This window comes from Pseudomonas sp. W4I3 (assembly GCF_030816195.1).
GTDB lineage: Bacteria > Pseudomonadota > Gammaproteobacteria > Pseudomonadales > Pseudomonadaceae > Aquipseudomonas.
Map to the genome: position 1 here is coordinate 4,541,962 of NZ_JAUSXS010000001.1, position 56,519 is coordinate 4,598,480.

Genomic DNA, 56,519 nt, shown 5'->3' on the forward strand with positions numbered 1-56,519 from the left:
GCCAGGCGGTCAAATCGGTGATCGCCTGCAGCTTGTGATCCGGCGGACCCACCCATACATCCCATTCCTGAGCGGCAATCGCACCGGTTTGTGGCTGGCTTTGGGTCACGACAGGCTTGGCCTTGGGCGCATCGACAGGTTTACCTTCGCCGCATCCGGCCAATGCCAACACCGCAATTGCCATCGCTACTTTACGCACTGCCCTGCTCCTTTGAAGATAAAGAGGCGACTTTACCATTCACTGTCTATTCTGGCCGTCATAAACGTTGGCTTAAACAATGCGAATGATGTATCGCGACCTGTATGATGCCGCCATGGGAATTAATGTCGCCTCTATGCGTCCTAAAAGAGGCAGTCACAGGGAAGCGCTTCGCAGTAAGCTACGCACATCCGACACCTGCCCTGTCTGAACATGTGTCCTTAAAAGTAATCAAGGAGAAGTCCATGCTTATACTCACCCGCAAAGTTGGTGAAAGCATAAACATCGGTGATGACATTACGATCACCATTCTGGGCGTTAGCGGCCAGCAAGTACGAATCGGCATCAACGCCCCCAAGGATGTTGCCGTGCATCGCGAGGAAATTTATCAGCGCATCCAGGCCGGCCTCACTGCGCCGGACAAAAACCAGACGCCTTGAAGCCCCTCCAGTAGCCAGCCTTTTGCTTCACCGTAACGGCTGGCGAAAACCTGATTGGCCCGTTCGCTTTTCCTACCCGAGTTGTGCGCCCGTAGATGCCCCTTCGCTGCAAGATGAAACTGCCAAGATGCCCGGAACTTGTTGCATCATTTGTAGCCAAATCCCACGTCATCCTGCGGTCCGAGTGCATTCAGGAGCACGTCGATGAGGCCAACCGTTACACAGCCCATGGTTTCCCTATCCTGGACAATCGCCTTGCTCATAGGGCTGATCTTCCTGGCGCTCGGGTATGGACTGCGATGGGAGGTCGAGGGGGCTGTCGACCCCGCTGACCATTCCTGGCTGGACTTGGCGCTTGTGCTGTGTGCCTACTTGTTTGCGTTCTGCCTCAAGCCGATTCAGAAGGTTATCTTGCGCAAGCTGTGCCAGCGCGAGGCGCATCGCGCTGATCAGAAAACGGCACGCTGAGTTTCCTACCGCTCTCGTACAATCAGCTGGCCGTCAGCTTCCTGCACGACTTCAAGCCGCTCATACCCGTCGATACACGCATGCTCAGTCACCATCGGTGAGAGGTGCGTCGAGGTCACCACCATCACATCCGCTCCTGCCGCTTCTGCTGCGCGAATACCTACGGGCGCATCCTCGAACACCAGGCAATCCTGCACCGGCACGCCCAAGCGCTGGGCGCCAAGCACATAACACGCCGGATCTGGCTTGCCGCTGGCGACATCTTCGGCCGTCACCATGACCGCCGGGGCGCAAATACCTGCCGCTTCCATTCGACGCAACGCCAGTGCTTTGGGCGCAGACGTAACCAGAGCCCACTGTTCGGCGGGCAAGCTGTTCAGGAACTCAACCGCACCGCAAATCGCCACGACACCCTCGACGTCGTTCAATTCCGCTTCGGTAATCCATGCCGCTTCCTTTTCTGCATCTACACCCGGCAACCCCTGGCGCGTGATCGTATCAATCGCGCGGGCGCCGTGAATGGTGGTCAGGAAGGCCTCCACATCCAGGCCGTGGCGTTCGGCCCAGCGGCTCCACACCCTCTCGGCAGCGGCAATGGAGTTGAGCAGGGTCCCGTCCATGTCGAACAGAAAGGCACGGTAACGCTGAGTAAATACGGCTGGATTTAGGCTGGGCACTGCGCGGTTTCCCCATGTGTTCAAGCGATGATGGATCCCTGCAATCTACGGTTCACCTCGGCACTTGTAAACGCTGCGAGGTGCCAGCCTCAAATCTTGAATGACGAACTTGTCATCATCCTGTTGGTTGGCTGTTCGGGTCGCCTGGTTACTGTGAACTCACTGCCAAGCCCGGCAGCCAACCTACACAGAGATATCGCCATGAAACGGTTTGCCCTCGCCTTCGCCGCCTTGCTCGCCACTGGCTCGGTATTCGCCGCCGACACCGCTCCAGTGATCCACGATAAGACCGGCTTCTTCGTTCACTTGGATGTCGCCAAGGTGCTGTCCAGTACCGACACCTACGGCCAATGCGGTATCGTCCCGGCGCAACTGCGCTATTTGGACCATCAGGACCGTGAGCATGTGCTGGACTACCGGGTGCAAGGCACGGGTTGCGCCAGTGACAATTGATCAGGCTACACTTGCGCAACCCATTGAATCAGGGCATTTCCCATGAACATCCTCGTAGTCGAAGACGAACCCAAGGCCGGCAATTACCTGCTCAATGGCCTGCAAGAGCTGGGCTATAGCGTGAGCCTGGCCCGCGACGGCGTGGACGGTTTGCACCAAGCCCTGGAAACGCCTTTCGACGTGATCGTGCTCGACGTGATGATGCCGAAAATGGATGGCTGGGAAGTGCTGCGCCGCTTGCGCAAGGAAGCCGACACCCCCGTGCTGTTCCTCACGGCCCGCGATGATATTGCCGACCGCATCAAAGGCCTGGAACTGGGCGCCGACGATTACCTGATCAAGCCCTTCTCCTTCGCCGAGCTGGTCGCGCGCCTACGCACCCTGACCCGGCGCGGCCCGACACGAGAAGACGAGCACCTGCACATCGCCGACCTGCAGATCGATGTGCTCAAGCGCCGCGTCACCCGCGCCGGCACGCGCATTACCCTGACCAATAAGGAGTTCGCCCTGCTGCATCTGTTCGCCACACACCAGGATCAGGTGCTGTCGCGCTCGCTGATCGCCTCGCGGGTATGGGACATGAATTTTGACAGTGATACCAATGTGGTCGACGTGGCCGTGCGGCGCCTGCGCTTGAAAATCGACGACCCGTTCCAACTCAAGTTGATCCACAGTGTGCGTGGCATCGGCTACCGCTTCGATACCCAGCCATGAGCCGCACTCGCCATTACTCGCTGACCCTGCGCCTGGCCCTGATCTTCGCCCTGCTCGCCTTTGCCTTGCTGGCCACCCTGGGCGTGGCACTCTACCGTGAACTGGAGCGCGAGCTGATTCGCCGCGACGACACTGCGCTGATCTCCCGCGTGGATCAACTGCGCAACCTGCTCAACGACAGCAATACACTGGGCCTGATCAAGACAAAGCCAGAGCTGTTCCAGAACATGCTGGGCAACCGCGAATCCGTATTGAGTATCGCCGCCCCCGGTCAACAACCGTTGCTGTTGGTGAACCCGGCAAATATCGAACTGCCTTCGATCAAACCGGTGCCCAAGGATCACGTACTGGCGCTGAGCGATGTGCAGCATCTGCCGGGGCTCAACGGCATTCCCTTCTCAACCGTGGCCGCGACCATCGACTCCGGCGACCTGGGTAGCCTGCAAGTCACCAGCGGCCGCCTGATGACCGAGCGCACCGCCGTGCTCGCCAACTATCGATTGAGCGTTTACATCCTGGCGAGCATCGCCGCGATCCTCCTGGCATTGGCCGGTTACCTGCTGGTGCATCGCGGCTTGCTGCCTTTGCGCCGGCTCGCCCGCCACGCTCAAGGGATCGGCGTCGGCAACTTGGCCGAACGCCTCGACAGCCAGGGCGCACCCAAAGAATTGCTGCCGATGATCGAGTCGTTCAACACCATGCTGGAACGCTTGTCCAAGGGCTTCGTGCAACTGGGCCAGGTTTCCACCGACATGGCCCACGAACTGCGCACACCGATCAATAACCTGCTCGGCGAAACCCAGGTTGCCTTGCAGCAGCAGCGCAGTATCGAAAGCTACCAGCAGCTGCTGGCCTCCAATGTCGAAGAACTCGAACGCCTGGCGCGGATGCTCGACAACATGCTGTTCCTGGCGCGCACAGACCCCGCCAGCGCGCTGCGCCAACGTCAGGCGCTGGACGCCGCCGAGGAAGTGGAACGCGTCGCGGATTATTTTGAAGGGATCGCCGGTGACGTCGGCATGCACATTGTTGCCGAAGGCGAAGGCGTGATCTGGGCGGAGCCGATGCTCCTGCGTCGCGCGCTGGCGAACCTCTGCGCCAACGCCATCAAGTATGGTTCGCCGGGCTCGCAGCTGAGCATCCAGGCGATTGCAGATGATGAGGGCATCAACCTGAGGGTCAGCAATCACGGTGAAACCATTCCCGCCGAGCATCTGCCGCGGCTGTTCGAACGGTTTTACCGGGTGGATGAATCCCGCGAACGCTCTTCCCAATCCAATGGACTGGGGCTGTCGATTGTGGCGACCATCATGCAACTGCATAACGGGCGTTACAGCGTCAGCAGTGAAGACGGCATCACGCGTTTTGAGTTGTTTTTCCCCGCGCAGGAAGCGTGAGGCGATGCCTCGTCAATCAAAGGCCCCGTTGAGCACTTCGTAGATGATACCGGTGGCAATGGTTACCAGAATCAAGTCAGTGCCCGCTTGCTGCCACTCGTACCCATCGTAATGAGGCAAGCGCCCCGCCAGGCGACCATCAAGTTTCTTGGCGATACCAGGCGGGAGCGGTTTTCCGCGAGCCAGGTTTTTCTGAATACCGGGAGGCAGCGCGGGGCCCGGGCTCCAGTAATCGCGGTTACCGCCCACCAGGCTCAGCACACTGCCTCGATCGACGCTGGGGCCATGACTGCCTGCCGAGCCTTTGCCTTTAGGCTTGTCGTGGCCCTGCCCCGCCTGATTATTACCTTTGTTGTTCCCCTGGCCTTTGCCATTGCCAGGATCGGCCAAGGCAACACCGCTGCCTGCAAACAAGGCGAGCGACAACACCACAGACACAAACTTAGGGCACTTGATCATGATGTGTTTTCCAGAGGGATACTTGTGGAACTGTAGCCGAAGTTATACCGCCGCGTACTGAATCAGCTCACCCTGCCACCCGCTTCCACGATATCCACCTGGGTTTGCCAGGCTGCCGCGACCGCAAGGCGCAGGCCTTCCACCAACGTAGGCAGCGCCATCGACGGCTGACCGGACTCAGGCAATCCCGGCACATGGATAAACCCACTGCGCACCTCAGAGCCCGCCAGCGCATGCTGCAATCGATAAAACACCTGGTTGCATACGAACGTGCCCGCCGTCTGCGAAACCGAGGCAGCAATACCCGCTTCACGCACTGCCCTGACCATGCTCTTGATCGGCAATGTGGAGAAGTAAGCAGCCGGGCCGCCTTCTACCACCGCCGTGTCAATCGGCTGGGCGCCCAGGTTGTCCGGAATGCGCGCATCATTGACGTTGATCGCGACCCGCTCGATGGAAATATCGCTGCGTCCAGGGCCCAAGCCCGTGGCGATGACCATTGCCGGATGTAATTCCTCGATCAACTCGATCAGGGCCTCGGGAGCCGTGGCAAAGGCGCAGGGCAATCGGCGCGCGACGATCCGCACGCCCTCACTCAGTTCTACCCCCTCCAACTGGCGCACCGCCTCCCAGGAGGGGTTGACGACGTCGTGATCGAAAGGCTCGAAGCCCATCAGCAATAGGGTTTTCATCCTGACCTCACATCAACAGATAAAGCAGTACGATATTGACCACCAGCATCATCAACGCGGTCGGCAACTGGGCCTTGATCACCGCGTTCTTGTCCGGCAACTCGAGCAGTGCGGCCGGCACGATATTGAAGTTGGCCGCCATCGGTGTCATCAGCGTACCGCAATAGCCGGAAAACATGCCGATCGCTGCCATTACCGCCGGGTTGCCGCCATAGATACCCACCAGCACCGGCACGCCGACGCCACCGGTCATCACCGGAAAAGCGGCAAAACCATTGCCCATGATCACCGTAAACAAGGCCATGCCCAGCACATAAACCATGACCGCCACCAACTTGAAGTCCAGGTTGATGTAGGTGGTGGTGACGTGGGCCACGGCCGTGCCAACCCCGGCTTCGTTGAACAGCAGCCCAAGCATCGCCAGCATCTGTGGCAACACCATGGCCCAGCCCAGGGCTTCGGTCAGGCGACGCGATTCGCGCAAGGCTTGCACGGGCGTGTCGCGGGTCAGCCAACAGGCCAGGCCAAGGGCGATCAAACAGCCAATGCCGAGCGAGACGAAGGTGGTGTTCTTCGGATCAAGCAGCGGTACACCGCCGATTTCGGTGTGCTTGAGCAACACCGAACCGATCACGGTGGTCAACGGGATGGCCAGCGCCGGGATGAACAGTTTATGGCCCAGGCGACCGGCGCTGGCGCGAGAGGCCTTGTCGTGCAGTTCGGCGTGCTGGCCGCGACCAACACCGCCCATGCCCGCAATCAACGCCATCAGCACAACGCCGACACCGATGACCACCGAGGGCAGGCGCTCGCCCACTAGGAACGGAATGGCAAACAGCAGCCAGAACAGCGCGCTGGACCAACGCTTGGGGTGCGTGCGATCCAGCAGGATCATGCCTGCGGTGATCAGCAACAGCACACCGGCCAGCCAGTACAGGTACTGAATGGAAATAATCATCGTGCGGCCTCCACCGAGGGGGCAACGGCGTTCATCTCACGGGTCAGCCTTCGATCGAACCGATGCAGCCGGATGGCATGAATGATAAAGGCACAGATCGCCGTCGGGATGCCCCAGACCGCAATGTGCAGCGGCTCGACATCAATCCCCGAGCCCAGCAGAAAGGTATGCATCAAGGCGATCGCACCAAAGGCGACGAAGATATCCTCACCAAAAAACAGCCCCACATTGTCGGTGGCGGCGCACATGGCCAACACCTTGTGACGCAGCTTGTCCGGCAGCTTGCCGTAGCGCTTTTCCGCAGCGCCTTCAGCCATCGGTGCCAGCAAAGGCCGCACCATCTGCGGATGCCCACCCAGGCTGGTCAACCCCATGGCCGCGGTCGATTCACGCACAAACAGATAGATGATCAGCAGACGTCCGACTGTTGCCCGCTCGAAGCGGGCGATCCAGTTCTGCGCATGCAGGCGCAGGCCGTGACGCTCCAACAGGCCAATCACCGCCAGCGGCAATAGCAGGATCAATTGCAGCGCACGGGTTTGAAGGAAGCCATCGCCCATGGTGGCGAGAATTTTTTCCAGCGGGAACTGGGCGGCGAGCCCGGTCGCGATAGCGGCGGCGGTAACCACCAGCAATGGATTGAAGCGCAATACAAAGCCGACCACGATGACAAGTACGCCGATCAACGGCCATAAGTTCACAACAGTTTGCATGGCGAAGAGGTCCTTTAGTGCGCGCTGCGGCGCCATTACAGCAGGATGTGAGCAAAGGGCTCACAGCATGAAAGTGGCGTGCAGTCGGCTCGGTTTTTTTATTGTTGACCCGAAAGGTCGAGCGGTGGCGGCAACTTTGCTGCCTTGAGGCGGGAGGTGTCCAACAAGAAAAATTGTTGTTGCGGACCAATAAATTTTGTCGATATTGGCACCGCTAGGTGGGCCAAGTGGAGGGATTCGGGATTGGCTCTATACTCAGCAGTGATACGCCAGCAGATCATCGCGCTTTTGCCGATAATGAGGAGTCCAGCTATGTATGCCGGTCATATGAGCAGTATGGCGACAACGATTGGCGAGATACGCTGCCAGATGGCGGTCCAGATCATTTGTCTGCTGTCGGTGGCTACGCTTTTCTGTTGATTGAGACGCCAATCTCCAAGTGCGCCTCAAGGTGTCACTGGGTATGGCATTGCTTGAATTCCAGGCCAACCAATACCGACCCATAGAACGCTTTACGACGTGAGACATCGCTATCGTTGAACTCGATATTGTCGATCTTACAATCTTGATCTACCGATCTCTTCGTTTTCAAGCATGATCCCAAATCTGCCAGACAGCTCCTTTTGCCCATTGAGCGTCAATGCAAGTGCCCGACTATCAAGGTCCTGGGTAACCCATTTGCGCCTTATGACCGTTTGCAGTAAAGCGGCGCCGAGTGCTCCGGCAAGATGAGGGCGGCGCATGCTCCAGTCCAGGCATGAGCATGCGAAACGACGTCGTTGTGCCCTTACCGCTTCTATCTCGATACCCAGAGCAGTCATGGCTTTTTCGCCGCTCATCGTAAGCTGATACATGCGCTCCCCAGCGAACGGCACGGTTAACCAGCCTGCTCCCATGAAATGGTCGTGCAGTCGCACCGCCAGTGTTCCTGCCATGTGGTCATAACAGGTGCGTGCGAACTGCAAACGGGTCGGGGTAGTGGGAACATAACGCGTATCCGCGTTTTGGCCGATCACCATCAGGGCTTCAATAGCCTGGGCCACTTGAGCGTCCGCCAGACTGTAGTAGCGATGCCTGCCCTGCGTGTGCAACCTAACCAACCCGTCCTGTCTTAATCTTGCCAAATGCGCGCTCGCCGTGGATGCACTCACGTCGGCAACGACGGCCATTTCGGTACTGGTACGAGCGTGGCCGTCCATCAGCGAACAAAGCATTTTCGTCCTCGCAGGCTCGGCAATCGCGCCGGCGATCCGAGAAATCGCAGTGTCATTGCTTTGCGCATCCATATTTCGTTCCTGAGCGAATCGTCGGCATGAAGAGTGTCCGATAGTAGCTGTTCTTAGCAAACAGGATTTGCGCCATGACGCCCTTTGAAGCAGCTACCCACGCTGATCCCTACGTTTATTACTCACGCCTCAGGCGGCAAAACGGTCTGTCGTTCGATGCAGACCTTCGTTTATGGGTCGCAAGTGACGCCCAGGCGGTTGAAACCATCCTGGCGCATCCCGATTGCCGGGTGCGTCCGCTGAACGAGCCGATCCCTCCAGCCATTGCGCAAGGCATCGCAGGAGGAATTTTCGGTCGTTTGATGCGCATGAACGAGGGCGCGCGACACCTTTGCCCCAGGATGGCTATCGAGCCTGCTCTGAGATCTATCGAGACAGAAAACATTGCAGAGATGGTTTCACGCGTGGTTGAGACCCTGGATAACCCCCTCGAAAACCCTGACGAGCTGATGTTCACGTTGCCCGTTTCGGTCATGGCGGGTTTGATAGGCCTTCCCTCCAGCCGGCTACGGGAAGTCGCGGGGCTGGTACGGGATTTTACTGCCTGCCTGTCGCCGTTAAGCGACGCAGCTCAGCTTGGTGCAGCTCATTGCGGCGCGACTCGGCTAAGCGAATTATTCACTCAGCTACTGCGCAGCGACGCTGAAAGCAGCCGCTTCTTGCGCCATATCCTGAGCAGTGGCGAAGCTATCGACTGGAGCGATCACGATGCGTTGATCGCTAACCTCATCGGTCTGCTGTCACAGACCTGCGAAGCCACCGCAGGCTTGATCGGCAATACCCTCGTGACGCTCCATCGTAACCCTGGCCTGATCGCAGACATGCACACAACGCCGAAGCTCGTTGCGGACTTGGTGGCAGAGGTCGCGCGCTACGACTCGCCCGTGCAAAACACCCGGCGATTCGTAGCAAAGCGATGCACTGTCAGGGGCAACGTACTGGCGGCGGGCGACACCGTTCTATTGTTGCTCGCTTCAGCCAACCGGGATTCGTACGCGAACCCAGACCCCGATAGCTTCTTGCTCAAACGAACACAACGACGAACCTTCAGCTTCGGCTCAGGGAGGCATGAATGTCCAGGTCAGCAACTTGCACTAACTATCGCTTGCGAGGCGATTTCGGTATGGCTACATCGCTACACAGCCCAGGCTGATCATCCTTGTCGGTGGAGCTATTTGCCTTCCCTTAATGGCCGCATCCCTAAGTTTTATCGTGGTCAGGAAAATGAGCAATGATCGCAACTATGGTTGCGCGGCCTTGAGCGGCATCGTGCGGACCACTTAGCTGGCCGTAGGCAGGTTTTCAGGTTGATATGAAGATGAAAGCTGACTTGAAGTGGACGGTCGTTTGCTCAAAGTATTCCCAGCATGACCAAACGACAGACAACAAAAAAGGGCTCACCTTTCGGTGAGCCCTTCTAGACCGCCCAGCAGAGCGGATTTTGTTTGGTAGGCGCGATTGGACTCGAACCAACGACCCCCACCATGTCAAGGTGGTGCTCTAACCAACTGAGCTACGTGCCTGCTGTGAGGCGGCATTCTACGGAATTCCGTAGGGGTGTCAACATCTTTTTTGCAGCTAACCCTATGAATATGCGAATTTTTTATTCGCGGGCAGCGCACCCGTGATTTGCGGGTGGCTGGCGGGCAATTTTCAACTCAGGTAGGATCGCCGCACTCGTAAAAAATATAAAACAGAGGTTCCAGGATGGCGAACACCCCCTACCCCCAATCCTATTACGCCGCGTCCGCGAACGCGGTTGCGCCGCGCCCGGTACTGCAAGGCGAGGTGGAAACCGATGTGTGTGTGATCGGTGCCGGTTACACCGGCCTTTCCAGCGCGCTGTTTCTGCTGGAGAACGGTTTTCGCGTGACGGTCCTGGAAGCCGCCAAGGTGGGTTTTGGTGCGTCTGGTCGCAATGGCGGGCAGATCGTCAACAGTTACAGCCGCGACATCGACGTCATCGAACGCAGCGTCGGGCCCAAGCAGGCGCAGCTGCTGGGCGAGATGGCCTTCGAGGGCGGCAGGATCATTCGTGAGCGTGTGGCCAAATATCAGATCCAGTGCGACTTGAAGGACGGCGGTGTGTTCGCCGCCCTCAACAGCAAGCACATGGGCCACCTGGAATCGCAGAAGCGCCTATGGGAGCGCTACGGCCACACGCAACTGGAACTGCTGGACGAGCGCCGCATCCGCGAAGTCGTGGCCTGTGACAACTACGTAGGCGGCCTGCTGGACATGAGCGGCGGCCATATCCACCCGCTTAACCTGGCACTGGGTGAGGCGGCGGCCGTTGAGTCTCTGGGCGGCACGATCTATGAGCAATCGGCAGCGGTGCGTATTGAACGTGGCGCCAATCCGGTGGTGCATACCGCCGAAGGCAAGGTCAGGGCCAAATTCATCATCGTCGCTGGCAATGCCTACCTGGGCAACCTGGTGCCGGAGCTGGCGGCGAAATCGATGCCGTGCGGCACTCAGGTGATCACCACCGCGCCGCTGGGTGACGAGTTGGCCAGGACTCTGCTGCCGCAGGACTACTGCGTGGAAGACTGTAACTACCTGCTCGATTATTACCGCCTCACCAGCGACAAGCGCCTGATCTTCGGCGGCGGTGTGGTGTATGGCGCGCGGGACCCGGCAAATATCGAAGCGATCATTCGACCGAAAATGCTCAAGGCGTTTCCACAGCTCAAGGACGTAAAGATCGACTACGCCTGGACCGGCAATTTCCTGCTGACATTGTCGCGCTTGCCACAGGTTGGCCGCCTTGGCGACAACATCTATTACTCCCAGGGCTGCAGCGGCCATGGCGTGACGTACACGCACCTGGCGGGCAAGGTGCTGGCCGAAGCCCTGAGAGGCCAGGCAGAGCGCTTTGACGCGTTTGCCGACCTGCCCCACTACCCGTTCCCAGGCGGGCAGCTGCTGCGCACGCCTTTTGCTGCGATGGGCGCGTGGTATTACGGGCTGCGGGATAAGCTGGGCTTTTGACGCACAACGGGAGCCGGTTCGCCGGCTCCCTGGCAGGATAGTCAAATCGCAGACACAAAAAACCCCGGTCTTTCGACCAGGGTCTTTGCTATCGAATCAAACTCAGCCAATGGCTTTGCTTGTGCTTCAAGGCGTTCAGTGGGCCTTGAGGCTGATATGGCGCAGCGGACGGGACTCGAACCCGCGACCCCCGGCGTGACAGGCCGGTATTCTAACCGACTGAACTACCGCTGCGTATCGCTTGGCTGACTGAGCGTAAACGCTCAATCACCTTTAAACATCTGACTGATCAGCTTTGCTGTTCAATCTCAGACCCGACGAATCGAACCTGGAAAATATGGCGCAGCGGACGGGACTCGAACCCGCGACCCCCGGCGTGACAGGCCGGTATTCTAACCGACTGAACTACCGCTGCGCGTCGGTGCAACCTTTAACGTTGCGTCTTGCCACAAGGGCAAAACTCTCAAGAAGTGGTGGGTGATGACGGGATCGAACCGCCGACCCTCTGCTTGTAAGGCAGATGCTCTCCCAGCTGAGCTAATCACCCTTTGCTTCGTTGAGGCCGCGAAATTTACGCAGGTAGCGGACCTAAGTCAATAGCCTGCTTGAAGTTTTTCTGAAAAAGACAAAAATGCTTCAAGACCGCCCTACTCGCTGTAAATCATCTTCTTGCTCATGCCACCGTCCACCACAAACTCCTGGCCAGTGACAAACCCTGCCTGGCGCGACAGCAGCCACGCCACCATGGCCGCTACGTCCTCCACCGTCCCTACCCGGCCCGCCGGATGCTGGGCATGATCGGCGTCGGTGAGCGGCTCGGCACGCCGTGCAGCAGGATCCCGCGCATCGATCCAGCCAGGGCTGACCGCATTGACCCGCACTTCCGGCCCCAGACTCATCGCCAAGGCGTGAGTCAGTGCAAGCAGCCCACCCTTGCTCGCCGCGTAGGCCTCGGTGTCCGGCTCCGATTGGCGAGCCCGTGTCGAGGCCAGGTTAACGATAGCGCCACCATGGGCGCGCAGGTACGGCGCACAGTGTTTGGCCAGCAGCATCGGCCCACTGAGGTTCACCGCCAGCACGCGGTTCCAGTAAGCCAGGTCGAGGCTTTCCAGGGTGATATTGCGCGGGTCGGCCACCGCCGCATTGCACACCAACGCATCCAGGCGCCCGAACTGCCCCAACACCTCGGCGACGCCCTGGGCCACCTGCTTCTCGTCGGCCACGTCCATGGTGATAAACCAGGCATTTTCGCCCAGCACCTTGGACACCGCGGAACCGCGCACACGGTCCAGGTCGGTCAATACCACCTGCCAGCCTTCGCTGATCAGCCACGCGGCGATGCCAAGGCCAATGCCCCGCGCCGCACCGGTCACCAGCGCAACGCGCCCGTTAGTGGCCGCTGCGGTTTCCATGGACCACTCAATCACAAGGCCGCCAGCCCGCGGGCCAGGTCGGCCTGCAAGTCAGCCACATCTTCCAGCCCGACCGCGATGCGAATCAGGCTGTCACGGATGCCTGCGGCTTCACGCTCCTGCGGCGCCAGGCGCCCGTGGGAGGTAGTGCTCGGGGTGGGTGATGGTGGTTTTGCTGTCACCCAGGTTGGCGGTGATCGAGATCAGGCGCGTGGCATCGATAAAGCGCCAGGCGCCCTCTTTGCCGCCCTTCACTTCGAAACTTACCACCGCGCCGAACCCACGCTGCTGGCGCTGGGCCAATGCGTGCTGCGGATGGCTCTTGAGGCCGGCGTAATGCACTTTCTCGATACCGTCCTGCTGCTCCAGCCACTCGGCCAGTGCCTGGGCGTTGGCGCAATGGGCTTTCATGCGCAGGCTGAGGGTTTCCAGGCCCTTGAGGAAGATCCAGGCGTTGAACGGGCTCAGGGTCGGGCCGGCGGTGCGCAAGAAGCCCACCACTTCCTTCATCTGCTCGCTGCGCCCGGCCACCACGCCGCCCATGCAACGGCCCTGGCCGTCGATGAACTTAGTGGCCGAATGCACCACAATGTCCGCGCCCAACTTCAACGGCTGTTGCAGGGCCGGGGTGCAGAAGCAGTTGTCGACCACCAGCATCGCGCCCTTGGCATGCGCCACTTCGGACAGCGCGGCGATATCCACCAGCTCAGCCAGCGGGTTGGACGGCGATTCAACGAACAGCAGCCGGGTGTTGGCCTTGATCGCTGCCTCCCAACCGGACAAATCCGCCAGGGGCACGTAGTCCACTTCGATACCAAAGCGCTTGAAGTACTTCTCGAACAGGCTGATGGTCGAACCGAACACGCTGCGCGATACCAGCACGTGGTCGCCGGCGCTGCACAGGCTCATTACCACCGCCAGGATCGCCGCCATGCCGGTCGCCGTAGCCACCGCTTGCTCAGCACCTTCCAGGGCAGCGATTCGCTCTTCGAACGCACGCACGGTCGGGTTGGTATAGCGCGAGTAGACGTTGCCCGGCACTTCACCGGCAAAGCGCGCAGCGGCGTCAGCCGCCGTGCGGAACACATAACTGGAGGTGAAGAACATCGGGTCACCGTGCTCTCCTTCCGGGGTACGGTGCTGGCCGGCGCGCACAGCCAGGGTATCGAAAGCTACGCCATCGAGGTCGCTGTCCAAACGACCGGCATCCCATTCCTGACTCATGCTGCGACTCCTTACTCGAATTCTTTATTTAAGATACAAAACCGGCCCCTCAGGGCCGGTGTTTACTCAGTTGTTGTACAGATCGATGATCGCGCTGACCGCCTGGGTCTTGATCTTCGACGAGTCGTTGCGCGCCTGCTCGATCTTGTTCAGGTAGGCCTCATCGACATCGCCGGTCACGTATTTGCCATCGAACACGGCGCAGTCGAACTGGTCGATCTTGATCTTGCCGCCGCCGACCGCTTCGATCAAGTCCGGCAGGTCCTGGTAGATCAACCAGTCGGCGCCAATCAGGTCGGCCACGTCCTGGGTCGAACGATTGTGCGCGATCAGTTCGTGGGCGCTCGGCATGTCGATACCGTACACGTTCGGGTAACGCACGGCAGGCGCGGCGGAACAGAAGTAGACGTTCTTCGCACCGGCTTCACGGGCCATCTGGATGATCTGCTTGCACGTGGTGCCACGTACGATGGAGTCATCCACCAGCATCACGTTCTTGCCACGAAATTCCAGCTCGATGGCGTTGAGCTTCTGGCGCACCGACTTCTTGCGCGCAGCCTGGCCCGGCATGATGAAGGTACGGCCGATGTAGCGGTTCTTGACGAAACCTTCGCGGAACTTGACGCCCAAGTGGTTGGCTAGTTCCAGCGCAGCGGTACGGCTGGTGTCCGGGATGGGGATAACCACATCGATGTCGTGCTCGGGACGCTCGCGCAGGATCTTCTCGGCAAGCTTCTCCCCCATGCGCAGACGTGCCTTGTACACCGAAACACCGTCGATGATCGAATCCGGACGCGCCAGGTAGACGTGCTCGAAGATGCAGGGCGTGAGTTTCGGCGCAACGGCGCACTGGCGGGTGTGCAGTTTGCCGTCTTCGGTGATGTAGACCGCTTCGCCCGGTGCCAGGTCGCGAATCAGGGTGAACCCCAGCACATCCAGGGACACGCTTTCGGAGGCGATCATGTACTCGACGCCTTCGTCGGTGTGACGCTGGCCGAACACGATCGGGCGGATGCCGTGGGGGTCGCGGAAACCGACGATGCCGTAACCGGTGATCATCGCCACGACGGCGTATCCACCCACGCAACGGTTATGCACGTCGATCACGGCGGCAAACACGTCTTCTTCGGTTGGCTGCAGCTTGCCGCGCTGGGCCAGCTCATGGGCGAACACGTTGAGCAGCACTTCCGAGTCGGAACTGGTGTTGACGTGGCGCAGGTCGGATTCGTAAATCTCCTTGGCCAGCTGTTCAACGTTGGTCAGGTTACCGTTGTGCGCCAAGGTAATGCCGTAAGGCGAGTTGACGTAGAACGGTTGAGCTTCAGCCGACGTCGAGCTACCGGCGGTCGGGTAGCGCACATGGCCAATGCCCATATGCCCGACCAGGCGCTGCATGTGACGCTGGTGGAACACGTCACGTACCAGGCCATTGTCCTTGCGCAGGAATAACCGGCCGTCGTGGCTGGTCACAATACCGGCAGCGTCCTGGCCGCGGTGCTGGAGGACGGTTAGCGCGTCATACAGCGCCTGATTCACGTTCGACTTACCGACGATACCGACGATGCCACACATGCGACGCAACCCCTACTTTATGGATCTTGACTGAACACTCTTACTGCGGCGTTTTGGCCGGCAAGAGGTGTTCCTTGAACGGAAGATCAGCGGGTACGCTGATTCCGCTGGCCAGCCACTGACTGCTCCACCCCAATATGAGGTTCTTGGACCAGTCTGCAACCAATAGAAATTTTGGCACGAGTACCGACTCCTGCCACCACGAATCCTGCTGTACCGGCCCCAGGCTCAACAGCCCGACCGCCACGACCACCAGCAACGCGCCACGCGCGGCGCCGAAGGCCATGCCGAGAAATCGATCGGTCCCTGAGAGGCCGGTGACACGTATCAACTCGCCAATAAGATAATTGACCATTGCCCCCACCAGCAGCGTGGCGATGAACATGATGGCGCAGCCCGCGATGACGCGAGCCGAAGGTGTCTCTATGTACCCGGCCAGGTAGACCGACAATGAACCACCGAACATCCAGGCTACGACTCCTGCGATGATCCAGGTCAGCAACGACAGTGCTTCTTTTACGAAGCCGCGGCTCAGACTGATCAAAGCGGAGATGGCGACGATTGCAACGATCGCCCAATCAACCCAGGTAAATGGCACAGTGCAGCCTACGTACGGATAAGGCGGCGCATTTTAGCAGAGCGCCGGGTTATCGGTAAGCAGTGATTGCGGGTGCTTTGCAAATCAATAGATGGGGCGGTGCGAACGCTATTTCAAGACCACTGAAAACCAATGTGGGAGGGGGCAAGTCCCCTCCCACATTTAGATCGGTTTGCTCGCTTGAGTCAGCCGCGTTCAGGCTGGAAACGGGTAACGAACCCCTTGAGGTTCTGCTGACGATCCAGCAAATCCCGCAGGCGGTCGGCCTCGGCGCGCTCGATCAGCGGTCCGATAAACACCCGATTCTTGCCATCGGCGCTGCGGATGTAAGCGTTGTAGCCCTGGGCACGCAGCTTTTTCTGCAAGGCGTCGGCGCCTTCGCGATTGCCCAGGCTGGCCACCTGAATCGACCAACTGATCGGCAGGCCATTGGGATCGATGCGACTCTGACCTACATCCGGCTTGCCCGGCGCGGCAGGCTGTGGCGCTACCGGTTTAGGCGCAGGCGCTGGCGTCGCCGGCTTGGCGGCAACAGTCGGCGCGGGTGTCGGCTTGACCACCGGCACGCTCGGCTGCACCGGCATGGTAGGTGCCTGTTGCGCAGCGACCTCTTCATCGCTCGGTACGGGCTCTTCTTCAGGCAGCACCTGGGGCTCAGGCACCACCACCGGTTCAACCTGAACCTGAGGAACCACCGGCGCCTGCGGCGCAGCGGGCGCTTCAACCACGACCTGACGCTGCTCGTCCTGACGGGAAAACAGCATCGGCAGGAAAATCACCGCCAATGCCACCAACACCAGGGCTCCCACCATTCGCTGCTTGTATGCGCTATCCAGTAATGCCATGTGCAGCTTCCTCCGTGGAGCGCCGGGCCAGCCATTCGAGCGCCTCGGCAACACAATAAAATGATCCGAACAACAGAATCTCGTCCTCGGCCTTCGCCACCGCGCACTGCGCCTCAAGCGCAGCGGTAACGCCTGTATACGACGTCACCGACGCACCAAGGTTCTGCAACGCGCTTTCCAGCTCAGCCGCCGGACGGCTGCGCGGCGTATCCAGCGGTGCAACCGCCCAGGACTGCACGCTGCTCAGCAGCGGCGCAACCACGCCGTCAAGATCCTTGTCGGCCAGCAGGCCGAACACCGCCAGGCGACGGCCGGACAATGGCGTGCGCGCCAAGCGCTGCGCCAGGTATTCGGCGGCGTGCGGGTTGTGACCGACATCCAGCAGCAGATTAAGACGCTTGCCTTGCCATTCGACGGTACGCCGATCCAGGCGCCCCACTATCCGCGCTGCCTGCAAGGTGGCGGTAATTTGCGCGGCATTCCACGGCAAATCCAGCAGCAGATAGGCTTGCAGCGCGAGCGCGGCATTTTCCATCGGCAGGTTCAGCAACGGCAAATCGCGCAGCGCTACCGGCTGGCCGCGAGTATCGTGCCCGGACCACTGCCAATGCTGATCGCCGATCTCGAGATTGAATTCGCGCCCGCGCAGGAAGAACGGGCAATCCAGCTCACGCACCTTGTCCAGCAAGGGTTGCGGTGGGTCGAGGTCACCGCACAAGGCAGGTTTGCCCTGGCGGAAGATACCGGCCTTTTCGTAAGCCACGGATTCGCGGGTGTTACCCAGGTAATCGGCGTGATCGACACCGATGCTGGTGACTAACGCCAGGTCGGCATCCACCACGTTGACCGTGTCCAGACGCCCGCCCAGGCCCACTTCCAACACGACGAAATCGAGTTGCGCACGCTCGAACAGCCACAACGCCGCCAGGGTGCCCATCTCGAAATAAGTCAGGGAAATGTCGCCACGCCCTGCATCGAGGGCGGCGAAGGCTTCGCAGAGTTGCTCGTCGGTAGCTTCGACGCCATTGAGCTGCACCCGCTCGTTGTAGCGCAGCAGGTGCGGCGAGCTGTACACGCCTACCTTCAGCCCCTGGGCCTGCAGCAGCGCCGCGACAAAGGCACAGGTCGAGCCTTTGCCGTTGGTGCCGGTGACCGTGATCACACGCGGTGCCGGCCGCCCTAACCCAAGGCGGGCCGCTACCTGTTGCGAGCGCTCCAGGCCCATGTCGATGGCGGACGGATGCAACTGCTCAAGGTAGGCGAGCCATTCGCCAAGGGTACGTTGGGTCATAGGTTTGCTGGCACCGGCGGCACGACGATCGGTTCGACTTTAGGCGCGACGTAGACAGGCGTCGGCAGGCCCATCATTTGCGCCAGCAGGTTACCCAGGCGTGGACGCAGCTCACCGCGCGCAATGATCAGGTCGATGGCGCCGTGCTCCAGCAGGAATTCGCTGCGCTGGAAACCTTCCGGCAGTTTTTCACGCACGGTCTGCTCGATGACGCGCGGGCCGGCAAAGCCGATCAGGGCTTTTGGCTCGCCGACGATCACGTCGCCCAGCATCGCCAGGCTGGCGGAAACGCCGCCGTAGACCGGGTCGGTCAGCACCGAGATGAACGGAATGCCTTCTTCGCGCAGACGCGCCAATACCGCCGAGGTCTTGGCCATTTGCATCAGGGAAATCAGCGCTTCCTGCATACGCGCGCCACCGGAGGCGGCGAAGCAGATCATCGGGCAGCGGTTTTCCAGGGCGTAGTTGGCGGCGCGCACGAAACGCTCGCCGACGATGGCACCCATGGAGCCGCCCATGAAGGAGAACTCAAAGGCCGAAACCACCACCGGCATGCCCAGCAGCTTGCCGCTGACGGAAATCAGCGCGTCTTTCTCGCCGGTCTGCTTCTGCGCACCGACCAGACGGTCCTTGTATTTTTTGCTGTCGCGGAACTTGAGACGGTCGACCGGCTCCAGATCAGCGCCCAACTCGTTGCGGCCGTCGGCATCGAGGAAGATGTCGATACGGGCGCGTGCGCCGATGCGCATGTGATGGTTGCACTTGGGGCAAACGTCCAGGGTCTTTTCCAGCTCCGGGCGGTACAGCACCGCGTCGCAGGATGGGCACTTGTGCCACAGACCTTCAGGAACCGAGCTTTTCTTCACCTCGGAACGCATGATCGAAGGGATCAGTTTGTCTACTAACCAGTTGCTCATGCTTTCTTTCTCCAGTACCGGTGGCTTGAACACAGCCCCGCGTATGCCCTTGAGCTAAATTCATATGTGGCGATGATGCCGGGGGACGGGGTCAGACGTTCGACCAGCCATTTCCCGCCTGCATCCTCAGCCTTCCAGACAACCTGCCAGCGCAGGGTTGCCACTTCGTTTCCGGGCCTCCCGCAGGCGGCGCCGGTGCTGTTTTACACAGTGGTAGTTATGGACGGCGGCAGACTGCCAGCCGTCACATCGCACCGCTGCTGTTGCGCACGGCCTGCACGAATGCGCGAATCTTGTCGTGATCCTTGATGCCCTTGCCCTGCTCCACCCCGCCGCTGACATCCACGGCATATGGCCGAACCTGCGCGATGGCCGCGCCGACATTCAACGGGGTGAGCCCACCGGCCAGGATAACCGGCTTGCTCAGGCCCTGCGGAATCAGCGTCCAGTCGAACGCCTCCCCCGTACCACCGGGAACGCCTTCGACGTAGGTGTCCAGCAGAATCCCACGAGCGCCAGCGTAGGCGGCAAAGGCTGCGGCGATGTCGTCTCCGGCCTTGACTCGCAACGCCTTGATATAGGGGCGCTGATAGCTTTCGCATTCATCCGGGGTTTCGTCGCCATGAAACTGCAGCATGTCCAGCGGCACGGCATCCAGGGTTTCATTGAGTTCGCAACGGCTGGCGTTGACGAACAAGCCCACGGTGGTCACGAACGGCGGCAACGCGGCGATGATGGCCCGCGCCTGCAACACGTTGACCGCCCGCGGGCTCCTGGCATAAAACACCAGGCCAATGGCATCCGCCCCCGCCTCGACCGCCGCCAACGCGTCTTCGATGCGGGTAATCCCGCAAATCTTGCTGCGAACGGCTGACATAACCTAGAAACCTCAGGGGTTGCACCGAGAAAGTCCCGGATGGTAACAAAAGCTTTTCCAGGCGTCAGCCGCCAAGTTCGCTGAAACCGGTCAGGAAGTGTGGCCCGAGAAAACGTTCCGGCAACTCGAACTCGTCGCGGTACTCCACATCCACCAGATACAGACCAAACGGATGCGCCGTGACCCCACCCGTACGGCGGATGCGGCTTTGCAACACTTCCCTGGCCCACTCCACCGGACGCTCACCAGTACCGATGGTCATCAATACGCCAGCAATGTTGCGCACCATGTGATGCAGGAATGCCCCGGCACGGATATCCAACACAATCATTTTGCCATGACGGGTCACGCGCAAATGGTGGACTTCCTTGATCGGCGACTTGGCCTGGCACTGGCCCGCACGGAACGCGCTGAAATCATGCACACCCACCAGATGCTGCGCAGCTTCGGCCATGCGCTCGGCGTCGAGCGGGCGGTGGTTCCAGGTAATTTCCTGGTTAAGGTGCGCCGGGCGGATCTGATCGTTATAGATCACGTAGCGATAGCGCCGGGCGATGGCCTTGAAGCGCGCATGAAAATGCGCCGGCATGATTTTGGCCCAGGTGACGCTGACATCATGGGGCAAGTTGATATTGGCGCCCATCACCCACGCCTTCATCGAGCGTTCGGCCTGGGTGTCAAAATGCACCACCTGACCGCACGCATGCACGCCGGCGTCGGTACGCCCGGCACACATCAGCGACACCGGCGAGTCCGCGACTTTCGACAAAGCGTTTTCCAGGGTTTCCTGCACCGTCAGCACGCCGGAGGCCTGGCGCTGCCAGCCGCGGTAGCGCGAGCCTTTGTATTCAACGCCCAGGGCGATGCGGTAAAAGCCTGCGGCCGCCATTTCGGCAGCCGCGTTATCTATATTTGCCAAGAACTGAGAGCCTGATGAGTTGCGCAAAGCGGGCATTATGCAGGTTTGCGGGAAAGCTGGCTTGCCTGCGATAACTTCGGCCGGATTTTACTGGAAGAGCATGCCGCCTGCATCACGGCCAGGCCAACCCCCACAAAAGCAAACGGCGACCCGAAGGTCGCCGCACTATTCACTGCCTGGCTTACGCCAATCGGCCGAGCATTTCCTTGGCCTCGCCGCGCTGCACCTCGTTGCCCTCGGTCAGCACTTCGGAAAGGATGTCTTTGGCGCCGTCGGCATCGCCCATGTCGATATAGGCTTGGGCCAGGTCGAGCTTGGTAGCGACTTCATCAGAGCCCGACAGGAAATCGAACTCAGGCTCGTCGTCACCCATCGCCGCGTCTTCAGCCGTGAAGGACGGCTCGATGGACGGATGTTCCAGGCTCTGGGACAGACGGTCCAACTCAGCGTTGACGTCGTCCAGCTCCGAAGCGAACGCATCTGGCTTGGCCGCCGATGCAGGCTCGTCAGCCAGAGAGAGGTCGAAATCTTCCGGTAAGTCGAAGTCATCCAGCGCTGCCGGCGTCAGGGTCGGCGGCTCGACGGCAGGCACGTCCTTCATCTGCTCTTCGAGCCCGGACAGGAAGTCGTCATCGGACTGCGCGGACGCCGGAGCATCCAGCTGCAGGTCGAGGTCGAAGTCCGACAGGTCATCCGCATCGGCATTGGCCGCCGTTTGCTGCTGAAGAAGCGCCTCGAACGTCTGCTGATCATCCTTGACCTCAGCCGGCGATGCCGCCTCAAGATCATCCAGGCTCAAGTCGAAATCGGTATCGAAAGGCTCCGGCTCCGGCGCGGCCGGTTTGTCTTCCAGCAAGTCTTTGACGTACTGGGCGTCCAGGGCCGCTGCGGCGACTGCGGCACTCACGCCTGCCGCCAATACGGCCATGGCCGGGAAACGGCCTTTGAGCTGCTCGACCTGGGCGTGGTTTTCACCATTGGCCACCAGTTGACGCTCCTGGCTGACAAAACCGTTCTTGTCATTTTGCAGGCCGTACACTTCCATCAGCTTCAAACGCAGGTCACTGCGCTTGGGCTCCTGCTTGATGGCTTGCTCAAGCACGTCAGCCGCCTGGTTCAGGTGGCCACGGTCGATATGGGACTGGGCCTGGGCCAACGCATCACTGGAACTCGGTGCCACGGCAGCCGCCAACGGCGCCAGCACCGAGGCGACGGTTGGCGCTACGGGTTCAACCACCGGAGCGTGTGCAGGCGCAGGCGCGGCCGCCAGGGTGACGCTCGGCGGCGGCACTTCCAGGCCCTCGAAACTATCGGGCGGCAGGTCGCGCTCGATATTTGAGGTGAATTCCGGTTCCTCAGCCAGCGCTCGCGCCATGCGCAGGTGCTTTTCTTCTTCAAGACGGGCGTTGCGATGGCGCACCCACAGCAGCAGGAGCAGCAGCGCCAGGATCACCGCCGCCCCGCCAAGCACACCGAGCACGACAGGGTTGGTGAGAAGCTCGTTGAACTTGCCTTCGGTGGTCACAGGCGCCACTACCGGCTTGGCCGGCTCTGGCGCAGGAGCAGGTGCAGGTGCAGCAACCGCTTCCGGAGCCGGCGAGGCCGCCGGGACTGGGGCTGGGGCCGGCTCACCGGCCAGCTGAGCTGGCATCGCCGCCGTTGCGGGAGCAGTCGCATCGCCCTTCTCGGCTTGCAGCCGGGCCAACTGGTCATTCTTCAACTGGATAAGCTTTTGCAGCTTGTCCAACTGGCTTTGCAAATCGGCCGCACGGCTTTTGAGTTCGTCATTATCGCGACGGGTGGTGTCGAGCTGCTCTTGGGTCATCGCCAGCTTGTCGCTCAACGCGCGGTTATCACCCGCCTTACCCGCTGCGCCTTTTTTGGCAGCCTCGGCCGAAACCAGGCTCAAGTTGTCCTTGGCGTTGGTGCTCGACGGCGCATTACCCGTCTCGGTGCGCTTGGTGGCATCCAACTGGGCCTTGCCCGCCACTTGCCGATTGGCGGTGCGGCGGCCCTGGCGCCAGGCGGCGTTTTGCGCAGACACTTCGGCGATCGCTTGCGGTTGTGCCAGCGCGGTGCTCTGCACGGTGTCCGGCAGGCGCAGGACCTGGCCGGTTTTCAGGCGGTTGATGTTGCCATCGATAAAGGCATCCGGGTTGAGTGCCTGAATGGCCAGCATCGTCTGCTGCACAGAGCCACCATTGCGATTTTTCTCGGCAATTTCCCACAAAGTATCGCGGGCAGTGGTGGTATGTTGCGCTGGCGCGCTGACGGCCGCCGCAGTACCGGCGGGCGCATTCAAGCGCGGCGCTGGCGCGCTGGCGGCCGGTGTCGGCTGGTCGAACTTGGCGGGGTCGAGCAGCACGCTGTAGTCACGCATGAGCCGGCCATTAGGCCATTGCACCTGCAACAGGAAGCGCACATAGGAGTCGGGCAGCGGTTTGCTGGAGGTGACACGCACCACGCTGCGGCCATTGGGGTTGACCACTGGGGTAAAGGTCAGCTCGTCGAGAAAGGCCTGGCGATCGACACCGGCATCGACGAACGCCTGGGACGAGGCCAGGCTCGGGGTGATCTCGGAGGCCGTGAGGCCACCCACGTCGAGCAACTCGATTTCCACCGACAGCGGCTGGTTCAACTTCGACTTGAGGGTCATCTCCCCCAGTTGCAGCGCCTGCGCCATACCGGAGGACAGCGCCGAGGCGGCCGCTATTGCTAACACCAGTTTGCGAACTTGAACCATAGCCTCATCCTTTGTCTGAACACTCCCCGGCCTGCGAGAAGGTTGGTAACCGCTGCCATAAGGCATGGCGAGCCGATAGGTCACCGACGCGCTTCTGTTCCGCTTTGGGCCAAGCATAGCGCTTGGTGAGAATCAATCTACAAATTGGCGCCAAGTATCTTTTACGCAAGGCCTTTTATCAACAACTGCGCCAGTTGCACGGCGTTGAGCGCAGCCCCTTTGCGTACGTTATCTGACGTCAGCCACAGATTTAGTTCCGCCGGGTCGTCGACACCGGCGCGTACGCGTCCTACATAGACAACGTCCTGACCCACCGCATCGCCCACTGCCGTGGGGTAGTCGCCCGCCTCGACCAGCTCGATCCCCGGCGCCGCATCCAATGCGCGGTTCACTGCCGCCAAATCGGCCGGCGCCGCCAACTGCAGTGACACCGTCAGGCTATCGCCAAAAAACACCGGGGCTTGAACGCAGGTTGCGGAAATCTTCAGTAAAGGTGTTTCCAGCACGGCGCGCAATTCATGTACGAGACGTTTCTCCAGCGCCGTGTGACCTTGGGCATCTGGCGTACCGACTTGTGCCAGCAGATTGAAGGCCACTTGCCGATCAAAGAAAGTCGGCTCCAGCGGGCGTACATTCAACAGCTCGGCGGTTTGCCGGGCCAGCTCACTGACGGCCTCGCGACCCAGGGCAGACACGGCCAGGTTCGCGGTGACGCTCACGCGTTGGATATCCAGCAGGTCGCGCAATGGCGCAAGCACCACCGCCAGGTGGGTGGCGCACGGGCTGGGGCTTGCGACCTGGAAGGGTTTTTTCAAGCCTTTGAGCACAGGGGCATTGGCTTCGGGCACCACTGGCGGCGCCTGCTCGGCAGGCAACGCGCCAGACAAGTCAATCACCGAGCAACCGGCAGCGATGGCACGCGGGGCGAAGCTCAGGGTCACCGCCGGGCCGGCTGCGAAGAAGGCCAACTGCGCCTTGCTGAAATCGAACTCATCGACTTCCTTTACCCGCAGGTTCTTGCCCCGGAACGGTACCGATGCACCGGCGGAGTTGTTGCCCGCCAGCAGATACAAAATGCCTACCGGAAAGTCCAGCTCTTCGAGAATCTGCACCAGGGTTTCGCCAACGGTACCGGTGGCGCCGATCACGGCGATTTCAAAGGTCTGGGTCATGGGGGCTGCCTCGGGCATTGCGGGGAGCGGCACTTTACCGGGTGGTGCGGGGCGAGGCAATTAAACTGGGGGTTGTGGTGTGGTTGATGGCCCTATCGGGGGCAAGCCCCCTCCCACATTTTGACCTGTGAACACATTCAAGTGTGGAGGGGGCTTGCCCCCGATAGGGCCCGAAAGAACCATAAAAAACCCCGCGCCTGTCACCAGTACGCGGGGTTTTTCAAAGCCTGCAAACGATCAACGCTCCAGCAGAATCCGCAGCATGCGACGCAACGGCTCGGCCGCGCCCCACAGCAGTTGGTCGCCAACGGTGAACGCACCGAGGAACTGGCTGCCCATGTTCAGCTTGCGCAGACGGCCCACAGGTACATTCAGGGTGCCAGTGACCTTGGTCGGGCTCAGCTCCTGCATGCTGATATCACGGTTGTTCGGCACCAGCTTGACCCACGGGTTGTGCTGGCTGATCAGCCCTTCGATATCGGCGATCGGCACGTCCTTGTTCAGCTTGATGGTCAACGCCTGGCTGTGGCAGCGCATGGCGCCGATACGTACGCAGATGCCGTCCACCGGGATCGGGTTCTTGAAGCGACCGAGGATCTTGTTGGTCTCGGCCTGGGCCTTCCACTCTTCGCGGCTCTGGCCGTTCGGCAGTTCCTTGTCGATCCAGGGAATGAGGCTACCGGCCAGTGGCACGCCGAAGTTTTCGGTCGGGTACGCATCGCTGCGCATGGCTTCGGCCACGCGGCGGTCGATATCGAGGATCGCGCTGGCCGGATCGGCCAGTTGATCGGCAACCGCGGCGTGAGTCGCGCCCATCTGCTTGATCAGCTCGCGCATGTTCTGCGCACCGGCGCCGGAAGCAGCCTGATACGTCATGGCGCTCATCCACTCGACCAGGCCGGCCTCGAACAGGCCGCCCAGGCCCATCAGCATCAGGCTGACGGTGCAATTGCCACCGACGTAGTTCTTGGTGCCGGCATCCAGTTGCTGGTCGATGACCTTGCGGTTGACCGGGTCGAGGATGATCACGGCATCGTCCTGCATGCGCAGGCTCGACGCGGCGTCGATCCAGTAGCCCTGCCAGCCGGCTTCGCGCAGCTTGGGGAAGACTTCGCTGGTGTAGTCGCCACCCTGGCAGGTCAGAATCACATCGAGGGTCTTCAACTCTTCAATGCTGTAGGCGTCCTTGAGCGGAGCAATGTCCTTGCCCACGGACGGACCTTGGCCACCTACGTTCGAAGTGGTGAAAAACACCGGCTCAATAAGATCGAAATCCTGCTCTTCCAGCATCCGCTGCATGAGCACGGAACCGACCATACCGCGCCAACCGATCAGACCTACACGTTTCATCGCAACTACACCTTGTTAAAAAGTGGGCCGCCTTGCAGCGACAACTGCAAGCGGGCCCGAGAGATTACAGATTCCGCAGCGCGGCGACTACAGCGTCGCCCATTTCTTGCGTGCCTACCTGGGTGCAACCCTGCGACCAGATGTCGCCGGTACGCAAGCCCTGGTCCAGCACCAGGCTCACGGCCTTCTCGATCGCGTCCGCCGCGTCGCTCAGGCTGAAGCTGTAACGCAGCATCATCGACACCGACAGAATCGTCGCCAACGGGTTGGCAATGCCCTGGCCGGCGATGTCCGGCGCCGAGCCGTGGCAAGGCTCGTACATGCCCTTGTTGTTGGTATCCAGGGACGCCGAGGGCAGCATGCCGATGGAACCGGTGAGCATCGACGCCTGGTCGGACAGGATGTCGCCGAACAGGTTGTCGGTGACGATCACGTCGAACTGCTTGGGCGCGCGCACCAGCTGCATCGCGGCGTTGTCGACGTACATGTGGCTCAGTTCAACGTCCGGGTAGTCCTTGGCGACTTCTTCGACGATTTCGCGCCACAGCTGGCTGGAAGCCAGGACGTTGGCCTTGTCCACCGAACAGACCTTCTTGCCACGTACGCGGGCCATGTCGAAACCGACACGGGCGATGCGGCGGATTTCGCTCTCGCTGTAAGGCAGGGTGTCGTAGGCCTGACGCTCGCCATTTTCCAACTCGCGCACACCCCGTGGCGAGCCGAAATAGATACCGCCGGTCAGCTCGCGCACGATCAGAATATCCAGGCCCGCAACCACTTCCGGCTTGAGGCTCGACGCGTCGGCCAACTGCGGGTAAAGGATCGCCGGGCGCAGGTTGCCGAACAGGCCCAGTTGCGCGCGGATTTTCAGCAGGCCGCGCTCAGGACGGATATCACGCTCGATCTTGTCCCACTTGGGGCCACCCACGGCGCCCAGCAGCACGGCGTCGGCCGCACGGGCACGTTCCAGGGTTTCGTCCGCCAGCGGTACGCCGTGCTTGTCGATGGCCGCGCCGCCGATCACGTCGTGGCTCAGTTCGAAGCCCAGGCTGTACTTGCTGTTGGCGAGTGTAAGGACCTTGACCGCTTCGGCCATGATTTCCGGACCAATACCGTCGCCAGGAAGAATCAGAATCTGCTTGCTCATGCGTTCCTCATTTCATCAAGCGACCTGCCCATGGGCAGGTCGGGAAAAATCGATCAGCGTTCGGCCCACACCACCAGCACGTCGGTACTGAAGGTGCCGTCGGCTTGAATTTCGTAATAATCGCGCACTTCCTGACCCATCGCCTGTTGCAGTTCAAGGATCGCCGCGCGCAAGGCCAGCGGCGTGCGCATGCGCTCGACCCACGAGGTGTATTCCAGGCGCAGGCGCTGGCGGCTGCTGTTGCGTACATGCAAGCCGGCTTCGCTGAGCTGACGCATCCACTCGGCGGCAGAATAGTCGCGCACATGGCTGGTGTCGCGCAGTACTTCAACCGTTTGCAGGTAAGTGTCCAGCAACGGGCTGCCCGGGGACAACACATCCACGAAGGCCGCCACGCCACCGGGTTTCAGTACTCGACGCACTTCACGCAAAGCCAGGCCGAGGTCGCTCCAGTGGTGGGCCGAGTAGCGGCTGAAGACGAAGTCGAATTCGCCATCGGCAAACGGCAGGCGTTCGGCGGCGCCGTTAACGGTGCTGATATTGGTGAAGCCGCGATCCTGCGCAGCGGCGGCGACCACATCGAGCATCTGCTGGGACAGGTCGTAGGCGACCACGTCCTTGACCAGTGGCGCCACGTGGAAACTCACATGACCGGCACCGCAACCCAGGTCCAGCAGTCGCGCCGCACCCTGCCCGGCCAGTTCGGCCTGCAGCAGCGCGAATTCGGTGCCCTGGGCGTGTACGGCGCTGCTCAGGTAGGCCGAGGCTTGCTCGCCGAATTGTTTTTGCACAACTTGGGTGTGGGCGGTGCTGGTCATGGGGGCTTTCCTTGGGTTCTGTGTTGTTAACACTGGCCTTATCGGGGGCAAGCCCCCTCCCACACTTGGAATGCGTACACCTGTGGGAGGTGGCTTGCCCCGATGGAGGTGGTCTTGCCTACATCAATCGCGAAACAACCAAGGCTGGCTGGCCCGATGCTTGGCTTCAAACGCCGCAATCGCGTCACCGTCCTGCAAGGTCAGGCCAATATCGTCCAGGCCGTTGATCAAACAGTGCTTGCGAAAGGCGTCGACTTCGAAGTGATACACCTTGCCATCCGGACGGGTCACGGTTTGCGCAGCGAGGTCGACGGTCAACTGGTAGCCCTCTTGCGCTTCCACTTGCTTGAACAACTCGTCGACTTCTTCGTCGGTCAGGATGATCGGCAACAGGCCATTCTTGAAGCTGTTGTTGAAGAAGATGTCGGCATAGCTCGGCGCGATGATGCTGCGAAAGCCATATTCTTCCAGGGCCCACGGCGCGTGTTCACGGCTGGAGCCGCAGCCGAAGTTTTCCCGCGCCAGCAACACGCTGGCGCCCTGGTAACGCTCGGCGTTGAGCACGAAGTCCTTGTTCAGCGGGCGCTTGGAGTTGTCCTGGTAGGCGTAGCCCACATCCAGGTAGCGCCACTCGTCGAACAGGTTGGGGCCGAAACCGGTGCGCTTGATCGACTTCAAGAACTGCTTGGGGATGATCTGGTCGGTGTCGACGTTGGCACGGTCCAACGGCGCGACAAGACCTGTGTGTTGGGTAAAAGCTCTCATCGGGTTTTCCTTTAGATCAATTCGCGAACGTCGATGAAACGACCGTTGACGGCAGCAGCGGCAGCCATGGCCGGGCTGACCAGGTGGGTACGGCCACCGGCGCCCTGGCGCCCTTCGAAGTTACGGTTGGAGGTCGAGGCGCAATGCTCGCCGGACTCCAAACGGTCCGGGTTCATCGCCAGGCACATCGAGCAGCCCGGCTCACGCCATTCGAAACCGGCTTCGAGGAAGATCTTGTCCAGGCCCTCGGCTTCGGCCTGGGCTTTGACCAGGCCGGAACCTGGCACCACGATGGCCTGCTTGATGGTCGAGGCGACCTTGCGGCCCTTGGCGATCACGGCGGCGGCGCGCAGGTCTTCGATCCGCGAGTTGGTGCAGGAGCCGATGAACACGCGATCCAACTGAATGTCGGTAATCGCCTGGTTGGCCTTCAAGCCCATGTACTTGAGGGCACGCTCGATGGAACCGCGCTTGACCAGGTCGGCTTCCTGCGCCGGGTCCGGCACGTTCTGGTCGACGGCCAGCACCATTTCCGGGGACGTGCCCCAGCTGACTTGCGGCTTGATCTGGGTCGCGTCGAGCTCGACCACGGTGTCGAACACCGCATCGGCGTCGGATACCAGGTCTTTCCAGGCTTGTACCGCGGCGTCCCAATCGGCGCCTTGCGGAGCGAATGGGCGACCCTTGACGTATTCAACGGTTTTTTCGTCCGCCGCCACCATGCCCACGCGGGCACCGGCTTCGATGGACATGTTGCAGATGGTCATGCGGCCTTCGATGGAAAGGTCGCGAATCGCGCTGCCGGCGAACTCGATGGCATGCCCGTTACCGCCGGCGGTGCCGATCTTGCCGATGACCGCGAGCACGATGTCCTTGGCGGTCACACCGAACGGCAACTGGCCTTCGACGCGCACCAGCATGTTTTTCATTTTCTTGGCCACCAGGCACTGGGTGGCGAACACATGCTCCACCTCGGAGGTGCCGATGCCATGGGCCAGGGCACCGAAGGCACCGTGGGTGGAGGTGTGGGAGTCGCCGCAGACCACGGTCATGCCTGGCAAGGTCGCGCCCTGCTCCGGGCCGATCACGTGGACGATGCCTTGACGCACGTCATTCATCTTGAATTCGGTGATGCCATATTCGTCGCAGTAGTCGTCGAGGGTCTGCACCTGAAGGCGCGACACGGTGTCGGCGATGGCATCGATCCCGCCTTTACGCTCCGGGGTGGTCGGCACGTTGTGGTCCGGTGTGGCGATGATCGAGTCGACGCGCCATGGCTTGCGCCCGGCCAGCCGCAGGCCTTCGAACGCTTGGGGCGAGGTCACTTCATGGATGATGTGACGGTCGATATAGATCAGCGACGACCCATCATCGCGCCGTTTCACTTCATGGGAATCCCAAAGCTTGTCGTAAAGCGTTTTGCCGGCCATCAGTCGGTCCTCATCAGCGGTGTTTCTTTGTGCCGGGCTTTTCAATAACCCTTTGGCTTGTGAGGCTGATGGTATGGCGCTACATTAAATAACTCAAATTCATATTTTTTATGCTTTGGATTACCAACTGGAATAGCACCATGGACCTGGCCAACCTCAACGCCTTTATCGCTATCGCCGAGACCGGCAGCTTCTCCGGTGCCGGTGAACGCCTGCACCTGACTCAGCCGGCCATCAGCAAACGCATTGCCGGTCTGGAGCAACAACTGAAGGTGCGGTTGTTCGACCGCCTGGGCCGTGAAGTGGGTTTGACCGAAGCCGGGCGTGCTCTGCTGCCGCGGGCCTATCAGATCCTGAACGTGCTGGATGACACTCGTCGCGCCCTGACCAACCTGACGGGAGAAGTCAGTGGGCGCCTCACGCTGGCGACCAGTCACCACATCGGCCTGCACCGCCTGCCGCCGATCCTGCGCACCTTCACCCGGCAATACCCGAACGTGGCGCTGGATATCCAGTTCCTCGATTCGGAAGTGGCCTACGAAGAAATCCTCCACGGCCGCGCCGAAGTCGCGGTGATCACCCTGGCGCCGGAACCGCACAACCTGGTGCGCGCGACGCCGGTGTGGGACGACCCGCTGGATTTCGTGGTGGCCCCCGAACACAGCCTGATCAGCAACGGCACCGTCAACCTGGCCGATATCGCCGGGCACCCTGCGGTGTTTCCCGGCGGCAACACCTTTACCCACCATATTGTCAGCCGCCTGTTCGAAGCCCAGGGACTGACGCCGAACATCGCCATGAGCACCAACTACCTGGAAACGATCAAGATGATGGTGTCCATCGGCCTGGCCTGGAGTGTGTTGCCGCGCACCATGCTCGATGATCAGGTGGCGAGTATCGCTTTGCCGGGCATACAGCTCAGTCGCCAGCTAGGCTATATCGTGCACACCGAAAGGACGCTGTCGAACGCTGCGCGGGCTTTCATGAGCCTGTTGGATGCACAGGTCGATCTGCCAGGGATACCGGCATGACACCGTGCGGCCTCGGGTTTTGACCAAACCGCGCTGTCTTCCATCGAGCCAAGGCCCTTTGAACAATGCGCACCCCCGTTGATTCCGTGCCACCGCTGCCCCGCATACACGCCCTGGACCCTCAAGAGGCGGAACAACGCTGGGACAGCGCCCCGCAACTGCTGTCGGCGCTCAATGCCGCACGGCTGGGCGCGTGGTGCTGGGAAATCGACACGGGGAAAATCAGCTGGTCGCGCGGCACTCAGGCATTGTTTGGCTACGATCCTCGCCAGCCACTGCCCAACGACCTCAATTACCTCGACCTGCTGGCGCCGCAAGACCGCGCCCGCGTGGTGCGGGCGTTTCATGCGGTGCTGGCTGGCGAGCCGGTCGAACAGGCCATGCATCACCGCATTCAATGGCCCGATGGCAGCCTGCACTGGCTGGAAATCAATGGCAGCCTGGTGCCGGACAAAAACGGCCGACGCCGCATGATCGGGGTGATCCGCGAAATCACCCACCAGCGCGAGCGGGAACACGCCCTCAGCCATTCTGAAAAGCGCTTCGCCACGCTCTTCCACCTGTGCCCGAACATGGTGCTGCTGACGCGCCAGGCCGACGGCCTGATCAGCGAAGCCAACCACCACTTCGAAATGCTGTTCGGCTGGCCGGTGAATGAAGCCATCGGCCGCACCACCTTGGAGCTGGGCCTGTGGCGGCACCCGGAACAGCGCGCCCACCTGGTCAAGGCCACCCAGCGCAAAGGTGAATCCATCACCATGGAAGTGCAGTTCTGCGCCAGCAACGGCCAGATCCACGACGGTACGCTCAGTGCGCAAAAGGTCGAACTGGACGGCGAGGCCTACCTGATCAGTACGTTCCTCGATACCACCGAGCGCAAAAATGCCGAGCAAGCGCTCAAGGACAGCCAGGAGCGCCTGGACCTGGCGCTGGACTCGGCCCAACTGGGCACCTGGGATTGGCACATCCCCAGCGGCATGCTCTACGGTTCGGCCCGTGCCGCCCAACTCCACGGCCTGCCGTGTGAACCGTTCCACGAATCCTTCGACGCGTTTTTTGAAGGCATGTCCGATAAGGACCGCGAGGGCATGCGCCATGCCTACCGCACCCTGCGCGAAGGCCCCGACGGTAATTATCAGTTGACCTATCGCGTGCTGCTGGAGGACGGCAGCCCGCGCTACCTGGAAAGCCGCGCACGCTTGTATCGAGATGAGTCCGGCAAGCCCCTGCGCATGGCCGGCACCCTGCTCGATATCACCGACCAGGTGGAGCGCGAGCAACGCCTGAGCGCGTCCGAAGAGAAATTCGCCAGCCTGTTCCAGGCCAGCCCCGACCCTATCTGCGTCACGCGCCTGGACAGCGGCGCGTTTATCGAGATCAATCCGGCGTTCACCCAGACGTTTGGCTGGACAGCCGCTGAAGTGATCGACAAAAGCGTCGAGCAGATCGGCTTGTGGGATGAGTCAAGCAAGCGCCTGCAACGCATCGAGCAGGTGATTCGCGAACAGTCGTTGAACAATGTGGCCATCGTGGTGCATGCCAAGAACGGCCAGAGCCTGACCTGCGTGATTTCCAGCCGTTTGATCAAGGTCAACGAGCAGCCGTGCATCGTCACCACCCTGCGCGATATCACCCAGCAGCAGCGCTCGGAAGCGGCGCTCAAGGCCAGCGAAGAGAAGTTCGCCAAAGCCTTCCATTCCAGTCCCGATGCCATTTCGATCACCGAGCGCGATACGGGACGGTATGTGGAGGTCAATGATGGGTTTTGCCGTCTGACCGGCTACCGCGCCGAAGAAGCCATCGGCCTTACCCTGTACCAGATTGGCATCTGGGCCGATGAAAACCAGCGCACCGCGCTCTTGGCTGAACTACAGATCAAGGGGCGCATCCATCACCTGGAAATGCTTTGGCACAACAAGCTGGGCGAGGTGCTGGCGGTAGAGGTGTCGGTCGAACCGATTACCTTGAATGAAACGCCGTGCCTGCTACTGACCGCCCGTGACGTAAGCCTGTTGAAAAATGCCCAGGCACAGATCCGCCACCTGGCCTATCACGACCCGCTGACCAACCTGCCCAACCGAGCGCTGCTGATGGACCGCCTGAGCCAGCAGATCGCCCTGCTCAAGCGCCACAACCTGCGCGGGGCCTTGTTGTTTCTGGACCTCGACCACTTCAAACATATCAACGACTCCCTCGGTCACCCGGTGGGCGACACCGTACTGAAAATCGTCACCGCACGCCTGGAAGCCAGTGTGCGCATGGAAGACACGGTGGCGCGCCTGGGCGGGGATGAGTTCGTGGTATTGCTCAGCGGCCTGGATGGCTCACGCACGCAAGTCAGCAGCCAGGTGCAGGAGTTGGCCGATACCTTGCGCGAACTGCTTTCCGAGCCGATGTTCCTCGATGGCCATCGCTTGCAGGTGACGCCGAGCATCGGCGTGGCGCTGATACCCGACCATGGCACCACGCCCGCCGATTTGCTCAAGCGCGCCGACATCGCCCTGTACCGCGCCAAGGACTCCGGGCGCAACACCATCCAAATGTTCCACAACAGCATGCAGAAAACCGCCAGCGAGCGCCTGCGCATGGAAACCGATCTGCGCCTGGCCTTGTCACGCGGCGAATTCAGCGTGCACTACCAACCTCAGGTGGATGCGCGCGGCAATACGATTGTCGGCGCCGAGGCCCTGGTGCGCTGGCAGCACCCTCAGCTGGGCGCGCAGTCACCGGCGGAATTTATCAAGGTGCTGGAGGACAGCGGCTTGATTCTGGAGGTGGGCACCTGGATCCTCGATGAAGCCTGCGGCGCATTTGCGCAGTTGATTGCCGAGGGCCTGGTGGACCCGCTCAATTTCAGCCTCTGCGTAAATATCAGCCCCCGGCAGTTTCGCCAGAACGACTTTGTGGAACGGGTCGAACGCAGTCTCGCCCAGCACCAACTGCCCTACAGTTTGCTCAAGCTGGAAATCACGGAAGGCATCGTGATCCAGAACCTGGATGACACCGTAATGAAGATGCGGCGCCTGAAAAAACTCGGTGTGAGCTTTGCGATGGATGACTTTGGCACCGGTTATTCGTCCCTGACCTACCTCAAGCGCTTGCCGGTGGATGCGCTGAAAATCGACCAGTCGTTTGTGCGCGACGCGACTCACGATCCCAATGACGCCGAAATCATCCGCGCTATTGTCGCCATGGCTCGCAGTCTTAATCTGGAAGTGATTGCCGAAGGCGTCGAAACCATAGAACAGCTGGCGTTCCTGCAGAAGCTCGGTTGCCATTTGTATCAAGGGTATTTGCATAGCCGGCCATTGCCGATAGAGGGGTTCAGGCAGTTACTGGAATAGAGAGCAAAAACAAAATGCAGCCTGGGTTATCCCTGCCCAGGTGCAACAAGGTCAAATCAATGCAACGGCGTGACCATGCGTGGGGACTCGCCCCTGTTTCCCCCATAACTCCTCGCGGCCATTGATGACCGCCACCGAATGCCCGGTCCGGTTGCACATACCTATCTGCCCTCGGGCGAGGTCACGCACCGGCACTCTTTTCATGTGGCCTCTGAGCCCGAGGCGCAGAAAGCCCTCTCCAGGCCCTGTCTCATCTTCGCCGTCGTTGAGGCTGCGAATCGCCGCGTGGTAACTCCGACCGGCCGTACGATCGTTGTTTTCCATCTGCGCACGCTTGGCGCTGACGGCGAACAGAAACTGCGCATCCTTGAGCATGCCGTTGTCGGGCCCGCTGAACCTGGCGCCCCGAGCGCCCTCCGCCAACTCGCGGTCGGTGAGCGTGAGCCGATAGCCATCACGCATGATCACGTGATAACCGTCGTTCATCCTCGCCACCTCCTTGAAAATGTCCGTGGGGCTTTGGCCGAATCGATACATCGCAGCCTTGATAGCCGACACCGTCACGCAGTTACCATCCGAGCCCTGGCGAAAGCCACTCCAGATATTGTCGGGCTTCGAGCCGTTGCGCTTTTCCGACAAACCAGGAATGCCCGCTGCGGCATCAGGTTTCGGTAACACCGGTTGAGGTGCTACCTGCGGGACAACGGGAGAGGGAGCCGGAGCCGGAGCCGGAGCAGCGTCCGGGATACTCCTGTGCTTGTGATTAGCTATCAGCGCGAGCAACTGAGTAAGGAACGAAGTGAGTAAAGCCACGATTGCATGGGTTGCTTGCGCATCATCGCCGAGGCCTGTCGAACTTTTCGGAATATCCCGGTACGCTATAACTGGCGCATGCCTGACTGGCTCGCGACTGGCAGTTGGGTCAATAGCGTGTTCATTACTGGCACGGAGCGGATCGATTGATATTGACTGCCTGACATCAGTAATCCGTGCAACATTATCAATTGAAAAAAGTGACATAGACTTCTCCATACGCCGGCATTTCCCGAAACACACGTTCGAAAAATACCTTTATTTATAAAAACAAAAAACAACGGCTATTTTTAAAAGTTGGAACTTGACCGGTTATTAAATACCCACGCGTTCGGCAGACGGGTCGTCGACAGGACTGTCAGGTCGGGTGTGGGAGCGTCGGGGAATGGCGTTGACTACAGCGTTATTGTTTAAAACCGCTTGTTGATCAAGGGTAACTGTATAGACGTTTAGCGTTGGCAGCGTGTTAACTGGCATAGACATGCGCAAGTTCCTTTTTATTTCATACCAGCTGACCTGTGACTGGCCAGAGGAGTGGTAGTTATGGACTGATAACAACGGCACTGTTTCAGTCCATCTATTCGTGGAATAGTTAAGCTATCGAGTTCCGCGAATCGCAGTTCATATAAGGAAACCAAAGCGCACTATCAGACGTTGCCCCATGGACAATTCCCACCAAGCCTTGATTTAAGGCTTTGTTGACACTCAAGTGTGGTCACACGCGCTAATACTCTGTAGGAATGTCACTCGTCGATAACATTCCACCCCTCTACTCGTCGCTCACTTGTGTTAACTCGCCGACGAAAAAAAGGCGCCTGCAGTGGCGCCTTCATGGGACAAGAGATCAGAAGTTGCAGTCGACTGGCTTCACGCAGCCATGGGATGGGGCATTCCCAGCAGGCGACTGACCTGCTGCAGGTCGGTTTCGCGGCGCATCGCCGTAAACAGCTCTACCGCTTCGGGGTAGTTGCGCGTCAGCATCGCCAGCCACTGCTTCAATCGGCCGGGCGCCTGGCGCTCAGTCAATTGCGCCACCGATTGGGTCCAGAACGCCTGGAGCATTGGCTGCATCTGCGCCCATGTCATTTCCACAACCTCTTGCCCAGCACGCGCCGCCGCGATCTGCCGCGCCAGGTCAGGGCGCGCCACCAGGCCACGGCCCAGCATGATGTCTTCAGCGCCGCTGACCTCGCGGCAACGTTTCCAGTCTTCGACGCTCCAGATATCTCCATTGGCGAACACCGGCACCTTGACCACCTCCTGCACCCGCGGGATCCATTCCCAATGGGCTGGTGGCTTGTAGCCATCGGTTTTGGTGCGTGCATGCACCACGATATGCGCAGCACCGCCTTCGGCCAGTGCCGTGGCGCAGACCAGCGCGCCATCCGGGCTGTCGAAGCCCAGGCGCATCTTGGCGGTGACCGGAATATGGGCCGGGACCGCACGGCGCACATGCTCGACGATCCGGTTGAGCAGCTCCGGCTCCTTGAGCAGTACCGCACCGCCGCGGGACTTGTTGACGGTCTTGGCCGGGCAGCCAAAGTTGAGGTCGATTACCTGCGACCCCAACTCACAGGCCAAGGCGGCGTTTTCCGCCAGGCATACTGGGTCAGAGCCCAGCAATTGCACGCGCAGCGGCACGCCCGCGGCGGTATGGGCACCGTGCAGCAGTTCCGGGGCGAGCTTGTGGAAATAGGCGGGGGTGAGCAAGCGGTCGTTGACGCGGATGAACTCGGTCACGCACCAGTCAATACCGCCCACGCGGGTCAACACGTCCCGCAGGATGTTGTCGACCAACCCCTCCATGGGCGCCAAAGCAATTTGCATGGAAAACACTCAACAAAAATCGTGGCGCAGTTTACTGGGTTTCCCGCAACAACCGTTAACCCCCTGTCAGCGCAGGCCCATAACCCTCGATAAACTCGGCAGGCATGCGTTTGGGCCTGCCGCTGGACAGTTCGATACAGACAAAGGTGGTTTGCGCGCGCAACAAGGTGGCGCCGTCACGCGGACGTACCAGTTGGAAACGGCGCGTCATCTTAAGACGCTGGTCCCAGTCGACAATCCACGTGGCCAGTTGCAGTTCATCGCCTTCGTAGGCGGCCGCCAGGTAGTCGATCTCATGACGCACCACGGCCATGGCACGGTCCAGGCGCCGGTACTCGGCGAGGTCCAGCCCCAGGCGCTGGGAATGACGCCAAGCGCAACGCTCCAGCCAGGCCACATACACCGCATTATTGGCGTGCCCCAGGCCGTCGATGTCCTCAGGGGCAACCTGCAGATCGATGATAAACGGCGTTGCCAAATCCCAGCCCATGCGTTGCTCCAGTCGATTGATGTCGGCCGGCGCAGTGTATCAGGCGGTTTGGCGCTCCTGTAAATGGCAGCCCGCCAATAGGGCGAGTACAGCTTCGATGACACGCGGGTCAGCCAGGACTTTCTGGTGCCCGCCCTGCTCCAGGCGCAGCAGGCGGCTGTCGAACCAGGCCTCGTGGATGGCCTGGGAGGCTTTGACCGGGACGAATGTATCGTCTTCGGCATGCACGATCAGGCCGGGAAGGTTCATGTGGTAGCGGGCGACATCCAGGTGCTTGAGCGGCATGCCGAACGTCAGCTCGACCTCTTGGATAAACGCCGAACGCGCGCGCGGCGGCAAACCCATCATGCGCGTGAAACCGCGCAGCACATCGAGGAACCGCGCCGGCGCAGCGACGCTCACCAACGCCTGCGTGCGCAGCCCCAACTGCACGGCCAGCATCGCACTGGCACCGCCCATCGAGTGGCCGACCACCGCATGCAACGGTGGCAGCTCCGCCGCCGCCTCCAGCATGGCACGGGCGAACAACAACACATGTGCTTCACGCCCCGGCGATTGGCCATGGGCCGGGCCATCCAAGGCAATCACCGAATAGCCGCCCTCCACCAGCGCCATAATCAGGCTGGCGAACTGCGTGGGGCGCCCTTCCCAACCGTGCATGAGCAACACCGCGGGCCCTTGCCCCCAGCACAGCGCCGACAGGCCAAAACGCAACGTGATGCGCTGCGACTGCGCCAGCAACGGCAGCTCCCACTCACGCGGTGGCAGCTCGCGGGGCGTCATGAAGGTGCGACACATCTTGTTGGCCACCGTTTGCGGTGCAAGTCGACCGACAGTGCCATTGAAGCCACGAACCCAGGTCAAGCTGCCCATGCTCTGAACCCTCTTCAGCGTACCGCCGACTTGGCGGCGCGCAACACACGATCGGATAATTCGCCGGGGCCAAGGGCTCGCGCCAGCGTCAGGCCACCGACCATCAGCGCCATGTCGGCCAGCGCCTTGTCGGTATCTTCCGGGCTGGCCGCCAGTTGGGCCGCCATCAACTCGCAGTGTTCGTTCAACACCTGACGGAATTCATCCGGTAAACGGCCCATCTCGCCGACGGTCGCAGGCAGCGGGCACGCCTGGACGGTGGCGTCGCGGTGCTTGCGCGACAGGTAGAACGCCGCCACCAGGCTTCTGCGCTCCTCGCCGGTCAGTTGTGAGTCGACTTCTTCGATCGCTGCGCGGCGCTTGGCCAGCAAGTGAGTGAACGCCTCCAGCATCAGTGCGTCCTTGCTCTCAAAGTGCGCGTAAAAACCACCGACCGTCAGCCCTGCCGCCCCCATGACTTCACCAACGCTCGGCTCAGCCGGGCCACGCTGGATCAATGCCGCACTGGCGGCCTGCAAAATACGTTCGCGAGTTTGCGCTTTCTTATCGCTCATCAAAGCCTCCGTCTCTCATGGGTTGAATATTATTACCATAATAATATTGCGCAAGCGACAAGCATGACCACTGGTCAGAACAGAAGCAAAAAGAAGAGAGGAAGGATTGGCCAAACGCCAGACAAACAAAAGGGCCATTCAATAATTGAATGACCCTTAAAAATCCCGCAAAGCGGGTAATCGTGGCGTCCCCTAGGGGACTCGAACCCCTGTTACCGCCGTGAAAGGGCGGTGTCCTAGGCCACTAGACGAAGGGGACAAAAACCTTCTGTACAGTGATCAGCGCTGAGTGCTGATCGATTCAAGGACGGTGTGGCCGGAACCTTGAACCTGTAAATTGGTGGAGCTAAACGGGATCGAACCGTTGACCTCTTGCATGCCATGCAAGCGCTCTCCCAGCTGAGCTATAGCCCCGATTTTTCGCCTGGCGGCGCAGCAGACCTTTCGAGCTGCTTGTTGAAACTGGCGTCCCCTAGGGGACTCGAACCCCTGTTACCGCCGTGAAAGGGCGGTGTCCTAGGCCACTAGACGAAGGGGACAAAACCTTCTGTACATCCGATCAGCGCTGAGTGCTGATCAATTCAAGGACGGTGTGGCCAGACCTTGAATCTGTAAATTGGTGGAGCTAAACGGGATCGAACCGTTGACCTCTTGCATGCCATGCAAGCGCTCTCCCAGCTGAGCTATAGCCCCTCATCGGTGAGGACGGGGCGAATCTTAATGGCGGTTTCGAAACGTGTCAAATTTATTTTCAACAATTTTCAAAATTTTTTGCCGGGATAACAATCACTTACCGTCGAAACCCCGGAAAACCGGGGTTTCGTCCTTACCACCGTCTGTTTAAGCGATAGCGCCCAACAGCTTTTCCCACTCTTTGTTTTCTTTCTTCGAGACACCACCAAGCAAATCAAGGGCTTGGCGCAGACGGAAACGCGTGAGGTCCGGGCCGAGGATTTCCATCGCGTCGAGCACCGACACCGAACTGGCCTGCCCGGTGATCGCGCCAAACATCAGCGGCATGGCATCGCGCAACTTCAGCTCCAGAGACTCGACCACCGCCTGGATCGTCGCAGTGATCGCCTCCTTCTCCCACTGACGCAGGCTTTCGAGCTTCCACAGGATCAACTGCATCAGTTGGCGTACCTGGTCGGCCGAAAGCTTTTTCGATTCAAACAGCTTGGCGTCCGGGTTCACGCCACCTGCGAAGAAGAAGCTGGCCAACGGTGCGACCTGGCTGAATGTCTCCACCCTGCCCTGCACCAGCGGCGCGATCTTCATCATGTACTCGGGGTTGAGCGCCCATTGCTGCACGCGGCTGGCGAACTCCTCTACTGGCAAGTCACGCAGCCACTGGCCGTTGAGCCACGAGAGCTTCTCAATATCGAAAATCGGCCCGCCCAGGGAGACGCGGGACAGGTCGAAGTTATCGACCATTTCCTGCAGCGAGAACTTCTCGCGCTCGTCCGGCATCGACCAGCCCATGCGACCCAGGTAATTGAGCATTGCCTCGGGCATGAAGCCCATGCGCTCGTAGAAGGTCACCGACGTCGGGTTCTTGCGCTTGGACAGCTTGCTCTTGTCCGGGTTACGCAGCAGCGGCATGTAGCACAGCTGCGGCTGTTCCCAGCCGAAGTATTCGTAGAGCAGGATCAGCTTCGGCGCCGATGGCAGCCATTCTTCGCCGCGCAGTACGTGGGTGATGCCCATCAGGTGGTCGTCCACCACGTTGGCCAGGAAGTACGTCGGCAAGCCGTCGGTCTTCATCAGCACCTGCATGTCCATGCGGTCCCACGGGATTTCGACGTCGCCGCGCAGCATGTCCGGCACCACGCATACGCCTTCGCTCGGCACTTTCATGCGGATGACATGGGGCTCGCCGGCAGCCAGGCGCGCGGCCACTTCTTCTTTGGACAGCAGCAGCGCGCGGCCATCGTAGCGTGGGGTTTCGCCACGGGCCTGTTGCTCGGCGCGCATCTGGTCCAGCTCTTCGGCCGTGCAGAAGCAGGGGAATGCATGGCCCATGTCCACCAGTTGCTGGGTGTACTGCTTGTAGATATCGCTGCGCTCGCTCTGGCGATACGGGCCGTGGGGGCCGCCGACGTCCGGACCTTCGGCCCAGGTAATGCCCAGCCAGCGCAGGGCATCGAAAATCTGCTGTTCCGACTCGCGGGTTGAACGCAGTTGATCGGTGTCTTCGATCCGCAGGATGAATTCACCGCCGTGCTGCTTGGCAAAGCAGTAGTTGAACAAGGCGATGTAAGCAGTGCCGACGTGGGGATCCCCAGTAGGCGATGGCGCAATGCGCGTGCGGACGGTGGTCATGGCAGGTCTCGAATGGGCGATAAAACTGAAAATTGAAACAAGGGGCGAATGGTAACAGCCTGGGTGATTTCTGGAAAACCGAGGCGCGGCCATCGGGGGCAAGCCCCCTCCCACATTTGAATGCGTTCACACATCAAAAAGGTGTGCAAAGGGGTTTGCCCTTGATGAGGCCAATCAAACAGCCAGCAACCTGCCACCTCCCCCATCTCGATGTGTGAACACCTTCAAATGTGGGAGGGGGCTTGCTCCCGATGAGGCCTGCCAGTCACCGCCAATCAAACAGCCAGCAACCGCTCACGCAGCTTGCCAATCTCATCGCGCGTCTGCGCTGCGGCCTCGAATTCAAGATCCCGCGCCAGTTGATACATTTTTTCCTCCAACTGCCGAATGCGCTTGGTGATCTCACTCGGCGAGCGCAGCTCGTTCTCGTACTTGGCGCTTTCCTCGGCGGCCTTGGCCATGCCCTTGCGCTTCTTGCTGCGCGAGCCAGGCACGGTGGCGCCTTCCATGATGTCGGCCACGTCCTTGAACACGCCTTTGGGGGTGATGCCATGTTCCAGGTTAAACGCAATCTGCTTCTCGCGACGGCGCTCGGTCTCGCCAATCGCCCGCTCCATAGACCCGGTGATGCGGTCCGCATACAGGATCGCCCGGCCGTTGAGGTTACGCGCCGCACGGCCGATGGTCTGGATCAGCGAGCGCTCGGAACGCAGGAAGCCCTCCTTGTCCGCGTCCAGAATCGCCACCAGCGACACCTCCGGCATGTCCAGGCCTTCGCGCAGCAGGTTGATGCCCACCAGCACATCGAAGGTCCCCAGGCGCAGATCACGAATGATTTCCACGCGTTCTACGGTGTCGATGTCCGAGTGCAGATAGCGCACGCGCACGCCGTGGTCGGCCAGGTAGTCGGTCAGGTCTTCGGACATGCGCTTGGTCAGGGTGGTGACCAGCACCCGCTCTTCCAGAGCCACGCGCTTGTTGATTTCCGACAGCAGGTCGTCGACCTGGGTCAGTGCCGGGCGGATTTCGATTTGCGGGTCCACCAGGCCGGTCGGCCGCACCAGCTGTTCGATTACCCGGCCGGCATGTTCGGCCTCGTAGTTGCCAGGCGTCGCGGAGACAAAGATCGTCTGCGGGCTGATGGCTTCCCACTCATCGAAACGCATCGGCCGGTTATCCAGCGCCGAGGGCAGACGGAAGCCGTATTCCACCAGGGTTTCCTTGCGCGAACGGTCGCCCTTATACATCGCGCCCACTTGCGGCACGCTGACGTGGGACTCGTCGATCACCAGCAAGGCGTCCGGCGGCAGGTAGTCATAGAGTGTCGGCGGTGGCGCGCCGGAATCGCGGCCCGAGAGGTAGCGCGAGTAGTTTTCGATACCGTTGCAGTAGCCCAGCTCCAGGATCATCTCCAGGTCGAAGCGGGTGCGCTGCTCCAGGCGCTGGGCTTCCACCAGCTTGTTATTGGCGCGCAGATATTCCAGGCGCTCGGCCAACTCGACCTTGATGCCTTCGATAGCCCCCATGAGGGTTTCACGCGGGGTGACATAGTGGCTTTTCGGATAAAAGGTGAAACGCGGCAGTTTGCGGATCACCTCGCCGGTCAACGGATCGAAGGCCGACAGGCTTTCGACTTCATCGTCGAACAGCTCGATGCGGATCGCTTCGAGGTCAGATTCGGCCGGGTAGATGTCGATCACATCGCCGCGCACGCGGAACGTGGCGCGGGCAAAATCCATGTCGTTGCGGGTGTACTGCAGGCTCGTCAGACGGCGCAGCAGTTCGCGCTGGTCGAGTTTGTCGCCACGGTCGACATGCAGCACCATTTTCAAATAGGTTTCGGGGCTGCCCAGGCCGTAAATACACGACACCGTGGTAACGATGATCGCGTCCTTACGTTCCAGCAAGGCCTTGGTCGCCGACAGCCGCATTTGCTCAATGTGGTCGTTGATCGACGCGTCCTTCTCGATAAACGTATCGGAGGACGGCACGTAGGCTTCCGGCTGATAGTAGTCGTAGTAGGAAACGAAATACTCCACCGCGTTGTTCGGGAAGAATGCCTTGAACTCACCATACAGCTGGGCGGCCAGGGTCTTGTTCGGCGCCAGCACCAGGGTGGGGCGCTGCACCTGTGCGATCACGTTGGCGATGCTGAACGTCTTGCCTGAACCGGTCACCCCGAGCAACGTCTGATGCGCAAGGCCAGCCTCGATGCCTTCGACCATCTGGCGAATGGCTTCCGGTTGATCGCCGGCGGGTTCAAAACGGGTGACGAGCTGGAAATCCGACATAACGTACCTCGTGTGGTCACCCCAGACTCAACACCGCCAGGGACGAAATAGCTCAGCAACCGGCGAATAGTCATCGCAGGCTGCAGGAAAAAACCATGATAGCCGTAGTAGTGGTGACGAATGTGGCCGGTTTCAAGGCAATCGTCCTACCTGCCGTCCGGGTCAATATTGCAATAAGACTAACGGTCGGCAAATAAACCGAAAAACTTGGCCGAAAAGCCATTTCGGCTGTCGCCCTCAGCCGTCATGGCCTCTATACTAGCTCCCCGTTTGTGCACCGCTCTAGTACAACCGGCTGGAGCGCGACACGTCCCTCCCTTCCCCCATAGAGCTGCCGCAAAAATGAGCCTGTTCTCCGCTGTCGAAATGGCACCACGCGATCCAATCCTGGGCCTCAACGAAGCATTCAACGCTGATACACGAACCACCAAGGTCAACCTTGGCGTGGGCGTTTACTGCGACGAGGAGGGGAAGATTCCACTCTTGCGTGCCGTTGCCGAAGCGGAAGCCATTCGCGTGGCGCAACATGCAGCCCGTGGCTACTTGCCGATTGACGGGATCGCCGCCTACGACAAGGCCGTGCAAACCCTGCTGTTCGGTGCCGAGTCGCCGCTGCTCGAAGCCAACCGTGTGGTGACCGTGCAGGCCGTGGGTGGCACTGGCGCGCTGAAGATCGGCGCCGACTTCCTCAAGCAGCTGCTGCCCAACGCCGTCGTCGCCATCAGCGATCCGAGCTGGGAAAACCACCGCGCACTGTTCGAAACCGCCGGTTTCCCGGTGCAGAACTACCGCTACTACGACGCCGCTACTCACGACGTCAACCGTGCCGGCCTGCTCGACGACCTCAACGCTCTGCCGCCACAGTCCATCGTGGTGCTGCACGCCTGCTGCCACAACCCGACCGGCGTCGACCTGAGCCCGGCCGACTGGCAAAACGTACTGGATGTGGTCAAGGCCAGGAACCTGGTGCCGTTCCTCGACATGGCCTATCAGGGCTTTGGCGACGGCATCCAGGAAGACGCCGCCGCTGTGCGCCTGTTCGCGGAATCGGGCCTGACCTTCTTTGTATCCAGCTCGTTCTCCAAGTCGTTCTCCCTGTATGGCGAACGCGTGGGCGCGTTGTCCATCGTCAGCGACTCCAAGGAAGAAAGCGCGCGCATCCTGTCCCAGGTCAAGCGTGTGATCCGTACCAACTACTCCAACCCGCCGACCCACGGCGCGGCGATCGTCGCAGCGGTGCTGAACAACCCTGAACTGCGCGCCCAGTGGGAAGCGGAACTGGCCGAAATGCGCCTGCGCATCCGCGGCATGCGCGAGCAAATGGTGGCCGAACTGGCCAAGGCTGCTCCCCACCACGACTTCAGCTTCGTCGGGCGTCAACGCGGGATGTTTTCCTACTCCGGCCTGAGCGTTGAGCAAGTCACCCGGTTGCGCAGCGAGTTTGGTATCTACGCACTGGACACCGGGCGTATCTGCGTGGCGGCACTGAACCAGTCGAACATTGGCGCAGTGACCAAAGCCATCGTTCAGGTGCTGTAAACCTCAAAGCGCTATACGAGGGGGAAGCCAATGGCTTCCCCCTTTTTTGTTGGCGAACCACTAGACTGGACACCAACTGCCCTCTTGCTGTGAGAACCCTATGAGAAACGATGACCTGGACCTGCGCGCCGATCGCGACGAATTGCACGATTACGCCCCACGTGTGCCCCAGGCCAAGCGCCAGAAAAGCCTGGTGCTGCAAGTGGCGCTGGGGGTGTTCCTCGGTGGCCTGGCGTTGTGGCTGGTGCAATTGGGCGCGACCGCGATCATGGCCAAGCTGGCCATGGGCACCTTCCAGTTCGGCGGCTGATGAAGGGCAAAATGTGGGAGGGGGCTTGCTCCCGATGGCGGCAGTCCAGTCAGTAATTCAGTGACTGATACACCGCTATCGGGGGCAAGCCCCCTCCCACATTGGATTCAGGCGGCTACCAAGCCGCGTTCCTCCAGCAGTTTTACGAAGCTGTTCAAACTCTGCGACACCGTGCCCCTGCGCCAGATCAGCCAGGTGTTCAACACACGGTAGCTGTCTGCCAGCGGCCACACGCTCACCGCTGCAAACCCCGGCATGCTTTCCAGCATGCTGCGCGGCATCAACGCCAGCCCTGCCCCCGCGCTGACGCACGCGAGCATGCCGTGGTAGGACTCGATCTCGAAGATCTTGCCCGGCATTGCACCGTCCTGTGAGAACCAACGCTCAAAGTGATGCCGGTAGGAGCAGTTCGAGCGAAAGGTATAGATATTCTCGCCGTTTACCTCTCGCCCCCGCGTGATCGGCGCATGGTGCAGCGGTGCGATTACCACCATTTCCTCTTCAAACACCGCCACGCCCTCCAAGGTGGAGTGCAGCACCGGGCCATCGACAAAGGCCGCCGTCAGCCGCCCGGACAGCACGCCTTCGATCATCGTGCCCGACGGCCCGGTACTCAGGTCCAGCTCGACCTTGGTGTGCTTCTGGTTATAGGCCGCCAGCAACGCGGGAATACGCACCGCCGCGGTACTTTCCAGCGAGCCCAGGGCAAACGCGCCCTGGGGCTCCTCCCCCGCCACCGTTGCGCGGGCTTCCTGTACCAGATCGAGAATACGTCGCGCATAGCCGAGGAAATTCCACCCGGCCGGTGACAGGCGCAGGCGGCTCTTCTCGCGAATGAACAGCTCCACGCCCAGGTCCTGCTCCAGTTGCTTGATACGCGTGGTCAGGTTCGACGGCACGCGGTGAATCAACTGCGCGGCGGCGCTGATGCTGCCTTGTTCGGCAACGGCCTTGAAAATTTCCAGTTGCACCAGGTCCAAGTCATTCTCCAATCGTGAATGTATTGCTTAATATTATTCAGTTTCCAGAAAAGGTACAGCGCCGTACGCTGGGCTCCATTCCAATCACCCCAGCAGGACAATGCCATGAACGCTATTTCGCACCAGACCCACGCGTTGTCGATCAACCCGGCCAACGGCGAAACCGTCGCCAGCTACGCGTATGAAAGCCCATCGCAGCTGGATGCCGCGCTCAACCGTTCCACCGCTGCCTTCCGCACCTGGCGCCGCCAACCCGTTGGCCAGCGCGCCGAATTGCTGTTGGCCCTGGCCAGCGCACTGCGCGACCAGGCCGAAGCCATGGCACAGATGATCACCCTGGAAATGGGTAAACCGATCGCCCAAGCCCGTGCCGAAATCGAAAAATGCGCCCAGCTCAGCGAGTGGTACGCAGAGCACGGCCCCGCCATGCTCGCGCCGGAGCCGACGCTGGTGGACAACGGCAGCGCGCAGATCGAATATCGCCCGCTGGGCCCGATCCTCGCCGTGATGCCGTGGAACTTCCCGGTGTGGCAAGTGCTGCGCGGCGCCGTACCGACCATGCTGGCCGGCAACACCTACGTGCTTAAACATGCGCCGAACGTGATGGGCAGCGCCTACCTGATGCAGCAGGCGTTCCAAAAGGCCGGCTTCGCTGAAGGCTTGTTCGAGGTGATCAACGTCACCACCGAGGGCGTGTCCAGCGCCATCGCCGACCCCCGCATCGCCGCCGTCACCCTCACCGGCAGCGTGCGCGCCGGGATCGCCATCGGCTCCCAGGCCGGTGCAGCCTTGAAAAAATGCGTACTGGAACTGGGCGGCTCCGATCCGTTCATCGTGCTCAACGACGCCGACCTCGACGCAGCCGTACAGGCCGCGCTGATCGGCCGCTTCCAGAACAGCGGCCAAGTCTGTGCCGCCGCCAAGCGCCTGATCATCGAAGCCGGTGTGGTCGAAGCCTTTACCGCCAAGTTCCTCGAAGCCAGCCGCAACCTGGTAATGGGCGACCCGACCTCGGCGGCCACCTACATCGGCCCCATGGCGCGTTTCGACTTGCGTGATGAACTGCATGGGCAGGTCCAGGCCACCCTCGAAGAAGGCGCGACCCTGCTCCTGGGCGGCAACAAGGTCGCTGGCGCCGGCAACTACTATGAGCCCACCGTGCTGGCTGACGTCACCGACCAGATGACTTCGTTCAAGCAGGAACTGTTCGGCCCTGTTGCGTCCATCATCACCGCCCGCGATGCCGACCATGCGGTGGCATTGGCCAACGACAGCGAGTTCGGCCTGACCGCGAGTATCTTCACCACCGACCCGGCGAAAGCGCGGGACATTGCCAACCAGTTGGAAACCGGCGGGATCTTCGTCAATGCATTCAGCGTCTCCGACCCTCGGGTGGCGTTTGGTGGCATCAAGAAAAGCGGGTTCGGACGCGAACTGTCGCACTTCGGCGTACGCGAATTCTGCAATGCGCAGACGGTGTGGTTCGACCGTAAATAAGCCAGACAAAGCGTACCGCTTACTGTAGGAGCGAGCTTGCTCGCGAAGAACCTCAGAACACGCGCAGCCCCAGGTTCTGCGCGTCATCGTTGACGTTTTTCGCGAGCAAGCTCGCTCCTACAGGGCGCCAGCTTCAACAGCGAATGTGCCGCCGCACGCACTGCACCAGCCCATCCAACGCCTGCGGTTTCACCGGTGCCAGGACGCACACCGTGTGTTCACGCTCGCCTTCGGTCACGGTGAGCGTGTAATGCACCTGGCTCGGATTGCCGGAGGGCCGGGTACTTTGCGGCAACTGGAAAAACTTCGACTCCGCGATCAGTTGCCGCAACTCCTGCTGATCCTGCTCGGGCAGGGCATCGAGCTCGACGCTGCGAGGCTGGGCCAGGCCCGGAAAGAACGCCGGGCCGCCGTTTTCCTTGATCGAGATTCGCATCGCTGTTCCTCACCGCCGTGGCGGATTGTCAGACGTTAATGCCCACTGCGTTCCAACCTTCCTTGACGGCTTTCTGCTCATCCTTGTTCGCGCCATACAGACGCCCGGCCACATCGTACGTGATGCGTGCAAAACGCAGAAACCCCGAATTCGGCCGCAATCGCGCGTCGCGCAAGGCGTCATACCAGATGCGCCCGGCACGCTCCCAGGCAAAGCCGCCGATCCGGGTCGCAACTTGATAGAACGCATGGTTGGGGATGCCGGAATTGATATGCACGCCGCCATTGTCGTCATAGGTTTGCACAAAGTCATCCATGTGCCCCGGCTGAGGGTCCTTGCCCAGCAACGTGTCGTCAAACGCGGTGCCGGGGGCCTTCATCGAGCGCAGCGCGGTGCCTTTGATTTTTTTCGTGAACAGCCCCTTGCCGATCAGCCAGTCGGCGTCTTCAGCCTTCTGCTTCAACGCATACTGCTTGATCAATGAGCCGAACACGTCCGACAGCGACTCGTTCAACGCACCGGACTGGTTGAAATACATCAGCTTGGCTTCATCCTCGGTAACCCCATGGGCCAATTCATGGCCAATCACGTCGAGCGCCACGGTGAAGCGGTTGAACAGCTGCTGGTCGCCGTCGCCAAATACCATCTGGGTCGAGTTCCAGAACGCGTTGTTGTAGTCCTTGGCCGAAGTGCACCGTGGCATCCAGGGCCATGCCGGCATCGTCGATAGAGTTGCGGTCGAATACCTGGTCGAAAAAGTCGAAGGTCGCGCCCAGGCCGTCATAGGCCTCGTCCACCGCGGCATCACCGCTGGCTGGCTGGCCTTCGCCGCGGATCAGCTTGCCCGGCAGGCTGTCGGTGTTTTCGGCACTGTAGATCGAGCGCTGTTTCACGGCACCGGCGGCCAGCGCCATGCGGGCTGGGCCCTTGGCGGGGACGGCGACCATGCGCAACGAGCGGAACGTACTGTCCTTGGCGCGCGTGCGCAGCGCGACCTCCCGTTGGGCTTTATCGCCGTGGCGCGCGATCTGGTCGAGCATGTACGGCGGGATCAGGCAGAAAATCGGGTTGCGCTGTTGGCGAACACACATAAGCTGGCTCCTTTTTGGCGTGTGGTGAACGGCCGGTTAACGGTTTCAGGATAGACCGGAGTCTGCCGCCTTGGCTAAATTGTCATGAAAACATGTTGCAGTCGTGTTTATCCCAAACCATCAGGAGTACCCCATGCCGGCACGCACCGTCAAAATCGACCTGGCCTGGCGACCAAGGCTGGCCGACCTTCGCCCCGTGATCACGCCGGGCCCCTCCTTGCTGGAAGCCAGGGCCGCAACGCCACGCGTCACCCCAGCCAAGGACCTGCAAGACCGGCGCGGTTACGCCGAGGATTTTCTTGGCAGCTTTGGCGTGCCCTGGCCCACGCTTGACCCGGCCCAGGCAGGCGACGCCCAGCCCGGGCGCCTGGACTACACGCACTTTTCCATCAGCATGTCGCGTTCCCGCCGGCTGGCCCTGTATGTGGGCGTCAACATCGACGGCGCAAAGCATGTGGACATTGTGCGCAGCAACGACAGCTGGGCCTACGATGGCCGCCTGCCCATCGACGCCCAGGTGGGAGAAGACCTGTACGTCGGCAATGGCCTTGACCGTGGTCATCTGGTGCGGCGCCAGGACCCCAACTGGGGCGACGAGGCGAACACCGCCAATGGCGACACCTTCCACTTCACCAACTGCTCGCCGCAGATGAGCGGCTTCAACCAGAAGACCTGGCTGGAACTGGAGGACTACATTCTCGACAACACCCAGCGCTGGAAAGCCCGCGCCAGCGTATTTACCGGCCCGGTGTTCGCCGACGACGACCGCCTGTACCGTGGCGTGAAAATCCCCAAGGCGTTCTGGAAAGTCGTGGCCTACCTCAGCGACGACGGCAAACCCTCGGCCAGCGCCTACATGATCGACCAGAGCCGCGAACTGGGCCAACTGGACCTGGTGTTCGGCCCGCTCAGGACCTACCAGCGCAGCGTGATTCAGATCGAACGGTTGACCGGCATCCGCTTCGGCAACCTGGCCGACTACGACGGCTTCAGCAACGAAGAGCGCGCCACGGGAACGCGCATCGAAGCGCTGATCCGCGGGCCTGGGGATATCCGCCTGTGACCGGCGTCACTTCAACCTCCCTCTCCGGGGCCGAATCAACTACCATAGCGCCGCCGGTTCCCACATGGGACTAATAGGGAATTCGAAACGCCGCCCGCGACGTCAATCGAAACTGCCCCCGCAACTGTAGATGCCGAGCCTGCTCCCCACTGCCACTGGACGTTGTCCGGGAAGGCCGGAGCATGGCGACGACGCATCAGTCAGGAGACCTGCCGGCCCAGTGACTGACTAACCGGCGGGGTGTCCGGGAAGGCCATCCTTGCCCTGCCCGGCCGGCAGCGTTCGTGGGTGTATTTCCGTACCGTACCGCCCCTGCTTCACCTACGGTTCAAACGGAGATTGCCCCATGCTGCCACGCGTTACGGCCCTGATCATCGGCCTGGGTTGCTGTGCCCTGGCACACGCGGCGCCTACCCACTACCCGCTGACGCTGGAAAACTGCGGCAGCCACGTCACTTTTGCGCAAGCGCCCGCGCGCAGCGTGACCATCGGCCAGGCCGCCACCGAGATGCTGTATGCGTTGGGCGTTGGCGATAAAGTGGTCGGCACCTCGCTGTGGTTCAACGATGTGTTGCCACAGTACAAGGCGCAGAACGACAGCATCGAGCGCCTGGCCAATAACGAGCCGAGCTTCGAGGCGGTGATCGCCAAGCGCCCGCAACTGGTGGCCGCCGAGCTGGAATGGGTGGTCGGCCCCCAAGGCGTGGTGGGCACCCGCGAGCAGTTTCATGAGCTGAACATCCCCACCTACCTGCTACCTTCGGACTGCGAAGCCAAGGACAATCGGGTGGGCGCTGACGGCACGCGGCTGGAAGCGTTCCGTATCGAGACGATCTACAAGAGCCTCAGCCAACTGGCCGAGATCTTCGACGTGCAAGCTCGCGGCCAACAGCTTACCGACGAACTCAAGGCGCGCCTGGCCAAGTCCATTGCCACCGTGCAGCGCAAAGGTTTGAAGCAGGCCAGCGCGCTGGTGTGGTTTTCCAGCGCCGAGATGGCCAGTGATCCATACGTGGCGGGCCACAAAGGCGTTCCCGAATTCATGCTGCAAACCCTGGGCCTGCGCAACGTGGTGCAGTCCGATGAAGAATGGCCCGCCGTTGGCTGGGAAACCATCGCCAAGGCCAACCCCACCTTTCTGGTGATTGCGCGCATGGACCGTCGCCGCTATCCCGCCGACGACCATGAAAAGAAACTGGCCTTCCTGCGCAGCGACCCGGTGACCCGCAACATGGACGCGGTAAAAAACAACCGCATCATCATCCTTGACGCCTTGGCGCTACAGGCCAGCCTGCGTACCTTCGACGGCCTTGAACAACTGTCTGCCGCCATCGACGGCTACGACCTGCCGCAATGATACGGACCCTGCTCGCCCTCACGCTGCTGCTGATCGCTCTGCTCGCCGGAGTGGCCATCGGCGAAACCGCCATCTCGCCGCAGGTGGTGCTCCAGGTGCTCGCCAACAAACTCTGGGCGGCCGGCTACGTGCTTGACCCCATCGATGAAGGCGTGGTGTGGAACTATCGCCTGACCCGCGCCCTGGTGGCCGGCGCCTGTGGTGCGGGCCTGGCGACGTGTGGGGTAATCCTGCAGTCGTTATTGCGTAATCCGTTGGCCGATCCGTACCTGTTGGGCATCAGCGCCGGCGCTTCGACCGGTGCGGTGCTGATTGCATTGATCGGCGTGGGCGGCGGTTTGATTTCGTTGTCGGCCGGCGCATTCGTCGGCGCCATGGCCGCGTTTGCGCTGGTGATTCTGTTGGCGCGGGCCAGCGGCTCGTCCAGCGGCACCGGGCAGATTATCCTCGCTGGCATCGCCGGCTCGCAGCTGTTCAATGCGCTCACCGCGTTCCTGATTACCAAATCCGCCAGCTCCGAACAGGCGCGCGGCATCATGTTCTGGCTGTTGGGAAACCTCAGCGGCGTGCGCTGGCCGGCGGTGTGGCTGGCGGTGCCGGTGGCGTTGGCGGGGCTGGTGGTGTGCCTGTGGCACCGGCGCGCGCTGGATGCGTTTACCTTCGGCACCGATTCAGCGGCCTCCGTTGGTATCCCGGTGCGGCGCGTGCAGTTTGTGCTGGTGGGCTGCGCGGCGGTGGTGACGGCGGTGATGGTGTCGATTGTCGGCTCCATTGGCTTTGTCGGGCTGGTGATTCCCCATGCCGCACGCCTGATACTCGGCACCGGGCACTCGCGTTTGCTGCCCGCCAGCGCCCTGGGCGGCGCGTTGTTTCTGATCGCCGCCGATGTGCTGTCGCGCACCCTGATCAAAGGCCAGGTGATTCCGGTGGGTGTGGTCACCGCACTCGTCGGCGCCCCGGTGTTTGCGCTGATCCTGATCGGCCGGAGAAATGCGCGATGAGTGTATTGAGTTGCAGCGGGTTGGGCTTCAGGGTGCGTGAGGCTGAGCTGTTACGCGACATTAACCTGCAGGTCGAGTCGGGTGAAACCCTGGGCATCGTCGGTCCAAACGGGTCGGGCAAGTCGACCCTGCTCAAGTTGCTCGCGGGGTTGCGTACACCGGCCAACGGCGAGGTACGCCTGGGCGACCAGCGTTTAGGCGACTTGTCCCGTCGCGCCATTGCGCGGCAAGTGGCCGTGGTGGAGCAACAGGCCGATACCGACGACGCCATCCGCGTGTTCGATGCCGTTGCCCTGGGCCGCACGCCGTGGCTGTCGGCACTGAGCCCCTGGTCGCAGGAACATGACGCCATCGTGCGCCAGGCCCTGCACGACGTGGACGCCACCCACCTGAGCCATCGCGCCTGGCGCAGCCTCTCCGGCGGCGAACGCCAGCGCGTGCATATCGCCCGCGCGCTGGCGCAGCGGCCACAGATTCTGCTGCTGGACGAGCCGACCAACCACTTGGACATCCAGCACCAACTGACCATTCTCAAAGGCGTGCAGGCGCTACCGGTCACCACCTTGATAGCCTTGCACGATCTCAACCAGGCGCTGACCTGTGATCGCCTGGCCGTGCTCGACCGTGGGCGGTTGGTGGCGCTGGGCACGCCGCTGCAGGTACTGACGCCGCAGCGGCTACAGGAAACATTCGGGGTGCAGGGCCATTACCTGACAGATCCGTTTGACGGTGCGAAAATTCTGCGGCTGCGCTCCAACTGACGCCCGGAGCAGATCTACAGAACCCGATGCATGTGCGTGGTCTGCCACACCGGATCCGCCTCGACATCCACCACGTCGAAGCCCTGCCTGCGCCAGAAATCAATCGCCCCGGGCAGAAACGGGTGGGTGTGCAGGTAAACCACCTCCACGCCATCGGCCCGCGCCAGCGCCTCCAGCGAACGGTATAACTCACCCGCCAGGCCGAAGCGACGCCATGCGGGGAGTACGTACAGGCGCACCACTTCCACCGTCTTGAGCCCTTGGTAATCCAACTGAGGGAAACGCCCGTCATACGGCAGATAACCGATGGCGGCAACGATCTGCCCATCGGCCTGGGCAGTCAGAAATCGCCCACCTCCGTGGAGGTATACCGCCTCGAAGCGCGCCAGATCGTCCGGCAAGGCGGCATTGCTGAGCATGGGAAAAAGCTCGGCACGCGCCCGCATCACAAATTCCAGAACATCGGGGATAGCAGCAGCGCTGACCGCCTCAATGGTGGGCCTCTCGTGCATAAAACCTCAATAAGACTGAAGCTTCTCGGGATGCAGGGCAACGGAAACCTTGCCCGTTATCCACTGGCGGCTATAAGCCAGAACCCGATCGGCCATCGCCACCGGAAAGTGAATAAAACCATGGGCCGTTTCAGGCAACAGATGCGCCTCTACGTCTGCCCAGCGCTCGGCGATCAGCAGCGTGTCGTCTCTGAGCGGGTCCAACTCACCCACGAACATCAGCGCCGGCGGCATGCCGGAGAAGTCCCCATACAAGGGTGATAACGGCGGCTGGCGACGCTCTTCGTCGGTGATTCCCGGCGTGAGCAAGCGCAGCGCCGTTACCATGCCCGGGCCATCGAGCAACAGCGTCTGCGGGCCGGCCGTGCGTACGCTCGGCGTACCGGTCAGGTCGTAAACGCCGTAGTACAACACGGCGCCACTGACGCGCTTGAGCAGCTGCGGCCACTGCTTGAGCGCCAGCAACGTCGCCGCCGCCAGGTGCCCACCGGCCGACTCGCCGACAACAATCACCGGCAAATCGGCAAACTCGGCGCAGTCTTCCAAGAGCCAGCGCGCAGCAGCCAGGCAGTCTTCCAGCAGCCCTTCCACTGGCGTGCTGACGGCCAGCCGATAGTCCACCGACACCACCGCAACGTCGCAGGCGCGCACCATGCCCAGGTTGAGGTCGTCATTCATCTGCGCGTTGCCGATCACCCAGCCGCCGCCGTGGATATCCAACACCACGCCTTTGGGCGCACCGGCCGGCCGCATGATGCGTACCGGTACGGAGCCAACGAGGTAGCGCTCCACCACCGGCGCCTTCTTGAAGCTTTGCCGGGTGCGCAGCAGCGCCTGGATCACCCGCGGCGTGAAGCGGTTGCGCACCTTGAAACGCGGCATCCACGCCAGCGTTTGATTGAAGCGACGCATCTGCGCCAGCTCGGGCTCGCTGGCGGGCCAGTGTTGGTAGGCCATCAGCGGTTGTTACGCAGGATCGAGAAGTTCAACGCCGCCGCCACGCACAGCCAGGCCAGGTACGGGAACAGGATCAAGCCGGTAATCAGGTCCAGACGCACCGCCAGCACCACCATCGCCGCCACGGTCAGCCACAGCAGCACAATGATCACCATCCCCGCGAACAAGCGATGCGCGCCGAAGAACACCGGCGTCCACAGCGTATTCAACGCAATCTGCGCCGCCCACAGCGCCAACACCATTTCACTGCCGGGGATCAGGCTCAAGCGATAACCGGCCCAGGCCAGCAGCAGATAAATGATCGTCCACGCCACTGGGAACAACCAGTTGGGCGGAGTGAAGCTGGGCTTGACCAGGGATTCATACCAGGCGCCGGGTTTGAAGATCACACCGGTACTGGCGGCGGCGGCGCAGGCGAGCAGGAAAATGAAGAAGGTCATGATCGGTCCTTGAGGTCGAGTGGGTGGAAAGCAACGCTATGCTTTCAATGACTCAAACTAGCGCAGATAAATTCAATGTGCGCCGCAAAAATGACAGGCAGGCCGTTTCGTCCTCACGTCATGAAGCCAAAACCACTGCGGCGCCCACAGGAGGTTGGCTGTGTCAGCGGGATCCTGGTTTTTCAGGGCCATCGAGGCGAGCACAGTTCTGACGCGCAACACCGCTCAAATGTGGGAGCTGTCGAGCCCCGGCGAGGCTGCGATGGCGGCGGCACAGTCAACCTCTTCATCGCCTGACACTCCGCTTTCGCAGCCTCGCTAAAGCTCGACAGCTCCCACAGGGGATCGGCGGTGTTAAGGAGATCTTGGTTTACAGCGCCATCGAGACGAGCACAGTTCTGACCCGCAACACCGCTCGAATGTGGGAGCTGTCGAGCCCCGGCGAGGCTGCGATGGCGGCGGCACAGTCAACCTCTTCATCGCCTGACACTCCGCTTTCGCAG

Annotated in this window: 50 protein-coding genes, 8 tRNA genes, 2 pseudogenes and 1 riboswitch (1 of these 61 running past the window's edge); of the genes and pseudogenes, 16 read left to right on the plus strand and 44 right to left on the minus strand. The window is 61.0% G+C overall.

Annotated features, from left to right (window positions below; genetic code table 11):
- Nucleotides 1–184, minus strand: the 5' portion of a protein-coding gene (locus QF045_RS20575) for an SPOR domain-containing protein (RefSeq protein WP_306494930.1). Its footprint begins 182 nt before the window's first position; the window shows 184 of its 366 coding nt (coding positions 1–184); the start codon lies at nt 182–184; its stop codon lies beyond the left edge, outside the window.
- A 260-nt stretch (nt 185–444) separates the two neighbouring features.
- On the opposite strand from QF045_RS20575, the gene csrA reads away from it, so the two are divergent.
- A complete protein-coding gene (gene csrA / locus QF045_RS20580; protein ID WP_003192511.1) occupies nt 445–639 on the plus strand; it encodes a carbon storage regulator CsrA in 195 nt (64 codons plus the stop codon).
- 204 nt (nt 640–843) lie between these two features.
- Nucleotides 844–1,107, plus strand: a complete 264-nt coding sequence (locus QF045_RS20585; RefSeq protein WP_306493777.1) for a hypothetical protein — start codon at nt 844–846, stop codon at nt 1,105–1,107.
- 5 nt (nt 1,108–1,112) lie between these two features.
- Here the strand turns inward: QF045_RS20585 and QF045_RS20590 are convergent, their stop codons facing one another.
- Nucleotides 1,113–1,784 carry an HAD family hydrolase gene (locus QF045_RS20590; RefSeq protein WP_306493778.1) on the minus strand — a complete coding sequence of 224 codons (672 nt, stop codon included), beginning with the start codon at nt 1,782–1,784 and terminating at the stop codon, nt 1,113–1,115.
- Between the two features lie 201 nt (nt 1,785–1,985).
- Here QF045_RS20590 and QF045_RS20595 point away from each other — a divergent pair, with 201 nt between their 5' ends.
- The 3 genes from QF045_RS20595 to QF045_RS20605 are packed head-to-tail and all read left to right on the plus strand — an operon-like array spanning nt 1,986 to nt 4,348.
- Nucleotides 1,986–2,237, plus strand: coding sequence for a DUF2790 domain-containing protein (locus tag QF045_RS20595; protein ID WP_306493779.1), 252 nt, complete (start codon nt 1,986–1,988; stop codon nt 2,235–2,237).
- Between the two features lie 42 nt (nt 2,238–2,279).
- Nucleotides 2,280–2,951 carry a heavy metal response regulator transcription factor gene (locus tag QF045_RS20600; RefSeq protein ID WP_306493780.1) on the plus strand — a complete coding sequence of 224 codons (672 nt, stop codon included), beginning with the start codon at nt 2,280–2,282 and terminating at the stop codon, nt 2,949–2,951.
- The gene (locus QF045_RS20605; RefSeq protein WP_306493781.1) at nt 2,948–4,348 is read left to right on the plus strand and encodes a heavy metal sensor histidine kinase; all 1,401 of its coding nucleotides are present in this window, start codon (nt 2,948–2,950) and stop codon (nt 4,346–4,348) included. Before QF045_RS20600 ends, QF045_RS20605 begins: the two co-directional genes overlap by 4 nt.
- 12 nt (nt 4,349–4,360) lie before the next feature.
- On the opposite strand, the gene QF045_RS20610 is transcribed toward QF045_RS20605, so the two are convergent.
- From QF045_RS20610 to QF045_RS20630, 5 genes are all read right to left on the minus strand, one after another.
- A complete protein-coding gene (locus tag QF045_RS20610; RefSeq protein ID WP_306493783.1) occupies nt 4,361–4,807 on the minus strand; it encodes an anti-virulence regulator CigR family protein in 447 nt (148 codons plus the stop codon).
- 62 nt (nt 4,808–4,869) lie between these two features.
- Nucleotides 4,870–5,499 carry a pyroglutamyl-peptidase I gene (gene pcp / locus QF045_RS20615; RefSeq protein ID WP_306493784.1) on the minus strand — a complete coding sequence of 210 codons (630 nt, stop codon included), beginning with the start codon at nt 5,497–5,499 and terminating at the stop codon, nt 4,870–4,872.
- A gap of 7 nt (nt 5,500–5,506) precedes the next feature.
- A complete protein-coding gene (locus QF045_RS20620; protein WP_124387371.1) occupies nt 5,507–6,457 on the minus strand; it encodes a DUF979 domain-containing protein in 951 nt (316 codons plus the stop codon).
- Nucleotides 6,454–7,170: a DUF969 domain-containing protein gene (locus QF045_RS20625; protein WP_306493785.1), complete on the minus strand. Its 717-nt coding sequence runs from the start codon at nt 7,168–7,170 to the stop codon at nt 6,454–6,456. The genes QF045_RS20620 and QF045_RS20625 overlap by 4 nt, the downstream gene beginning before the upstream one ends.
- Before the next feature lie 557 nt (nt 7,171–7,727).
- A complete protein-coding gene (locus QF045_RS20630; RefSeq protein WP_306493786.1) occupies nt 7,728–8,456 on the minus strand; it encodes a helix-turn-helix transcriptional regulator in 729 nt (242 codons plus the stop codon).
- Nucleotides 8,457–8,530: 74 nt separating this feature from the next.
- On the opposite strand from QF045_RS20630, the gene QF045_RS20635 reads away from it, so the two are divergent.
- A complete protein-coding gene (locus QF045_RS20635; RefSeq protein ID WP_306493787.1) occupies nt 8,531–9,691 on the plus strand; it encodes a cytochrome P450 in 1,161 nt (386 codons plus the stop codon).
- A 211-nt stretch (nt 9,692–9,902) separates the two neighbouring features.
- Here the strand turns inward: QF045_RS20635 and QF045_RS20640 are convergent.
- Nucleotides 9,903–9,979 (minus strand) — tRNA-Val (locus QF045_RS20640).
- 184 nt (nt 9,980–10,163) lie between these two features.
- Between QF045_RS20640 and QF045_RS20645 the strand changes: the two genes are divergently transcribed.
- Nucleotides 10,164–11,447 (plus strand): FAD-binding oxidoreductase, encoded by a 1,284-nt coding sequence (locus tag QF045_RS20645; RefSeq protein WP_306493788.1) that lies wholly within the window; start codon nt 10,164–10,166, stop codon nt 11,445–11,447.
- 157 nt (nt 11,448–11,604) lie between these two features.
- On the opposite strand, the gene QF045_RS20650 is transcribed toward QF045_RS20645, so the two are convergent.
- From QF045_RS20650 to leuC, 19 genes and pseudogenes are all read right to left on the minus strand, one after another.
- A tRNA-Asp gene (locus tag QF045_RS20650) sits at nt 11,605–11,681 on the minus strand.
- Nucleotides 11,682–11,785: 104 nt separating this feature from the next.
- Nucleotides 11,786–11,862: transfer RNA gene (locus tag QF045_RS20655), tRNA-Asp, on the minus strand.
- 56 nt (nt 11,863–11,918) lie between these two features.
- Nucleotides 11,919–11,994, minus strand: a tRNA-Val gene (locus tag QF045_RS20660).
- A gap of 100 nt (nt 11,995–12,094) precedes the next feature.
- Nucleotides 12,095–12,859 (minus strand): SDR family oxidoreductase, encoded by a 765-nt coding sequence (locus QF045_RS20665; protein ID WP_306493789.1) that lies wholly within the window; start codon nt 12,857–12,859, stop codon nt 12,095–12,097.
- Nucleotides 12,860–12,870: 11 nt separating this feature from the next.
- Nucleotides 12,871–14,083: pseudogene (locus QF045_RS20670) on the minus strand (O-succinylhomoserine sulfhydrylase).
- A gap of 66 nt (nt 14,084–14,149) precedes the next feature.
- Entirely contained in the window at nt 14,150–15,655 is a 1,506-nt protein-coding gene (gene purF / locus QF045_RS20675) for an amidophosphoribosyltransferase (protein ID WP_124363594.1), read from the minus strand.
- Between the two features lie 40 nt (nt 15,656–15,695).
- Nucleotides 15,696–16,253 (minus strand): CvpA family protein, encoded by a 558-nt coding sequence (locus QF045_RS20680; RefSeq protein ID WP_003192538.1) that lies wholly within the window; start codon nt 16,251–16,253, stop codon nt 15,696–15,698.
- 185 nt (nt 16,254–16,438) lie between these two features.
- A complete protein-coding gene (locus QF045_RS20685; RefSeq protein ID WP_306493790.1) occupies nt 16,439–17,098 on the minus strand; it encodes an SPOR domain-containing protein in 660 nt (219 codons plus the stop codon).
- Nucleotides 17,082–18,389, minus strand: coding sequence for a bifunctional tetrahydrofolate synthase/dihydrofolate synthase (gene folC / locus QF045_RS20690; RefSeq protein WP_306493791.1), 1,308 nt, complete (start codon nt 18,387–18,389; stop codon nt 17,082–17,084). Before folC ends, QF045_RS20685 begins: the two co-directional genes overlap by 17 nt.
- Entirely contained in the window at nt 18,386–19,306 is a 921-nt protein-coding gene (accD, locus tag QF045_RS20695; protein ID WP_306493792.1) for an acetyl-CoA carboxylase, carboxyltransferase subunit beta, read from the minus strand. Before accD ends, folC begins: the two co-directional genes overlap by 4 nt.
- A 244-nt stretch (nt 19,307–19,550) precedes the next feature.
- Nucleotides 19,551–20,183: a phosphoribosylanthranilate isomerase gene (locus QF045_RS20700; RefSeq protein ID WP_306493793.1), complete on the minus strand. Its 633-nt coding sequence runs from the start codon at nt 20,181–20,183 to the stop codon at nt 19,551–19,553.
- Between the two features lie 64 nt (nt 20,184–20,247).
- On the minus strand, nt 20,248–21,072 hold the full coding sequence (truA, locus tag QF045_RS20705; RefSeq protein WP_306494931.1) for a tRNA pseudouridine(38-40) synthase TruA: 825 nt from the start codon (nt 21,070–21,072) through the stop codon (nt 20,248–20,250).
- Nucleotides 21,073–21,283: 211 nt separating this feature from the next.
- The gene (locus QF045_RS20710) at nt 21,284–23,845 is read right to left on the minus strand and encodes a FimV/HubP family polar landmark protein (RefSeq protein WP_306493794.1); all 2,562 of its coding nucleotides are present in this window, start codon (nt 23,843–23,845) and stop codon (nt 21,284–21,286) included.
- A 161-nt stretch (nt 23,846–24,006) separates the two neighbouring features.
- A complete protein-coding gene (locus QF045_RS20715) occupies nt 24,007–25,017 on the minus strand; it encodes an aspartate-semialdehyde dehydrogenase (RefSeq protein WP_306493795.1) in 1,011 nt (336 codons plus the stop codon).
- Nucleotides 25,018–25,254: 237 nt separating this feature from the next.
- Nucleotides 25,255–26,367: an aspartate-semialdehyde dehydrogenase gene (gene asd, locus QF045_RS20720; RefSeq protein ID WP_005789767.1), complete on the minus strand. Its 1,113-nt coding sequence runs from the start codon at nt 26,365–26,367 to the stop codon at nt 25,255–25,257.
- 64 nt (nt 26,368–26,431) lie between these two features.
- Nucleotides 26,432–27,514 (minus strand): 3-isopropylmalate dehydrogenase, encoded by a 1,083-nt coding sequence (gene leuB, locus QF045_RS20725; protein ID WP_306493796.1) that lies wholly within the window; start codon nt 27,512–27,514, stop codon nt 26,432–26,434.
- 53 nt (nt 27,515–27,567) lie between these two features.
- A complete protein-coding gene (locus QF045_RS20730; protein WP_306493797.1) occupies nt 27,568–28,332 on the minus strand; it encodes a class I SAM-dependent methyltransferase in 765 nt (254 codons plus the stop codon).
- Nucleotides 28,333–28,455: 123 nt separating this feature from the next.
- Nucleotides 28,456–29,097: a 3-isopropylmalate dehydratase small subunit gene (leuD, locus tag QF045_RS20735; RefSeq protein WP_306493798.1), complete on the minus strand. Its 642-nt coding sequence runs from the start codon at nt 29,095–29,097 to the stop codon at nt 28,456–28,458.
- Nucleotides 29,098–29,108: 11 nt separating this feature from the next.
- A complete protein-coding gene (gene leuC / locus QF045_RS20740) occupies nt 29,109–30,527 on the minus strand; it encodes a 3-isopropylmalate dehydratase large subunit (RefSeq protein WP_306493799.1) in 1,419 nt (472 codons plus the stop codon).
- Nucleotides 30,528–30,667: 140 nt separating this feature from the next.
- Between leuC and QF045_RS20745 the strand changes: the two genes are divergently transcribed.
- Both QF045_RS20745 and QF045_RS20750 read left to right on the plus strand, forming a co-directional pair.
- Complete coding sequence (locus tag QF045_RS20745; protein WP_306493800.1) at nt 30,668–31,558, plus strand: LysR family transcriptional regulator; 891 nt, start codon at nt 30,668–30,670, stop codon at nt 31,556–31,558.
- A 65-nt stretch (nt 31,559–31,623) separates the two neighbouring features.
- Complete coding sequence (locus tag QF045_RS20750; protein WP_306493801.1) at nt 31,624–34,902, plus strand: PAS domain S-box protein; 3,279 nt, start codon at nt 31,624–31,626, stop codon at nt 34,900–34,902.
- A 51-nt stretch (nt 34,903–34,953) separates the two neighbouring features.
- Here the strand turns inward: QF045_RS20750 and QF045_RS20755 are convergent, their stop codons facing one another.
- The 11 genes from QF045_RS20755 to uvrB all read right to left on the minus strand — a co-directional run bounded on the left by QF045_RS20755 (nt 34,954) and on the right by uvrB (nt 44,072).
- On the minus strand, nt 34,954–35,922 hold the full coding sequence (locus QF045_RS20755) for a hypothetical protein (RefSeq protein WP_306493802.1): 969 nt from the start codon (nt 35,920–35,922) through the stop codon (nt 34,954–34,956).
- Nucleotides 35,923–36,582: 660 nt separating this feature from the next.
- Nucleotides 36,583–37,542 carry a tRNA-dihydrouridine synthase gene (locus QF045_RS20760; RefSeq protein ID WP_306493803.1) on the minus strand — a complete coding sequence of 320 codons (960 nt, stop codon included), beginning with the start codon at nt 37,540–37,542 and terminating at the stop codon, nt 36,583–36,585.
- A gap of 55 nt (nt 37,543–37,597) precedes the next feature.
- Nucleotides 37,598–38,032: a thioesterase family protein gene (locus QF045_RS20765; protein WP_306493804.1), complete on the minus strand. Its 435-nt coding sequence runs from the start codon at nt 38,030–38,032 to the stop codon at nt 37,598–37,600.
- Nucleotides 38,033–38,071: 39 nt separating this feature from the next.
- Nucleotides 38,072–38,905 carry an alpha/beta fold hydrolase gene (locus QF045_RS20770; RefSeq protein ID WP_306493805.1) on the minus strand — a complete coding sequence of 278 codons (834 nt, stop codon included), beginning with the start codon at nt 38,903–38,905 and terminating at the stop codon, nt 38,072–38,074.
- A 14-nt stretch (nt 38,906–38,919) separates the two neighbouring features.
- Entirely contained in the window at nt 38,920–39,459 is a 540-nt protein-coding gene (locus QF045_RS20775; protein WP_306493806.1) for a TetR/AcrR family transcriptional regulator, read from the minus strand.
- A gap of 183 nt (nt 39,460–39,642) precedes the next feature.
- Nucleotides 39,643–39,718: transfer RNA gene (locus QF045_RS20780), tRNA-Glu, on the minus strand.
- A 79-nt stretch (nt 39,719–39,797) separates the two neighbouring features.
- Nucleotides 39,798–39,873, minus strand: a tRNA-Ala gene (locus QF045_RS20785).
- Between the two features lie 49 nt (nt 39,874–39,922).
- A tRNA-Glu gene (locus QF045_RS20790) sits at nt 39,923–39,998 on the minus strand.
- Between the two features lie 78 nt (nt 39,999–40,076).
- Nucleotides 40,077–40,152, minus strand: a tRNA-Ala gene (locus tag QF045_RS20795).
- Between the two features lie 147 nt (nt 40,153–40,299).
- Nucleotides 40,300–41,781 carry a glutamate--tRNA ligase gene (gene gltX, locus QF045_RS20800; RefSeq protein ID WP_306493807.1) on the minus strand — a complete coding sequence of 494 codons (1,482 nt, stop codon included), beginning with the start codon at nt 41,779–41,781 and terminating at the stop codon, nt 40,300–40,302.
- Between the two features lie 275 nt (nt 41,782–42,056).
- Entirely contained in the window at nt 42,057–44,072 is a 2,016-nt protein-coding gene (uvrB, locus tag QF045_RS20805) for an excinuclease ABC subunit UvrB (RefSeq protein ID WP_306493808.1), read from the minus strand.
- A 342-nt stretch (nt 44,073–44,414) separates the two neighbouring features.
- On the opposite strand from uvrB, the gene QF045_RS20810 reads away from it, so the two are divergent.
- Both QF045_RS20810 and QF045_RS20815 read left to right on the plus strand, forming a co-directional pair.
- The gene (locus QF045_RS20810; protein WP_306493809.1) at nt 44,415–45,611 is read left to right on the plus strand and encodes an amino acid aminotransferase; all 1,197 of its coding nucleotides are present in this window, start codon (nt 44,415–44,417) and stop codon (nt 45,609–45,611) included.
- Between the two features lie 100 nt (nt 45,612–45,711).
- On the plus strand, nt 45,712–45,921 hold the full coding sequence (locus QF045_RS20815; protein WP_306493810.1) for a hypothetical protein: 210 nt from the start codon (nt 45,712–45,714) through the stop codon (nt 45,919–45,921).
- 107 nt (nt 45,922–46,028) lie between these two features.
- Here the strand turns inward: QF045_RS20815 and QF045_RS20820 are convergent, their stop codons facing one another.
- Complete coding sequence (locus tag QF045_RS20820) at nt 46,029–46,901, minus strand: LysR family transcriptional regulator (protein WP_124369000.1); 873 nt, start codon at nt 46,899–46,901, stop codon at nt 46,029–46,031.
- 105 nt (nt 46,902–47,006) lie between these two features.
- Between QF045_RS20820 and QF045_RS20825 the strand changes: the two genes are divergently transcribed.
- Nucleotides 47,007–48,398, plus strand: a complete 1,392-nt coding sequence (locus tag QF045_RS20825; protein WP_306493811.1) for an aldehyde dehydrogenase family protein — start codon at nt 47,007–47,009, stop codon at nt 48,396–48,398.
- A 133-nt stretch (nt 48,399–48,531) separates the two neighbouring features.
- Here QF045_RS20825 and QF045_RS20830 read toward each other — a convergent pair whose 3' ends face one another.
- Together QF045_RS20830 and QF045_RS20835 are read right to left on the minus strand one after the other, a co-directional pair.
- Complete coding sequence (locus tag QF045_RS20830) at nt 48,532–48,834, minus strand: protealysin inhibitor emfourin (protein ID WP_306493812.1); 303 nt, start codon at nt 48,832–48,834, stop codon at nt 48,532–48,534.
- A 28-nt stretch (nt 48,835–48,862) separates the two neighbouring features.
- Nucleotides 48,863–49,925 (minus strand): annotated as a pseudogene (locus QF045_RS20835) (M4 family metallopeptidase).
- A gap of 133 nt (nt 49,926–50,058) precedes the next feature.
- Here QF045_RS20835 and QF045_RS20840 point away from each other — a divergent pair.
- The 4 genes from QF045_RS20840 (at nt 50,059) to QF045_RS20855 (ending at nt 54,107) form a co-directional block, all read left to right on the plus strand.
- On the plus strand, nt 50,059–50,988 hold the full coding sequence (locus tag QF045_RS20840) for a DNA/RNA non-specific endonuclease (RefSeq protein ID WP_306493813.1): 930 nt from the start codon (nt 50,059–50,061) through the stop codon (nt 50,986–50,988).
- Nucleotides 50,989–51,025: 37 nt separating this feature from the next.
- Nucleotides 51,026–51,220: riboswitch (cobalamin riboswitch) on the plus strand.
- 114 nt (nt 51,221–51,334) lie between these two features.
- Nucleotides 51,335–52,345 carry an ABC transporter substrate-binding protein gene (locus QF045_RS20845; RefSeq protein WP_306493814.1) on the plus strand — a complete coding sequence of 337 codons (1,011 nt, stop codon included), beginning with the start codon at nt 51,335–51,337 and terminating at the stop codon, nt 52,343–52,345.
- Nucleotides 52,342–53,346, plus strand: a complete 1,005-nt coding sequence (locus QF045_RS20850) for an iron ABC transporter permease (protein WP_306493815.1) — start codon at nt 52,342–52,344, stop codon at nt 53,344–53,346. Before QF045_RS20845 ends, QF045_RS20850 begins: the two co-directional genes overlap by 4 nt.
- Entirely contained in the window at nt 53,343–54,107 is a 765-nt protein-coding gene (locus QF045_RS20855; RefSeq protein ID WP_306493816.1) for an ABC transporter ATP-binding protein, read from the plus strand. The genes QF045_RS20850 and QF045_RS20855 overlap by 4 nt, the downstream gene beginning before the upstream one ends.
- Nucleotides 54,108–54,121: 14 nt before the next feature.
- Here QF045_RS20855 and QF045_RS20860 read toward each other — a convergent pair whose 3' ends face one another.
- Genes QF045_RS20860 through QF045_RS20870 form a run of 3 tightly spaced genes read right to left on the minus strand, consistent with a single transcriptional unit; the run spans nt 54,122 to nt 56,016 of the window.
- A complete protein-coding gene (locus QF045_RS20860) occupies nt 54,122–54,619 on the minus strand; it encodes a GNAT family N-acetyltransferase (RefSeq protein ID WP_306493817.1) in 498 nt (165 codons plus the stop codon).
- 6 nt (nt 54,620–54,625) lie between these two features.
- Nucleotides 54,626–55,576 (minus strand): alpha/beta hydrolase, encoded by a 951-nt coding sequence (locus QF045_RS20865; RefSeq protein WP_306493818.1) that lies wholly within the window; start codon nt 55,574–55,576, stop codon nt 54,626–54,628.
- Entirely contained in the window at nt 55,576–56,016 is a 441-nt protein-coding gene (locus QF045_RS20870; RefSeq protein WP_306493819.1) for a TspO/MBR family protein, read from the minus strand. Before QF045_RS20870 ends, QF045_RS20865 begins: the two co-directional genes overlap by 1 nt.
- Nucleotides 56,017–56,519 lie beyond the last annotated feature (503 nt).

Coding starts and splice junctions, on each gene's coding strand:
- QF045_RS20775 (WP_306493806.1), bottom strand. CDS start 39,459: ATGAGCGATAAGAAAGCGCAAACTCGCGAACGTATTTTGCAGGCCGCC.
- QF045_RS20860 (WP_306493817.1), bottom strand. CDS start 54,619: ATGCACGAGAGGCCCACCATTGAGGCGGTCAGCGCTGCTGCTATCCCC.
- QF045_RS20850 (WP_306493815.1), top strand. CDS start 52,342: ATGATACGGACCCTGCTCGCCCTCACGCTGCTGCTGATCGCTCTGCTC.
- pcp (WP_306493784.1), bottom strand. CDS start 5,499: ATGAAAACCCTATTGCTGATGGGCTTCGAGCCTTTCGATCACGACGTC.
- QF045_RS20840 (WP_306493813.1), top strand. CDS start 50,059: ATGCCGGCACGCACCGTCAAAATCGACCTGGCCTGGCGACCAAGGCTG.
- QF045_RS20595 (WP_306493779.1), top strand. CDS start 1,986: ATGAAACGGTTTGCCCTCGCCTTCGCCGCCTTGCTCGCCACTGGCTCG.
- csrA (WP_003192511.1), top strand. CDS start 445: ATGCTTATACTCACCCGCAAAGTTGGTGAAAGCATAAACATCGGTGAT.
- QF045_RS20870 (WP_306493819.1), bottom strand. CDS start 56,016: ATGACCTTCTTCATTTTCCTGCTCGCCTGCGCCGCCGCCGCCAGTACC.
- folC (WP_306493791.1), bottom strand. CDS start 18,389: ATGACCCAACGTACCCTTGGCGAATGGCTCGCCTACCTTGAGCAGTTG.
- asd (WP_005789767.1), bottom strand. CDS start 26,367: ATGAAACGTGTAGGTCTGATCGGTTGGCGCGGTATGGTCGGTTCCGTG.
- QF045_RS20605 (WP_306493781.1), top strand. CDS start 2,948: ATGAGCCGCACTCGCCATTACTCGCTGACCCTGCGCCTGGCCCTGATC.
- QF045_RS20635 (WP_306493787.1), top strand. CDS start 8,531: ATGACGCCCTTTGAAGCAGCTACCCACGCTGATCCCTACGTTTATTAC.
- QF045_RS20710 (WP_306493794.1), bottom strand. CDS start 23,845: ATGGTTCAAGTTCGCAAACTGGTGTTAGCAATAGCGGCCGCCTCGGCG.
- QF045_RS20810 (WP_306493809.1), top strand. CDS start 44,415: ATGAGCCTGTTCTCCGCTGTCGAAATGGCACCACGCGATCCAATCCTG.
- QF045_RS20700 (WP_306493793.1), bottom strand. CDS start 20,183: ATGTCAGCCGTTCGCAGCAAGATTTGCGGGATTACCCGCATCGAAGAC.
- truA (WP_306494931.1), bottom strand. CDS start 21,072: ATGGCGGCCGCAGGCTTTTACCGCATCGCCCTGGGCGTTGAATACAAA.
- QF045_RS20815 (WP_306493810.1), top strand. CDS start 45,712: ATGAGAAACGATGACCTGGACCTGCGCGCCGATCGCGACGAATTGCAC.
- QF045_RS20685 (WP_306493790.1), bottom strand. CDS start 17,098: ATGGCATTACTGGATAGCGCATACAAGCAGCGAATGGTGGGAGCCCTG.
- QF045_RS20630 (WP_306493786.1), bottom strand. CDS start 8,456: ATGGATGCGCAAAGCAATGACACTGCGATTTCTCGGATCGCCGGCGCG.
- QF045_RS20585 (WP_306493777.1), top strand. CDS start 844: ATGAGGCCAACCGTTACACAGCCCATGGTTTCCCTATCCTGGACAATC.
- QF045_RS20620 (WP_124387371.1), bottom strand. CDS start 6,457: ATGATTATTTCCATTCAGTACCTGTACTGGCTGGCCGGTGTGCTGTTG.
- QF045_RS20865 (WP_306493818.1), bottom strand. CDS start 55,576: ATGGCCTACCAACACTGGCCCGCCAGCGAGCCCGAGCTGGCGCAGATG.
- QF045_RS20730 (WP_306493797.1), bottom strand. CDS start 28,332: ATGACCAGCACCGCCCACACCCAAGTTGTGCAAAAACAATTCGGCGAG.
- QF045_RS20830 (WP_306493812.1), bottom strand. CDS start 48,834: ATGCGAATCTCGATCAAGGAAAACGGCGGCCCGGCGTTCTTTCCGGGC.
- QF045_RS20715 (WP_306493795.1), bottom strand. CDS start 25,017: ATGACCCAGACCTTTGAAATCGCCGTGATCGGCGCCACCGGTACCGTT.
- QF045_RS20855 (WP_306493816.1), top strand. CDS start 53,343: ATGAGTGTATTGAGTTGCAGCGGGTTGGGCTTCAGGGTGCGTGAGGCT.
- QF045_RS20600 (WP_306493780.1), top strand. CDS start 2,280: ATGAACATCCTCGTAGTCGAAGACGAACCCAAGGCCGGCAATTACCTG.
- QF045_RS20755 (WP_306493802.1), bottom strand. CDS start 35,922: ATGTCACTTTTTTCAATTGATAATGTTGCACGGATTACTGATGTCAGG.
- QF045_RS20645 (WP_306493788.1), top strand. CDS start 10,164: ATGGCGAACACCCCCTACCCCCAATCCTATTACGCCGCGTCCGCGAAC.
- QF045_RS20745 (WP_306493800.1), top strand. CDS start 30,668: ATGGACCTGGCCAACCTCAACGCCTTTATCGCTATCGCCGAGACCGGC.
- leuD (WP_306493798.1), bottom strand. CDS start 29,097: ATGAGAGCTTTTACCCAACACACAGGTCTTGTCGCGCCGTTGGACCGT.
- purF (WP_124363594.1), bottom strand. CDS start 15,655: ATGTGTGGCATCGTCGGTATCGTCGGTAAGTCGAACGTGAATCAGGCG.
- QF045_RS20845 (WP_306493814.1), top strand. CDS start 51,335: ATGCTGCCACGCGTTACGGCCCTGATCATCGGCCTGGGTTGCTGTGCC.
- leuB (WP_306493796.1), bottom strand. CDS start 27,514: ATGAGCAAGCAGATTCTGATTCTTCCTGGCGACGGTATTGGTCCGGAA.
- QF045_RS20625 (WP_306493785.1), bottom strand. CDS start 7,170: ATGCAAACTGTTGTGAACTTATGGCCGTTGATCGGCGTACTTGTCATC.
- uvrB (WP_306493808.1), bottom strand. CDS start 44,072: ATGTCGGATTTCCAGCTCGTCACCCGTTTTGAACCCGCCGGCGATCAA.
- QF045_RS20760 (WP_306493803.1), bottom strand. CDS start 37,542: ATGCAAATTGCTTTGGCGCCCATGGAGGGGTTGGTCGACAACATCCTG.
- QF045_RS20665 (WP_306493789.1), bottom strand. CDS start 12,859: ATGGAAACCGCAGCGGCCACTAACGGGCGCGTTGCGCTGGTGACCGGT.
- gltX (WP_306493807.1), bottom strand. CDS start 41,781: ATGACCACCGTCCGCACGCGCATTGCGCCATCGCCTACTGGGGATCCC.
- QF045_RS20770 (WP_306493805.1), bottom strand. CDS start 38,905: ATGGGCAGCTTGACCTGGGTTCGTGGCTTCAATGGCACTGTCGGTCGA.
- leuC (WP_306493799.1), bottom strand. CDS start 30,527: ATGGCCGGCAAAACGCTTTACGACAAGCTTTGGGATTCCCATGAAGTG.
- QF045_RS20825 (WP_306493811.1), top strand. CDS start 47,007: ATGAACGCTATTTCGCACCAGACCCACGCGTTGTCGATCAACCCGGCC.
- QF045_RS20610 (WP_306493783.1), bottom strand. CDS start 4,807: ATGATCAAGTGCCCTAAGTTTGTGTCTGTGGTGTTGTCGCTCGCCTTG.
- QF045_RS20765 (WP_306493804.1), bottom strand. CDS start 38,032: ATGGGCTGGGATTTGGCAACGCCGTTTATCATCGATCTGCAGGTTGCC.
- accD (WP_306493792.1), bottom strand. CDS start 19,306: ATGAGCAACTGGTTAGTAGACAAACTGATCCCTTCGATCATGCGTTCC.
- QF045_RS20750 (WP_306493801.1), top strand. CDS start 31,624: ATGCGCACCCCCGTTGATTCCGTGCCACCGCTGCCCCGCATACACGCC.